The organism is Gordonia aquimaris, assembly GCF_026262595.1.
GTDB classification, from domain to species: Bacteria; Actinomycetota; Actinomycetes; order Mycobacteriales; family Mycobacteriaceae; genus Gordonia; species Gordonia tangerina.
In genome coordinates this window covers 1-47,558 of the sequence record NZ_JAPKFM010000034.1, presented here as the reverse complement: position 1 = coordinate 47,558, position 47,558 = coordinate 1, and the positions used below count along the sequence as shown (strand labels likewise).

The 47,558-nt window shown below is 64.0% G+C and carries 40 protein-coding genes; 21 read left to right on the top strand and 19 right to left on the bottom strand.

What is annotated here, in order from left to right; all coding sequences use genetic code 11:
* From OSB52_RS22625 to OSB52_RS22610, 4 genes are all read left to right on the top strand, one after another.
* On the top strand, window positions 1–1,019 hold a 1,019-nt coding region (locus OSB52_RS22625), incomplete at its 5' end, for a M66 family metalloprotease (protein WP_266063618.1).
* A 7-nt stretch (window positions 1,020–1,026) separates the two neighbouring features.
* The gene (locus OSB52_RS22620; RefSeq protein ID WP_266063617.1) at window positions 1,027–1,857 is read left to right on the top strand and encodes a hypothetical protein; all 831 of its coding nucleotides are present in this window, start codon (window positions 1,027–1,029) and stop codon (window positions 1,855–1,857) included.
* A gap of 53 nt (window positions 1,858–1,910) precedes the next feature.
* Window positions 1,911–4,535: a helix-turn-helix transcriptional regulator gene (locus OSB52_RS22615; protein WP_372512467.1), complete on the top strand. Its 2,625-nt coding sequence runs from the start codon at window positions 1,911–1,913 to the stop codon at window positions 4,533–4,535.
* 126 nt (window positions 4,536–4,661) lie between these two features.
* Complete coding sequence (locus tag OSB52_RS22610; protein ID WP_266063616.1) at window positions 4,662–5,126, top strand: SRPBCC family protein; 465 nt, start codon at window positions 4,662–4,664, stop codon at window positions 5,124–5,126.
* A 51-nt stretch (window positions 5,127–5,177) separates the two neighbouring features.
* Here OSB52_RS22610 and OSB52_RS22605 read toward each other — a convergent pair whose 3' ends face one another.
* Complete coding sequence (locus OSB52_RS22605; protein ID WP_266063615.1) at window positions 5,178–5,837, bottom strand: NADPH-dependent F420 reductase; 660 nt, start codon at window positions 5,835–5,837, stop codon at window positions 5,178–5,180.
* 304 nt (window positions 5,838–6,141) lie between these two features.
* Here OSB52_RS22605 and OSB52_RS22600 point away from each other — a divergent pair, with 304 nt between their 5' ends.
* Together OSB52_RS22600 and OSB52_RS22595 are read left to right on the top strand one after the other, a co-directional pair.
* Window positions 6,142–7,632, top strand: a complete 1,491-nt coding sequence (locus tag OSB52_RS22600; RefSeq protein ID WP_266063614.1) for a phenylacetate--CoA ligase family protein — start codon at window positions 6,142–6,144, stop codon at window positions 7,630–7,632.
* Window positions 7,629–8,654, top strand: a complete 1,026-nt coding sequence (locus OSB52_RS22595; RefSeq protein WP_266063613.1) for a ThiF family adenylyltransferase — start codon at window positions 7,629–7,631, stop codon at window positions 8,652–8,654. The genes OSB52_RS22600 and OSB52_RS22595 overlap by 4 nt, the downstream gene beginning before the upstream one ends.
* A gap of 27 nt (window positions 8,655–8,681) precedes the next feature.
* Here the strand turns inward: OSB52_RS22595 and OSB52_RS22590 are convergent, their stop codons facing one another.
* Window positions 8,682–9,413: an MSMEG_1198 family transcriptional regulator gene (locus OSB52_RS22590; RefSeq protein WP_160900347.1), complete on the bottom strand. Its 732-nt coding sequence runs from the start codon at window positions 9,411–9,413 to the stop codon at window positions 8,682–8,684.
* A 181-nt stretch (window positions 9,414–9,594) separates the two neighbouring features.
* On the opposite strand from OSB52_RS22590, the gene OSB52_RS22585 reads away from it, so the two are divergent.
* Complete coding sequence (locus OSB52_RS22585) at window positions 9,595–10,377, top strand: helix-turn-helix domain-containing protein (RefSeq protein ID WP_266063612.1); 783 nt, start codon at window positions 9,595–9,597, stop codon at window positions 10,375–10,377.
* Here OSB52_RS22585 and OSB52_RS22580 read toward each other — a convergent pair.
* From OSB52_RS22580 to OSB52_RS22565, 4 genes are all read right to left on the bottom strand, one after another.
* Window positions 10,299–10,892, bottom strand: coding sequence for a hypothetical protein (locus tag OSB52_RS22580; RefSeq protein WP_160900349.1), 594 nt, complete (start codon window positions 10,890–10,892; stop codon window positions 10,299–10,301). The genes OSB52_RS22585 and OSB52_RS22580 overlap by 79 nt on opposite strands.
* Before the next feature lie 281 nt (window positions 10,893–11,173).
* The gene (locus OSB52_RS22575) at window positions 11,174–12,487 is read right to left on the bottom strand and encodes a CHAT domain-containing protein (protein ID WP_266063611.1); all 1,314 of its coding nucleotides are present in this window, start codon (window positions 12,485–12,487) and stop codon (window positions 11,174–11,176) included.
* A gap of 11 nt (window positions 12,488–12,498) precedes the next feature.
* Window positions 12,499–13,830 (bottom strand): hypothetical protein, encoded by a 1,332-nt coding sequence (locus tag OSB52_RS22570; RefSeq protein WP_266063610.1) that lies wholly within the window; start codon window positions 13,828–13,830, stop codon window positions 12,499–12,501.
* Complete coding sequence (locus OSB52_RS22565) at window positions 13,830–14,939, bottom strand: hypothetical protein (RefSeq protein ID WP_266063609.1); 1,110 nt, start codon at window positions 14,937–14,939, stop codon at window positions 13,830–13,832. Before OSB52_RS22565 ends, OSB52_RS22570 begins: the two co-directional genes overlap by 1 nt.
* 549 nt (window positions 14,940–15,488) lie before the next feature.
* Here OSB52_RS22565 and OSB52_RS22560 point away from each other — a divergent pair.
* The 3 genes from OSB52_RS22560 (at window position 15,489) to OSB52_RS22550 (ending at window position 17,702) form a co-directional block, all read left to right on the top strand.
* Window positions 15,489–15,680 (top strand): hypothetical protein, encoded by a 192-nt coding sequence (locus OSB52_RS22560; RefSeq protein ID WP_160900353.1) that lies wholly within the window; start codon window positions 15,489–15,491, stop codon window positions 15,678–15,680.
* Window positions 15,681–15,753: 73 nt separating this feature from the next.
* Entirely contained in the window at window positions 15,754–16,224 is a 471-nt protein-coding gene (locus OSB52_RS22555; RefSeq protein ID WP_266063608.1) for an NYN domain-containing protein, read from the top strand.
* Window positions 16,224–17,702, top strand: coding sequence for a hypothetical protein (locus OSB52_RS22550; protein ID WP_266063607.1), 1,479 nt, complete (start codon window positions 16,224–16,226; stop codon window positions 17,700–17,702). Before OSB52_RS22555 ends, OSB52_RS22550 begins: the two co-directional genes overlap by 1 nt.
* Before the next feature lie 68 nt (window positions 17,703–17,770).
* On the opposite strand, the gene OSB52_RS22545 is transcribed toward OSB52_RS22550, so the two are convergent.
* The 9 genes from OSB52_RS22545 to OSB52_RS22505 all read right to left on the bottom strand — a co-directional run bounded on the left by OSB52_RS22545 (window position 17,771) and on the right by OSB52_RS22505 (window position 27,984).
* Complete coding sequence (locus tag OSB52_RS22545; RefSeq protein WP_266063606.1) at window positions 17,771–18,289, bottom strand: hypothetical protein; 519 nt, start codon at window positions 18,287–18,289, stop codon at window positions 17,771–17,773.
* Complete coding sequence (locus tag OSB52_RS22540) at window positions 18,286–20,022, bottom strand: HesA/MoeB/ThiF family protein (protein ID WP_266063605.1); 1,737 nt, start codon at window positions 20,020–20,022, stop codon at window positions 18,286–18,288. Before OSB52_RS22540 ends, OSB52_RS22545 begins: the two co-directional genes overlap by 4 nt.
* Before the next feature lie 64 nt (window positions 20,023–20,086).
* The gene (locus OSB52_RS22535) at window positions 20,087–20,917 is read right to left on the bottom strand and encodes a hypothetical protein (protein ID WP_266063604.1); all 831 of its coding nucleotides are present in this window, start codon (window positions 20,915–20,917) and stop codon (window positions 20,087–20,089) included.
* A 116-nt stretch (window positions 20,918–21,033) separates the two neighbouring features.
* Window positions 21,034–22,194 (bottom strand): hypothetical protein, encoded by a 1,161-nt coding sequence (locus OSB52_RS22530; protein WP_266063603.1) that lies wholly within the window; start codon window positions 22,192–22,194, stop codon window positions 21,034–21,036.
* On the bottom strand, window positions 22,194–23,195 hold the full coding sequence (locus tag OSB52_RS22525) for a hypothetical protein (protein ID WP_266063602.1): 1,002 nt from the start codon (window positions 23,193–23,195) through the stop codon (window positions 22,194–22,196). Before OSB52_RS22525 ends, OSB52_RS22530 begins: the two co-directional genes overlap by 1 nt.
* Window positions 23,196–23,434: 239 nt before the next feature.
* On the bottom strand, window positions 23,435–24,709 hold the full coding sequence (locus OSB52_RS22520; protein WP_266063601.1) for a hypothetical protein: 1,275 nt from the start codon (window positions 24,707–24,709) through the stop codon (window positions 23,435–23,437).
* Window positions 24,696–26,264, bottom strand: a complete 1,569-nt coding sequence (locus tag OSB52_RS22515; RefSeq protein WP_266063600.1) for a hypothetical protein — start codon at window positions 26,262–26,264, stop codon at window positions 24,696–24,698. Before OSB52_RS22515 ends, OSB52_RS22520 begins: the two co-directional genes overlap by 14 nt.
* Before the next feature lie 38 nt (window positions 26,265–26,302).
* Complete coding sequence (locus OSB52_RS22510) at window positions 26,303–27,382, bottom strand: caspase family protein (RefSeq protein WP_266063599.1); 1,080 nt, start codon at window positions 27,380–27,382, stop codon at window positions 26,303–26,305.
* Between the two features lie 323 nt (window positions 27,383–27,705).
* Window positions 27,706–27,984, bottom strand: a complete 279-nt coding sequence (locus OSB52_RS22505) for a hypothetical protein (protein WP_266063598.1) — start codon at window positions 27,982–27,984, stop codon at window positions 27,706–27,708.
* A 582-nt stretch (window positions 27,985–28,566) separates the two neighbouring features.
* Between OSB52_RS22505 and OSB52_RS22500 the strand changes: the two genes are divergently transcribed.
* Genes OSB52_RS22500 through OSB52_RS22480 form a run of 5 tightly spaced genes read left to right on the top strand, consistent with a single transcriptional unit; the run spans window position 28,567 to window position 34,928 of the window.
* Window positions 28,567–29,940, top strand: coding sequence for a hypothetical protein (locus tag OSB52_RS22500; protein WP_266063597.1), 1,374 nt, complete (start codon window positions 28,567–28,569; stop codon window positions 29,938–29,940).
* Window positions 29,937–30,704 carry a hypothetical protein gene (locus OSB52_RS22495; protein WP_266063596.1) on the top strand — a complete coding sequence of 256 codons (768 nt, stop codon included), beginning with the start codon at window positions 29,937–29,939 and terminating at the stop codon, window positions 30,702–30,704. Before OSB52_RS22500 ends, OSB52_RS22495 begins: the two co-directional genes overlap by 4 nt.
* A complete protein-coding gene (locus OSB52_RS25095; protein ID WP_266063595.1) occupies window positions 30,701–31,936 on the top strand; it encodes an OmpA family protein in 1,236 nt (411 codons plus the stop codon). The genes OSB52_RS22495 and OSB52_RS25095 overlap by 4 nt, the downstream gene beginning before the upstream one ends.
* Window positions 31,933–34,155, top strand: a complete 2,223-nt coding sequence (locus OSB52_RS22485; RefSeq protein WP_266063594.1) for a type IV secretory system conjugative DNA transfer family protein — start codon at window positions 31,933–31,935, stop codon at window positions 34,153–34,155. Before OSB52_RS25095 ends, OSB52_RS22485 begins: the two co-directional genes overlap by 4 nt.
* On the top strand, window positions 34,152–34,928 hold the full coding sequence (locus OSB52_RS22480; protein WP_266063593.1) for a DUF5663 domain-containing protein: 777 nt from the start codon (window positions 34,152–34,154) through the stop codon (window positions 34,926–34,928). The genes OSB52_RS22485 and OSB52_RS22480 overlap by 4 nt, the downstream gene beginning before the upstream one ends.
* Here the strand turns inward: OSB52_RS22480 and OSB52_RS22475 are convergent.
* Window positions 34,918–37,503 (bottom strand): hypothetical protein, encoded by a 2,586-nt coding sequence (locus OSB52_RS22475; protein ID WP_266063592.1) that lies wholly within the window; start codon window positions 37,501–37,503, stop codon window positions 34,918–34,920. The genes OSB52_RS22480 and OSB52_RS22475 overlap by 11 nt on opposite strands.
* Window positions 37,504–37,606: 103 nt before the next feature.
* On the opposite strand from OSB52_RS22475, the gene OSB52_RS22470 reads away from it, so the two are divergent.
* Window positions 37,607–40,663 carry a toll/interleukin-1 receptor domain-containing protein gene (locus OSB52_RS22470; RefSeq protein ID WP_266063591.1) on the top strand — a complete coding sequence of 1,019 codons (3,057 nt, stop codon included), beginning with the start codon at window positions 37,607–37,609 and terminating at the stop codon, window positions 40,661–40,663.
* A 20-nt stretch (window positions 40,664–40,683) separates the two neighbouring features.
* On the opposite strand, the gene OSB52_RS22465 is transcribed toward OSB52_RS22470, so the two are convergent.
* Together OSB52_RS22465 and OSB52_RS22460 are read right to left on the bottom strand one after the other, a co-directional pair.
* A complete protein-coding gene (locus OSB52_RS22465) occupies window positions 40,684–41,523 on the bottom strand; it encodes a hypothetical protein (protein WP_266063590.1) in 840 nt (279 codons plus the stop codon).
* 269 nt (window positions 41,524–41,792) lie between these two features.
* Complete coding sequence (locus OSB52_RS22460; RefSeq protein ID WP_160900374.1) at window positions 41,793–42,380, bottom strand: hypothetical protein; 588 nt, start codon at window positions 42,378–42,380, stop codon at window positions 41,793–41,795.
* 348 nt (window positions 42,381–42,728) lie between these two features.
* Here OSB52_RS22460 and OSB52_RS22455 point away from each other — a divergent pair, with 348 nt between their 5' ends.
* The 5 genes from OSB52_RS22455 (at window position 42,729) to OSB52_RS22435 (ending at window position 47,170) form a co-directional block, all read left to right on the top strand.
* A complete protein-coding gene (locus OSB52_RS22455) occupies window positions 42,729–43,484 on the top strand; it encodes a hypothetical protein (RefSeq protein ID WP_266063589.1) in 756 nt (251 codons plus the stop codon).
* Window positions 43,485–43,561: 77 nt separating this feature from the next.
* Window positions 43,562–44,239 (top strand): hypothetical protein, encoded by a 678-nt coding sequence (locus OSB52_RS22450; protein ID WP_266063588.1) that lies wholly within the window; start codon window positions 43,562–43,564, stop codon window positions 44,237–44,239.
* A 250-nt stretch (window positions 44,240–44,489) separates the two neighbouring features.
* Window positions 44,490–44,960, top strand: a complete 471-nt coding sequence (locus OSB52_RS22445; protein ID WP_266063587.1) for a hypothetical protein — start codon at window positions 44,490–44,492, stop codon at window positions 44,958–44,960.
* A gap of 138 nt (window positions 44,961–45,098) precedes the next feature.
* Entirely contained in the window at window positions 45,099–46,328 is a 1,230-nt protein-coding gene (locus OSB52_RS22440) for a toll/interleukin-1 receptor domain-containing protein (RefSeq protein WP_266063586.1), read from the top strand.
* Complete coding sequence (locus tag OSB52_RS22435) at window positions 46,325–47,170, top strand: hypothetical protein (RefSeq protein ID WP_266063585.1); 846 nt, start codon at window positions 46,325–46,327, stop codon at window positions 47,168–47,170. The genes OSB52_RS22440 and OSB52_RS22435 overlap by 4 nt, the downstream gene beginning before the upstream one ends.
* 38 nt (window positions 47,171–47,208) lie before the next feature.
* Here the strand turns inward: OSB52_RS22435 and OSB52_RS22430 are convergent.
* A partial coding sequence (locus tag OSB52_RS22430; protein ID WP_266063584.1) for an LppP/LprE family lipoprotein occupies window positions 47,209–47,558 on the bottom strand: 350 nt, incomplete at its 5' end.

Below are 47,558 nucleotides of genomic sequence, written 5' to 3'. Positions count from 1 at the left end.
TATTCGAGTTCATCGGTGACAACTACTATGACTGGCCGTTCATGGTGACCGCACACAAAGAGGCCGACTACCGCACCGAGCGGGCCAACGGTATGGCCACAGTCAATTTCATGATCCCGGCCGACCAGTTCTATGGCGTGATGAAGCTGACCGTTCAGATCAATGGGCACGGCAATCCCCAGCGTTCTTTGATCGTCCGGGCAGATCTCGTGCAGACGCTGCGTGTGCGCGCGATTCTGATCGACTACGACGGTCCGTCGACCGCTGTCGTTCCCGCCGGCGCGCCGCAACCGGCCAACCTCACCCTGCCGGCACCGACCATGGCAGACGTGGAAAGTACTGCCTCGATGGCGTTGGCCGCCATGCCTGTGCGGGCTACCGGGTCGTTCGTCAGGGCCGCCACACTCTCGTGGAATCTGCCGCTCGACGGGCCGGCCGACACCGAGAAGAACTGGAATCTCCTGCTTACCGCGCTGGACGAAATACGGTTGTTGGACGGCAACCGCTCCGATGTCATCTACTACGGATTTCTGCCTCAGCTGACACCGGCGGGCGGCACCGCAGACCACAAGGGAGTACTGGGTAAGGGAGTCCCCGGACTGGGCAGCGGAAGAGTCTTGGAGGAACGGACTTTCATTCACGAGGCCGGTCACGCCTGCGATCTCGCGCACGCTCCCTGCGGCGACCCGAAGGACCCGGATAAGGCCTATCCGACCTACGGCATGTCGTCGGCATCGATCGGCGAGTTCGGTCTCGACATCCGGTACGGACAGGTCAAAGATCCACAGACTACGCGCGACTACATGTCCTACTGCGGCCCGTCGTGGATATCGTTGTACCACCACGCGAAACTCATCGAGCATTCTCGGCTGACTCCCCCCCCGGATACCGGCGTTCCAACTCGACATCGGACCGATCCCCCGGGCCTGGGACGAGAAGTGGGGCTTGTGGCCGGTACCTCCGTGGGAGCAACCCGAGTTTCGTCGGCAGCTGACCCGGGTCGTCGCTGTGCTCGGTGAAAGGACCGTGGACGGAGCGGTTTCGGTGGTGTCGGTGACCCGACTGGAGGTGGAAGGCGCCGCTCGTGGACGCGACACCGGATTGCGTATGCATTTGGTCGACGGTGACGGAATCGCGTCGTCCGCGCCGGTGATGCGACGAGTCGCATTCGCGGACTGCGGGTGTGGCGACGACAGCGATTCGGCGGAGCCGCCGTATTGGTTCACGGTGTTCCTGCCCGATGTCACGGACGGCACGGCCATCCGACTCGTCGATGGCGACGAGGTGCTGTGGGAACGTCAGGCCACCGATGCGCCGCCTCGCGTTTCCGGGCTGCGCGCTCACACCGACGAGTCGCACCTGGCGTTGGACTGGACCCTGGAGGCCAGATCCGATGATGTCAAGGTGTGGGCACAGTGGGCTTGCGGCGACGACGACACGTGGCAAGGCCTGTCGATCGGACTCAGGGATGACCATGCCACTGTGCCGCTGACCGGGTTGGCCGCCGGACCCATCCGTGTCCGGTTACTGGCGCACGACGGCTTCTATTCGACCGTGTCCGAACCGGTCTCGGTGGACGTGCCGGAGCTGCCACCGACCGTCGTGATCATCGATCCGCGTGCAGACATCTACTATCCGAACGGTCGAATCCTGCTGAACGGCACCATCACCGACAATGCGGGCGTTCCACTCGACGGTGCCGAACTGCAGTGGCAGATTGACGGTGAGCCAGTCGGGCGAGGACGGCAGATACGAGTGGAGGTGCCCAGCCCGGGTCGGCACGAGGTGACGCTAGCCGCCCACGATGACAGGGTGCGCGATTCGGTGATCATTCAGGTGGCCGACGGTCCGGCGTGAGCGATCTCGCCCGAAGCGATCGGGAAGCGCCGTGACTCCCTTACCCTTATCCTGTGCGCTTGTCGTGGCCGCTGGTCGGCCGCACGAAGGAGATGCGAATCGTCGAAGCCGCGCTGTCGGCTCCGGCCGATGGTGGCATCCTCCTGTGCGGACCGGAGGGGGTGGGCAAGAGCCGGATCGCCCGGGAGGCGTTGTCGGCGGTGTCCGCGAACGGCGGCGAGACGCGCTGGGTGGCGGGGACCTCGGCGGCCCGCGACATTCCGCTCGGTGCGTTCAGTACGTGGGTGCCGTCGGGCACCGTCGAGACCGTCGCGCTGATCCGAGGGGTGATCGAGGCGCTGACTGCGAGGGCGTCGGGGACCGGGCCCGTGGTGATCGGTGTCGACGACGTCCACCTGCTCGATGACCTGTCGGCGTTCGTGGTGCACCAGATCGTTGCGCGCGGAAGGGTGAGGGTGGTGCTCACCGCCCGCGACGACACGCCGATTCCTGCCGCGATTCAGGAGGCATGGACGGCCGGGCACTGTGACCGGCTCGACCTCGCGACCCTCACCTGCGACGACACCCGCGAGCTGCTGTCGGCCGCCCTGACCGGGCCGGTGGATGCCGACGTCACCCGACGGTTGTTGCAGCTGACCGGCGGCAACGTGCTGTACCTGCGCAACATCGTCGAGCATGAGGTCGCCACCGGGGCGATGGTGCGGCGTGACGGGTTCTGGCGGTGGACCGGCGAGCCGAGTGTGCCGCCGAGCCTGGTGGGCCTGATCGAATCGCGGATCGGGACACTGCCTGAGCCGGTCGGCGATGTGGTCGACGTGGTCGCCGTCGGCGAACCGATCGAGCTGGGCGCCTTGACCCGCATCACCGACGCCGCCGCCGTCGAGGAGGCCGAGACGCGCGGTCTGATCATGCTCGAGCCGGCGGGCACCGGAATCGGGGTGCGTGTGGCGCATCCGCTCTACGGGCAGGTGCGCCGCGACCGCGCGGCCCGCACGCGGCTGCGGCGGCTGCGGGGACTCGTGGCCTCAGAACTCGCCGCGTCGGGCGACCGTGATGACCTGCGCGTGGTGGTGCGACGGGCCGCGTTGGGTCTCGATTCGGATCTACCGGCCGACGCCGATCTGCTGCTGCGGGCCGCCTATGGCGCGGTGTGGCTCGCCGATCTGTCGCTGGCGGATCGGCTCGCGCAGGCCGCCGACCGCCCCGGCATGGGAGCGGAATCGAATCTGGTGCGCGGACATGCGTTGTCGTGGTTGGGCCGCGGGCAGGACGCCGAGGACGTGTTGGCCGCGATGAGCACCGTCGACCTCTGTGATCGGGACCGCGCCCGGTGTGCGTTCCTGCGGTCGAGCAACATGTTGTGGGCGCTGTCGGCCCCGCAGCGGGCGAAAGAACTCATCGACGATGCGGCGGGCACCGTCGCCACCGACGCACGCGACTACATCGACGCCTTCCGCACGGTGTACTGGTTCGCGACCGATCGGCCGCAGGAAGCGGTGGCCGCTGCGAAGAACCTGGTACCGGAGGATCTTCCGGTTGCCGGGACGGAAGTGTCGTGGGTGCTGACGCAGATCGCCGCCGACGCCGGCCGCACCGCCGAGGCGGTGTCGGTGGCCGACGCCGGCCGTGCCGCCGCGACCCGGGCTCTCGACGCCCCGCAGATGAAGTTCAACATCGCCGACGCGGAGGTCAGCGCGCTGCTGTTGGCCGGGGAGATCCGGCGTGCGCTCGACGTCGCCGAGCGGGTGCGCGACCAGGCCGCCGATCTGCCCGGCGCGGCACAACTCCTCGGTACCGCGGTGGCGGGTCGGGCGGCACTGGGCGCCGGCCGCCTCGACCTGGCGTGCTCGTTGCTGCAGACCGCGGCTGACGGTCTGTCGGTGGCGCATGCGCAGGGGTGGGGATACCGGTATCGGATTGCGCACATCACCGCACTCGCCCTCCGCGGACAGACGCCCGAGGCGGCGGCCGCGCTCGCCGCGCATCAGAAGGTGCGCAGAGCTTTTCGCTCGCTGGACCACGAGCAGGCCATCGCACGCGCGTGGGTGGCGGCCGGTCAGGGCGCGGTCAGCGAGGCGATCACCATCGTGCGGTCGGCGGCCGACCGTGCCAGAGCGGCAGGACGGTTCGCCGACGAAGTGCTGTGCCGGCAGACCGCCGCTCAATTTGGGGATACGGCAAGCGCATCGAGATTGCGTGCGCTGGAATCGGTGGTGGAGGGTCCGCGGGTGGGGGTGGCGGCCCGGTTCGCCGCGGCCCTGCGCGACGCCAAAGGCACGGACCTGCTGTCGGTGTCAGCGCAATTCGGGGAGATGGGTGACCTCGTCGCCGCCCTTGATGCGGCTGCGCACGCCGCACTCGTGTTTCGTCGAGACGGCAAGAGGGGATCGGCGCTGGCCGCATCGACCCGCGCAGACGGCCTGGCCGAGCAGTGCGGAGGTGCGTGCACGCCGGCGGCGCGTCAGGCGTCGGAGGATCTGCCGCTGACCGACCGTGAGCGCGAAATCGTGATGCTGATCGGTGCGGGGTTCTCCAACAGGGAGGTCGCCGAGCGGCTGTTCCTGTCGGTGCGCACCGTCGAAAGCCACGTGTATCGGGCGATGTCGAAGACCGGGACCACAACGCGCGGCGAACTCGCTGCGCTGCTCCCGCTCCAACGCCGCCCCGGATTGCAGTGACACAGAGTGCTGAGCACGTGTTAGTGCCATTCGCTGGCGCCGCGTGGGCCGATACGTCGAGTGGCCAGCGCAGAGCTCCGGTCACGTGTCGTTGCCGAACTGCGATTCTTTAGGCACGGTGGAGGTATGAGTGAACAAACGAGCGTCACTGTCGAACGAGTCATCGATCTCCCCGTCGACGCCGTGTTCGACGTGCTGAGTAATCCCGAACGTCACCCTGACCTGGACGGATCTGGGTTTGTGCGCAGCGTCGACCACGCCGATCGCATCCAGCAGGTGGGAGAGGTGTTCACCATGAACATGAACGGCCCTCACATGGGCGGCGACTATCAGACCGACAACCACGTCACCGGATACGCCAAAGACAAGCTACTCGCCTGGCAGACCGCACCGGCGGGCACCGAGCCGCCCGGGTGGGAATGGCTCTGGGAGCTGGAATCGCAGGGGCCGAGTACCACTCTGGTGCGCCACACCTACGACTGGTCAAAAGTCACCGACAAAGACCTCCTCGAGAAAGTGAAGTTTCCGCTGGTCACCGAGGATCAGCTCGAGGACACCCTCGGCAATTTGGCCGCAGCCGCTACCGGCTAGGCATCACCGATCGCGGCGGGCCCGACTCATCGAGTCGGGCCCGTTGCGCTGTCAGGCCCGCCACTCCACGGAACGCTCCGGCGATGCCTCGGCCAGCGCCTTCAGCGTTTTCTCGACGTCAAAATCCTTGCCGTACACCGGTGTTCCCGGCTGCTGGCGCCAGGACTCGGCGAGTGGTCCGGCGTCGACGGGGTCGAAGCCGAGTTCGTCGACGATCCGGGACACGATGTCCTTGCCGGCCGGGTCGTCGCCGGCGATCGGTAGTGCGATCCGCCCTGCTGTTCCCGCAGGCGCACCCTTGTTGAGCAGGTGCTTCCAGTAGATGCCGTTGAAGACCTTGTACACCGGTACGCCGAGCAGTTCGGACACCCAGACGCTTTCGGGTGTGCCGTTCTCGATCGCCTCGATCTTGCCGTCGCGTTGCTGCGGGTAATAGTTGTTGGTCTCGATGACCGGCGCACTTTCCTTACGGGCGTCGAGAATTCCCGGCGCGAGGTCGGGGGTGTTCTTCTGCGGGATGCTGACAATCACCAAGTCCGCGCCCAGCGCCGCGTCGCCGGCCCACACCGCGGTGGCGCCGGTTTCGGCGGCCAGCTCGGCCAGCGTGTCCGGATGCCGCGAGTTCGCGACCCGCACCTGGTGGCCCAGGGCTGTGAGACGACGCGTCAGCGTCCCGCCGATGAATCCTGCACCGATGATCCCGATCTGCACGGCTACACCTCATTGTTCGACGATGGGTTGACCATTCGGCGCAACGAGCGGATGCGGTGGATTCATTCCCGACTGTGGCAGCTTCTTCATCGTTGCCTTCGCCTGTTTGCGAACCTCACTCTCCGGGTCGTCGAGGTACTGCTCGATTCGCGGCCTGAGGCCGGATTGTCTAGCGACGTGGTCACTACGGTCTACGTGAAAAATGTCGAACACCCTTTCATCGCTTCAGGCGACAACAGGAAAGGTCGGTCTCCAGTACTGTCACACTCCTGTTGCAGTTTGCGAACAAGGGAACAGGAGGCTGATGAGCGGATCAGAGGAAGAAAAGGCTGAAGAACAGACCTCTCACTCAGAGGCGACGACGCAGCACCCCCAACAGCCGACAGTCGGCATCGACACCGCCGTCGAACTTGCACGCCGAGCAGCGAAGCGAGTGCCGGCGTACAACAAGCTGCTGACCGCCAACGGGGTGGATTCGGATGCGATCGACGAGGCAAGCTTTCACGCCCTGCCGCCGATGACCAAGGCCGGCTACCTCAAGGCCTACGACCAACCCGAACTCGTGTGGGACGCCGATCTCGGCAGGGTCGTGAACTGGTCGGCCAGCTCCGGCTCATCGGGAATGCCGACGTACTTTCCGCGCAGCCGAAAGTCTCTTTACGACAGCATTCGCTTCCACGAGCAGATCCTGCGGGACACATTCCATGCACATGAGCGCACCACGTTGGCTGTCAACACCTTCGCGATGGGAACGTGGATTGCCGGTAGTTACACCCTGATGGCGCTCAACGGTGCCAACGACCTCGAGATTCCGGTCAGCGTCATCTCGCCTGGCATCGAGATCGACGATGCGGTCCGAGCTCTCACCGAATTGGCACCCAACTACGAGCAGGTCGTCATCACCGGCTACCCACCCCACGTCAAGGACGTCCTTGACCGACTGGCCGCCGATGCACCGGCAGCCCTGAGCCAGGACATCAAGCTGCTGCTGGCTGGTGAACTGATCACCGAGACCTGGCGGGACCACCTGCTCAAGCGCATCGGGAAGCCGAACGACCCCGCGAGTATCGTGCTCATCTATGGGACCGCAGATGCCGGGCTGATGGGATTCGAAACCGCGCTGTCGATCGCCATCCGCCGTGCCGCGGAGCATGATCCGAATCTTCGTGGGGCACTGTTCGATGAGGACGTGACGCACCTGCCGACCTTCGTCGAGTATGACCCGGTAGCCCGATATGTCGAGACCGATGAGGACGGTTGCCTGCTGTTCACCCTCGACACCACGCTGCCGCTCGTGCGTTACCGGATCAAGGATGAGGGCGAACTCTACGACGGCTCGACAATGAGGGATGTGCTCGAAGCGTACGGTCACGACGAGTTGGCGCAGCGGGTCACCGACAACCACTTCTTGGCGTTGTATGGTCGCCCGGATGTGGCGGTGACCTTCTACGCGGTCAACATTTTCTTCCACAATGTCCAACCCGTGGTGGAAGATCCACGTGTCGCCGATGCGTTGAGCGGCTACTTCCACATGCCGCACCCAGAGAACGCCGACCTCTCGATGACCCTTCGGATTATGTTCGAGCTCAAGAATGGCGTTGCCGAAACCGAGTCGCTGCGCGAGACGCTGGCCCAGATCGCCTACGAGGAGTTGCGACACAGCAACGGGGAGTACCGAACCCTCTGCGACAGCAAAAAAGAACCGGCACATCCCGTCGTGAGCCTGCATAGCTATCGCAGTCGTCCGGAGTTCGAACGCAAGGCGAAACAACAACACACAGGAAAACGTCGATGACCGGTCTTGTTGAAATCCTGCACCCACACGACGATGCCGACCGCATCCGTCACCTCCGCGATGCCGACGGCTATGCGTTGGTCGATGGCTGGGAATCGGCGCTCGAGGACCTACACAAGCTCGACCAGTACAGCACGACGCCCACCGACTACGATCCCGCGGACTTGGATCGCACTACCCGCTACATCGCCTATCCGTGGCGCAGGACCATTGTCCGACTTCCCGAAGCATCCGTCTTCCACCGTTTGCGCACCGCGCGTAACCGATTCCTGATCACCGACGACGAGCAGCGCTCCTGGACATCAGGGCTCATCGCGATCGCCGGACTCAGCGTCGGCGGTTCGGTGCTCTCGGTGTGTGCGCTCACCGGCGCCCGACGCCTGCGTATCGCCGACCCGGACACGCTGGGTCCGTCGAACCTCAACAGGCTCGTGGGATCTGTGTGCGACCTCGGCGTTCCCAAGACGACGTTGGCATACCGACGCGTTCTCGAGGCCGACCCGTACGCCGAGGTGGAGACGTTCCCCGGAGGGTTTCACCCCGACATGGCAGATCGCTTCATCGGCGGCGGCGCCACTCCACGCGCCCGCGTGCTCGTCGAGGAGATGGACGATCTCGCGATGAAGGTACGCATCCGGCACCACGCCCGGGCCGCCCACGTGCCGGTCATCATGGTGACTGACAACGGTGACGACGTGATCCTCGATATTGAACGGTTCGACCTCGAACCTGACCGGCCACTGTTTCACGGTCGGGCCGGCGATGTCGAGACGCTTACTGACGACGAATTGCGCAAGCCGGAGCGCCGCGTCGAGATCGCCGGCACCATCGTGGGCGACGACGTCGCCGACCGCCTGAAGGTGGCGCTGGGCGAAGTCGGCAAGACCATCCCGTCATGGCCGCAGTTGGGCACCGCCGCGACCCTAGCGGGGGTCGTCGGCGCGCTCGCGGCACGCAAGGTCGTCTGCGGAGCAGATCTACCGTCCGGACGGCACCACGTCCGGGTCAGCGACCTCGGGTGACCTTGTCGTGGGCAGCGATTCGGTGTGTCAGACGGGTTTCAGGACATCTTCGTGGCCATGCCGGCGACACCAACTGACCAGATAGCGCGCGTGCAGGCCGCACCACCGGTAAACAGACGCCTGGGTCAGCTGCAGGCGGGTGTCGTGCTCGCCGCGTCGCGTCATAATCGGGCCCAGGTAGTGACTGGTGACCTTGTTCGCCGTGTTGGGTGACACACTGGCCGCTTTCGCCAGCGAAGCATTGTCCGACGTGCACCCCGACGCGATGGCGCCGGCCAGGCGGCCCGCGGTGGTGCCGCGCTGCCCGACGAACTCCTTGTACAGCGGAACCGCGCGTGGCGCAGGCCCGGCGTCATCGGTCCGCTTGCCGACCGCAGCGGCTCTGATGGCCGCGACGATCGCCTCCAACCCGTCGGACTTTCTGACGATGCCGGAGACCTCGTCACGTAGCCGCGCCTCGTCAAGGTGGTCCTGCTCCATCGAGTGCCCCTGGGTGGCGAGCAGGACCGGGGCCATCCGGTCGGCGTCGCGGAGCACGTTGATGACATCCAAGCCGTCGAACGACCATTCCGCGTCGGGGTTGTTCCAGATCAGATCTGCGATGACGACGTCGAATCGAACCTTCCCGGTCACGCTCCGCACCAGACCGGCCCTGTCGCCGACCACCTCGACCACGACGCCGTCGAGATCTCGTTCCATCGACGTGGAGATCACCCGGCCCAGTGGCGACGCCACGAGCACTCGCATCCCGCTAGCCATGCGTAGTAGTTAACACCAGCCTGGCTGGGCATGCGCAATCTGGTATGCCGCAACGCAGGCAAGCTTGGAAGCCACTCGATGCCGTCGAGTTCAAGCGAATCGTCCTGTTCCGCATCGGCGTCTGCGTCCGAAGAATTGAAGTCACCGATTGATTGCTTCGTAGCGCACATAGGAGATTCGAATGACCGCGTTGATCGACCAATACCCGGACAGTGCCATCTCAACCGTGGGTGAGGCACCGCATATCGCGGTCATCGCCGAGCACGATCTCTTTGACGCCGCTCTTGTCGCGCTGGTCGAGAAGCTCGGCGGTCGGCCAGGCCTGATAGACCTCGATGCCCCCCGCTTACCGGCGGCCGGCCCAACGCCGTCGGTGGCCCTCGTGCGTGCGGCGAACCGCGCCGAGCGGGTCCGGCGCGACGTGCAACTGCGTTCCGCCCGGATACTCGTCATTGATGTCAGGGCAGGCTCGACGGGTGCCGTAAGGACGGTCGATCAACTGCGTGCATTCATGCCCTCGGCGGTCGCGTCGTCGACAGCACCACGTGCCCTGTCTCGGGTGCATGTGACTGCCCGGGAGCTCGAGGTCCTCACGACCTATCTCACCGGTGCCACGATCACCGAAACGGCGCGGCATCACTTTCTTGCCGAATCGACTGTGCGTACCCATTATCGCCGAGTGTCAGACCGCTACACGGATGCTGGGCGCTCGATCGGCAACCGGGTTCGGCTGCTTCTCGCGCTCGTCGCCGACGGCTACATTGAGCCGTCAAATCTCCTCCATGCCGCGGACGCCAACCCGCCCACCCCTGAGCATGAGGCGACACCAACCGTTCCGGTGTGCCGCGGCGTCCGACTCGTGCATTCGGGCGGTCTCGGTCGCGATCACCACGCTTCCACCGTGGGAACCGAGGTGAAGATCACGCGCAGGTCGGGATCGAGAGCGGCCGCCATCTCCCGCTGAGCACCCAGCACGACCCGGTGAGTGCCGCTGTTGATCGGATAGCGCAGCTCCGCTGGTGGCTCCATCGCGAGCTCGCGGTTGTCGAGCAGGCGTGCCGCGGCCTCAGATCGGTGCGACGAACTCTGCGAGCCCGCCGCGTCATCGGTGGTCACGACGGATCGGCTGTCTGAGGAAACGTCGACCCACAATTCTGTCGACCAGAACGAGAGCTTCTCTCCTCCGGGGTCCGCGCCCGCGTCTTCTTCGCCGAAGTCGGCATCCACCGAGTGTGTGCCCGCATTGAGGCCACTGTCGATGAGTTCGGCCACGAGTGCAGCAGAGCCGTGTTCGTAGGCCAGCGACAGCGTCGCAGCGAGTCTGCGGTCGGCGATGAGCGCCCAGCGACGCCGGCGCGCGGAGTCATCGAACTGGAATCGTTCGTGCTCGCAGGCGATCCAGGATGCGGTCGCGATGTCGATGGCGCTAGCGATCAGTTCGTCTCGGCGCGCATCGTCTTCCGACGCTTCCGCGAGCATCCTGCGGGCTCTGCTCCATTGCACGTTGGCCTGGTGGTGGTGAAGTCCGGCTTCGCGGAAACCGTCTGTGGCTCGTTCGAAGTGCCGGTCGGCTCGCGGGTAGTCGTGCAACCCAACATAAAGCCATGCTATTTCACAATCGCAGAGCGCGGCTTTCTCCACATGGCCGACGGATCCGAGTTTTTGCCGCAGGATAAGCAGGCGTTCGAGTTCCGTGCCGTGAACGGCTGGATCGCCGACTGTCGGTGGGAGTTCGGGTGTCGTGGACGGACAATCGTTGGTCATTGCGCGTGGACTTCCGCGTCCTCATCGAGCGGTTCGCACCAGTGGTCGGTGACCGCCGCCCAGATCAGTGGTGAATACTGTAAATCGCTCGTGTCCCTCCACCGCGCGAGTTGGCGGCACTGCCACCGGTTCAGTGTTTCGACCGGATCGGCAGCGCGGTGTGCTTCGTCGACTGCAAGTGCCAGGCGGGTGGTCGGACCGGGAACAGACGTTTCGCGAGCAGCGTCATTCATCACGGTGTCCGACGGAAGAGCCCATCGGGTGGTTGTCACCAACTCGGCGCCAGAGTTCATGCATGCAGTGACCAGTCCGAAGATCTCCCGGCTGCGGTAGTCGACAGCACCTTCGCAGGCAATGATCGCCACGCGGGGTGGCATGGGCCACAACGAATGTCCGCTGCGGTCCTCCATCGAGGGCGGGATGGCCACATCGGCTGGACCCATCGAGGGGTATATGGTGCCGTAGAGGAGATCCAATGCCGAGAATGGACGGTGTGAGCGGCCCTTTACCGCGCACAGCCCCCAGTGGTACTCCCCGTCGGACAGGTGTAGTGACGCCGACCCTGGCTGTTGCCTGTTCGCGCTGACGTGCCCGAAGTACAGCATGCGCCCCGGGTTGTTCCGCAGGTCTTCGCCCAGCTTCCATCGCATGATCTGCCTACGCACCACGGAACCATCCGTGTGTGGGGTGCGCTCGAGTAGATTGACGAAGGAATCGACACCCGAACGAGCCGTCGAGACATGTGGTGGGAGCACCTGGTCGAGACCTGCGGCTGCCGGGACCTCAGGATCGATCACATAGAGCACGGGTCGACGCGCCAACTCCTGCGACCAGCGCTTCGGGACGACCGCTCGGCCGGCTCGAAGCGTCGCGGGCGGCACACAATACAACTGCGCCCTCTCCATCAGCCGGATGTCACCGTCGATCGGCAGAAGGTCGAGGGGCACCCTGGCGAGGGATGGGCTAGGTGTGTATCTCACTGTCACGCGGCCGCGACGCGAGCGCGCCGAGATCTCCCGGGACACGTCGGCGCCGAGAATCTGCGCCGCCAGGTTGCCACTGAATTCGGCTTCGCGTGTCGTCGTCGACAGCGGACCCTTGAGAGCGCGTTGGACATCGTCGGCTCTGTGGCCATCTGCACCGGCGTCTCCGATCAGCGCGTCGTCGAGCTGCGACGTGATCTGTCGTATGGCGCCAGGCGAGAGCCTCCTAACGACTGGATTGTCCACGTCGTCGAGCCATCGATACGACACGAAAGTGGCGCCGGCATCAACGGCCCGGATCTGCAGGGTGAGTGGTTCGTCGTGCATCTGTCGCGTTGCTACCAGCCGGTCTCCGCATGCAATTCCGCTAGCGTCGGTCGTATTGGGCTGTCGGGGGCGAAGTCGCCGGCCACGAGTTCCTGCAATCGCAGGACCCCTTCCCGAAAGTCGGCGACCAACTTCTGGTGATCTGGGGACTGGAGGTGAAGAAGAATGTCCTCCAGCTCTATTCGTGCATTGGCGGCCCAGTCGTCTGCCTGTTGTCGACAATGCGCAACGGCGTGTCCGGCGGCGTCGACAAGTTCCGGTGCCGTGGCCGAGTTCACGAGTGTCAGAATCGCCCGCCCGCGCCGATGGTTCGTCCAGGCGTGGCGGCATGCTCGGTCCACCTGGGCCAGGCGAACGTCCAACGGGCGGGCAGATACCTCATCGAGCGGGACATCGAGGGTGACCATCAGGAAGTGCAGATCATCGAGCTCATGTTCGGCTAGCCACAATAGTGCCACCATGCGCATGCCGCTCGCCTCGCACGGCGCAGAGGACACCAGTTCGCCGGTGGCCCGCTCGACCGCAATCACGAACAGTCCTGCCGCCTCCGAACTGCTGGTGTAGATGGCGTCGCGGACCACAGCCGAGGCCTCGACCGTGTCGTCGCCGATCATCCGTAGTGCCAGGTCGTGCTCGTCTGGGCCGGTGAATCGCATCAGACGGGGTGGAAGCAGGCTCAAGTCTAGGAAGTCACCCGCAGCGTTCGGAGGGGGTGGGCTGAACGTGGTTGCGAGTTCCTCTTGGTGGATTGACAGCACCATCTCGGACCAGCGTGCGTCTTGGCCGTCCACGATGGCGGACGCCACGGTGGCGATCGCGTTCTCGGGGTCCATCGCCGGGCACTGTGCAACCGCGACCTCGAGTTCCTCCGCGATGGATTCGCCGCCATTCTCAGCGAGGTCGTCGAGCACTTCCTCCATGCTCGACGTTGCCATGAGGTATCGGCCGCGAGCACCGTCCATGTCGCCGCAGAGTGCTGCGGCGTGTGCCTCGTCGAGGGTGACGATGCCGGGGTCGAGGTCGCCGAGATGGAATCTGCTGACCGCATGAATGGTGGCGGCGCGTGCGATCTCATCCACCAGTTGCGGCTGTGGAAGGGTCGCGCCCGTCGGAGCGTCGACGAGAGCAGTGAGAAATCCTGGGTCGGTGAAACAGGTGGCGCCCGAGTCGCGGTCGGAGTCGTCGGCGACCACGGTCAGGACACAACTCGGGTCGGCGGCATCGACGCCGAGGCCGAGGTTGTGCGCGTCGAACGCGACCGGGCCGAGCGCCGCCCCCGTGTGCGCGCTCCAGACGATCAGGCCGTCAGCGGAGCGTTCCACGGACCCGGTGATTGGTGCCATCACGCTTCTCCGATCTTGCGGGCCGCGTTCTGGGCGGCCTTCAGCAGCAGTTCGACGTAGCGGATCGCGGAGGCGAGCTGGAGGGTACGCGCTCGTGTGGGCGGTGGCTTGGTCCAGCGCGCGCTGACCGCTGCCGCGACACCATCGCTGAACAGCCGGGGGTCGGCGAGGCCGTCCATGGCCAGAGCGGCTTCCCAACAGAGACTCTCATCATCGAGTCGCTGAGTCGGGTCACGCGAGATCCATATGCGAGCGAACTCGCACAGTTGGGTGCGGGCCAGGTGGTGCTCGAGGTCGCCATCGGAAACGACCATCGCCGAACGCGTACCCGACGACGCCGTTCGTCGGGTGGCGATCACCCGAGACTTCGTACGGTGTGGAGCGGTGTCAGGGCGCGCGAGGTCGGCTACGGCCACTTTCGTACGGTCGGGCACTCCACCGGCTGACCGCAGTTTCTCCGCCAGGTCAAGGTAGTGCTCGGCCAGCACGGTGCGAAGGTTCCCGTCGTCGGGATCGTTTTTGAGGCGCAGGCCGGTCAGGTACTTTTGCAGCCTGACTCGATACTCGTGCAACGCGATTCGGGAATGCATCTGGTGTCGTGAACGCTGGTTCTGTACGAAATCGTCGACTCCGCTACGCGTGACAAGCATGTCGGAGTCAGTGAGTTCACGGCGGATCGGGACCACCGCCCGGCGGCCCATCTCGCGGATGGCGTGTCCGACACTTGCCGGCACGGTGGGCCGCAGGGACGTCACGCTCCTGGCCCAACCAGAGGTGTAGCGCGACAGCGGGTCGACGTAGGCGGCGACGACCTGGGAGACCTCGCACCACCCATCGACATCATCGCGCGGTTCAGTCGCACGTCGGAGCAGTTCGGGCACCGCAGGCGCGAACCCGTCGACAACCCAGTCCACCCGGGCCAGGTTGCCCGACCATGCCTGCAGTTCCCTGACAAAAGTCTTCGGGTCGGTGACCTCCACACCGCGCGCCACCTCGACGTACCAGAGTCTCAGCAACGCATTGCGGCTGATCGCGGTTTCGGTGGTTCCCGACCACCACATGCCCTGTGGTGCTGGCCGTGGCCGCGGAACCGTGGGTGCGGGGAGCACGTCGGTGCTCCTCGCCCCGGCTGCATCACCCCATGCACTCACAGTCTTGCTCGCTTCCTCGCCGAATCCCGCCGCTAGATTCTGACACGCCACTGCGCGTCTATCTGCACGGTAGCGGCGGAACGCTCGTGGCGATGTCCACTATTTCGAGGGTTCGTGGGTACGCACGGATGTCCGGTCCCCCTTCCGGACGATATCGGTGTCGCCTCGGTGGATCTAGACCGCGTCGACAAAACGACCGCGTACCGCATGGGCCGTGTCGCCCAGCGCTCCGACGACGTTGAGGTGACGATCTCGCCACTCGAGCCGCCTCGCCCTGATGGGGGACCCGGCGGCACCTACTCGACGAGTGGATAGCCATATGCCGGCAGCAGGAGATGAGCGAATCGGGAGTGCGGGTTGAATCGCCAGAGCAGCCGCCGACTTCGGTCTGTATCGGATGGACAAGGCAAATGACCCGCCATCCGGGGCGCGTTTCCGGTCTCGTCTTACAGGCGGGATCGGTATCTCCCATGAGCGCCAATGGTTGGCGTGAGGAGGAGAACTGTCATGACCGGCTACAACCCGACGTGTGCCAACTGCCACCGCTGCGCCAAGTGTCGCGGTGAGGGCACGGTCGACGTGGTGAAGTACGAAACCGACTACAAAGGCAAGCAGCATCGCGTGGCGCGTCGTGAGACGTGCCCGTCCTGCCGCGGCGTGGGTGGTCGTGTCGGTGTCGGCAAGCACAATCACCGCTGAGTCGACTCGACGACGCGGGATCGGTCTGAGGGGTGGAGGGCGTAGCGCCCTCCACCCCGAAAGGAGCCACACCATGTGCATCACCACCAGTCGCAAGTACATCGTCGTCGACCTCGAGAATCTCTTGGGGCGCGACCGTTCGCTGGAGGGTGTCCGAGAAGTCTGGGGCCACCTCAAGCCGCTGATCACCCCCGGCGATCAGGTGCTGGTCGCATCCGGGCCCACGCTGGCCAAAGCCGCCGTTTTCGCGCTGGCCGGTGAAGGTGTCCGGTACTACGTCCGCGCCGACAGCGACTCTGTCGCCGAACTGATCTATCGAGTCGACGAGTCTCATGCTGCTTCCCGTTATTCGACGTTTGTGATTTGCAGCGGCAATGGGCGTTTCACCGAAATGGCGGAACGGGCCCGTGGTGCCGGCCTCACAGTGTGGCAGCTCTGTGGCCGCGGTGCCCTCAGCCGCAGCCTGCGGGACGCCACTGCGCTCCACGGGCATCTGAGGTTGTCACCGGAGCCGACCAATCGCGAGTTCGCGCTGGCGTCCTGATGACTGACGACGGATACCGTGATGATGCCCGGGGTGCGCTCACCCCGGGCATCATCGAGCTTCCCCGGTTTCTCAGTCCTGCGTGCTCGCTGGTGTCACTGCGGGTGCGCAGGGTAGCGGGAGGCGTTGCCCTGGAGCAGGCCATCGAGGTCGATGATCGCATCGGCTGGCAGCGACAGTGGGTGTGGCGCTTCGTGTCGCCGACGGCGAGCGATGGTGCACGGCCCTCGACTCTCGATTCGATCGCAGCGACGCTGGCGGAGCTGACGGAGGTCGGTTGCACCGTCGGACAGATCACCACCGTGACCGGATGTCATTGGCCGACAACTATCGTCGATGGTGACGTCGACGGTCTGATCGCGGCCTGCCTTGGCCGCGGCTGGACCCTGTGGCCACATCCGGTCGATCCGGCCACGCCTGGTAGCTCGTTTGTCTGGCGGGTGACGACCGGCATCGATGGGTGTCGCTTCGCCGTCGGCGAAGACGAGTATGTGATCCGCGCTGGTGGCGCAGAGCGAGTACTCGTTCCGAATACGACATGTATCTACCGATTCGACGGCCCGGAGAGCTCCAATGGCAATGCGAATCCGATCGGGTGGGGATCTCACGTCGTAGAGAACATGGATTCCAACGATCCCTCGGACCGGAATACTTTGCTCGGCCTGTTGCACAGATGGATTCCGCTGCGCGACGTGGCCGAAGCGATCGACGCACGATACCGACCGATCGATCCGGCTGGGCTGATTGATGCCAACGTCGACGGCGGGTGTCGCGACGCCACCGAGGACGATGACCGAATCGTCATCGAGGTTCCGGGCGACCGTCGTGACGAAGTTCGACGATTCTGTGTGACCAAGGCTGACTATGGCTGGAGCCTCGGGGTGCACGACGGAGATGAGTGGTCGGAAGTGCATCGCTGGGCGGACGCGGACAACTCGGATGCGATGCCTCGAAACGTCGTCGTGCATCGTCAGACGACGGCGACCGTCGCGGAGGCGGTCCGCTCGGCGTTGATTGCCGGTGCGACCGCGTCAGATCTGTGCACCTTCACCGGTGATGTGTGGCCGACGCTCGGCCACACCGGGATGCTCGACGGTTTCGCCGCCGCATGTACCGGATATGGCTGGTGTCCGTGGCCGCTTGCGCCTCGGCGGGATTCAACCGATATCGGGTGCATGTGGAGTGCGTGCATCGTCGATGGGAACCGCTACGTTGTCGACTCTGTCGAGCGGGTGGTGCAGCTCGGCGGAATTCGTGCGGTGGAAGCGTCCGTGGGTGGCCGGTCGCTCATGTGGTCGAGCTTTGACTCCCTACCCGGCCTTGCCGGACGGGCGCACATCCTGGAAGGATTTCGTCCCGGTCGAGCCGAGCACTGGTCGGCGTTGCTCGCCGCTGTGCGAACCGGTGCACTGGCCGACGGCCGCCTCGGGGTGACCGCCTGCGGCGGTTTCGTTGCTCTGGCGGCAGAAAGCATTTGAGCACAGACGAAGACATCACCGACCACAGCGAAGCGACGCCCCGCGGGGCGCCGCTTCGCTGTGGTCGGTCAACGCCCTCGTGTCGTTCCCGTGTAGAGACTGACCGCCGCCCCGGCGGCTGCGAATGCGGGCCCGATGAACCAGTTGCCCGGTTCTGGACCACCCTTCATCGAGAACCACACGACCGCGACGACGACGCCGACAAGGAAGCCGAACAGCGCGCCCGTCCGCGCGAGGTCGGTGAGGGCCTCGGAGCGGCTGTGGGTATGGCGCTCGGCGACGATGCCGAGTGTGATGACCCCGAAAACGATGACCCAGGTGAGGAGTTCCCGGAAGCCGCCACCTTGGCCGGGCGAGAAACTTGACCCGGCAAATACCTGAGTGATGAACGCAAGCGGGATCAGCGACCCGAACCAGAGCAGACCGACCCGACCGATGTCACCGAGCAGGGAGGGGCGGGTCGGCGTAGGTGCCGGGATGCGCGGTGTCGCGATGCGGGGAGAGGGGACGCGCGGTGCGGGCCCCCTGCGTTGCGGCCGACCCTGAGGCAGGTCCTCGGCCCCAGGGGGCAGACCGTTGAATTTCACGATGCCACCTCCTCGACACCCGGAGGGAGCATCGTCGGAACACCCGAGCCGCCGAACACCGCGGCGGGTTCCTCCGGATGCTCACCGCACACCGCACACTCGGCTCGTGGCCCGGTCAGATACCACGCTGAATCAAACGAGGGTGATGACCGGCCCGGACGCAGCTCGGTGAGGCGACGATGATCCGGGACGCTCGACTGCTGAAAGTACGTGCGTGATTGCGCAATGATCGGTGAGATCCACTCCGCCAGTGGTCCTTCCTGTTGGCCGAGCGCAAGTGCCATCCGAACGCCTCGAGCCACCGTCGCGATGATGTCGACGCCGAGCGCGGGCGCCGACACGAGCCGACCGCTCCCGTAGTCCGTGGTTCCCCGATCACCGCTGGCGACAGGATCTCCGATGATGCAACGCAAACAGGCTGTGCCCGATTTGGGTACCACGGTCACCATCTCGCCGGCCTCCCCGAGCTCGAACATCTTGACCGACACGAGCGGCGTTCCGCGGCGGTACAGGTGGTGACCGAGCCAGAACTCGCCCGCGAGGTCATCCGACGCGAACACCGCGACATCAATGTCGTCCAAGACTGAGAGATCGAGATCCTGGATGTGGGCGTCGATCGCCGTCATCCGCACCTCCGGATTGATCTCGCGGAGTCGATGCTGCAGTGCAGCTACTTTGAGTATTCCGACATCAGACCGATCGTAAGTGGTGCGAGACAGATTCGGCAGTTCGACGGTGTCGAAGTCGACAACCGTGAGATCGCAGACACCACTGCGCACCAACATTTCGGCGGAGGTGGACCCGACCGACCCGGCCCCGACCACCAGGTAGCGTGCGCGCACACCATCGGGAAGGTGATGTGACAAGCGATCTTCCATCGACGCAGTCGATGCCGCAGCCTGCTCGGCCCGAACCAGTTCTCCGACAGCATCGCTGAGTTGGCGGCGCGAATCGTGACCCACTTTCCACGCCGGAACCACAGCTCCGGCCTGTGACGTCAGAAGGACCGGTGCCTGGGTTGGGTATTCGGCGGGGAATATGACCGTGCACAGGATATTCTCGCTCGCGTGCAAGCTGATCGTCGGAAGGTGCCGGCCCTCGATCTCCATCTCCCTGGTCGCAGAGGCAACGACTGGAGACTCGACGAACGCCGAGAGGTGTTGACACACATGAGTGATGTCGCGGCGCAGCGGGATCACATGGATCGGCGCCGGGCGCACTTCGACGGTGTCCTCGTTGGGGGCGGCCGAATACGCGGCGAAGGTGCCGTGCGGGAGATCGACCAGGTGTCGTTCGCCCAGGCGCAGGACTGAACGCATGTCCTGGCGTCTGGCCCGAACCACGATGGGAAACAACGCGTCCCGAATCGTCGGATTGTTGGCCAGCTGATTGGCGAAGGCGACGTGATCGGGGCCGCTGGGTTCGCCGTAGACACCGGGATGGCTGTGCAGCGTCCCCCCGTAGTGGCGCATCGGGCGCTGGTTCAAATGCTCCGTCAGAGCATCGGCGAGCAGGCGACTGTGCCAGTAGCTGACCTGTTCGCCGGGATGCGGGTCCGCGAGGAAGTCGACGACGATTCGTTCCCGTGTCGCGATCAACGCTCCACCCCGTTCGGGCTTGTGTGCGGCGATCGTCTCGTCGATACGGGCGAGGGCTTCGTCGGTGATCGACCACGGCGTACCAGTCCGCTGTACCGCGACCCGGGACGTAACTGATGTGCGGCGGGAGAACATGTCTGCTCCATTTCGTGACTTGGCAGGATGAGATCGTTTGCGTGCGGTCATGGGGTCGTCGTCCTCACTGGCGGTACGGGAACTCGCGCCCCCGCACCACCTCGCCCATTCCGGCTGCCCATTGGGCGGACCGCACGACACACGAAGACAGCGACGGCATCCCGCCACGTGAGTCGGTGGACAGGCACAGGACTGCGCCCTGGCCGTTGCGGCCGGGGTACAGATGAACGTGGTGCGCGGATACACCGGGTTCGCCGACCCAACTATTGAGGTCGGTGTTGGTAAGCCGCCCGTTCTGCATCATCTGAAACAGCCACAGGTGGGCGTGGTAAAGCCCGGTCGAATTGTCTCGTTCGATGACCGCATGCAGTTGGTCGCCGTATTTCGTCGGCCTGGTGTGCAGGTACATGCCGTGGGATCCAGTGGAGAAGTACTCCGGCATATCGGAAGCCGGACGCAGGACCTCGACGTAACGACCGGCCGCACCCGAGTTGGCCAGCTTCCTGACCTCCGCGATATCGGTGGCCGACATCGCGGCGAACCGCTTGTCGGTGAGATCCACCGAGCGTGTCGCGTCCCCTTCCCGTGGCTTGCCGGTCACGAACTGTCCGCCGACGATACGGACCTCTTCGCCGGCGTCCTGCGCGTTCTCGATGACGGGGAACTCGTCACCGTATCCACCGCCGGAAGCGAACCGGTCGTCGGTCAGTGAGACCGAGTCGCTCTGCGTCGCACCAGCGTGTGTCGACGGCGCGATCGCACCGCCGCGGATGGCAAGGTCCTGAGGTGGATCAACGACATCGGGCAGTCGCTGTGCGTAGACCGGTGCGCCGGTCAGCGGATCGACCGTCGGCTCGAGATCGATCAAGTGTCGATCGTCGGGTGGTGCACCCATAGTGTGGTCCTTTCGTGGGTGGGGCCGGCCCGTGCGCCGGCTACCCGATCTACCGATCCCGCGTCGGTCGGGGGGTCGGTTCCCACATCGTCATGCCGAGACGCGCGACCGGAATTTCACGCGTGATTGCCGTCGATACGCGCAGCGGTCACAAGTTCGGCCAGCAACGGCCGCAGCGGACCCGTGCGGGTAAACGGCAGGGCGTTCAGTCGCGTGTCGACGTTGAGGGCGGGATAGTTGTCCACCGCGTTCATCGCGGACACGTGGGCGAAATCGGCCTCGACGGCATTCTCGAGGGCGGTCGCCGCCCCGGCCATTCGGTGCCACGAATAGGCGATCTGCGTCGCTTCGATCTGGTTCGCGAGCACGGCGTCGTCGGAGCTCAGATAGGGTCCACCCACCGATTCGAAGTCGCGGATCTCGACGGTGATACCGTGCCGGCGGCCACGCGCAGGAAGTGGCGCGACGAAATGCCCACCGGCGAGTGTGAGGTCGCTCAATGACACCAGGGCACCTTCCTCGTCGAAGAGTCGCGCGACCAGGCGCTCCGCAGCGGGTGTGGTGGCGCCGATTCCGGGGAACGAGCGCACACTTATACGGACCACATCGTTGTCCAGCGTCGCCGTCGCGGAATCGCGGTCGACGACGCGCGCGGGCACCGATCGTGGGTCGACGACGATGCGGACTGGCAGCGGCATCGACTGTGCTGCCCCCTTGGCCCTTGTCCTGGTCTGGCGCCGCCGCGGGTCGTCCGCGGACTCGGTGTCGGCAATGGTTGCCCGCGGAGCGATCAATGCGTGCAGTTCGGCAGGTGGCTTCCCGTACGGTGCGGCGGCGTAGACGCGGGCGAACTCGTCGAAGATCGGTCCCGATGTCGGGATCTTGTGTAGGAGCCCATGAAGCGTGTCGCGGGCCACCTCGTAGAAGAAGCCGGCCTCGGCTGTGTTGCCCACCAGTAAATGTGCGTAGGCGAGGTCCGCGGGCAGGACATCGTCGAAGGAACCCAGCTCGTCGAAGGGCAGTTGGAACCACCGATCGATGCCGATGACGACCGCAAGACGCGACCATTCCTCCGGAAGAGCCGGAATGCCAGTCGCCTCGATGGATCGATCCAGCGCGGCACCCACATTCGTGGGACTCGGGGTGGGAACGAGGTCGACGCGAACCGGATGGTTGGGGCTCAGGAGATCGATAACGCAACTTCCGTGGTCAAACGTCACCAGTGAGTTGAGAAGGCTTCGGCGCCACGGGGCGGTGTAGTCGAGATCGTGTGCCATCACTGCGCCTCCGTGCTCGCCGGAACAAGGACGCGTAGCGATTCGCGCAGCGCCGCGACCGCCAATCGAGAAGCGGCCGAGGAAGGCTTGATGTCCTGCTCAGGTGAATCCTGCAAGAAGCTCAAGGCCTCGCGCGAAGCGGGAGTGTCCACTCCGTTCAGCAGCGTCGCCGCGTGTGCGTACAGTGCCTCGATGGTGATCTGCTCGTCGAGTGAGTCGGCGAGCGCGCTGACAGACTGTGGGGTGACCGTGATTGTCCGAGTGTGCCGGGTCGGCTGCCGCTGCTCGGCTACCAGGATCTCGCGCAATAGGCCCGCGTAGCGCGCACCATGCGGAAACCCCAGCGTCGTAAGCTCATCACGCAGCGATCTGAGCCAGCTCCTCGCGCTTTCATCCGGCGCCCTGGCATCGGGAACTGCCGGGCACGCGGGGAAATCGAGCATCAGGTGGAGTGAGCGTCTGCTGTCCGCGCGGTCGGACAATGCGTCAGGTGCGTGACGCAGGTAGTAGTCAGTGAACACGGCTGCGAATCGCTCGCGCGCTGATCGATGTTTGTCAGGCGTGGAGAAGCGGTTGTGCAGCGTGGAGGCAACGAACGGCTGGTCAGCAAACCCGCCGTCGACCAGGGATCGGCGGAAAGCTGCGGTGAACGCCGACTCGTCGGAATGGGAGTCCTGCTGGGAAACGCGAAGATAGCGCTCCCACATGGAGTCTCGGAATTGGGACCAGTTCTTGTCACCGCGGATCCTCTGGTCCACGGTTGACGGCAGTTGCATCTGGCGGTAGCGGGCGATGGACCGTTGGTCGTCACTCCTGTCGATGCGTTCGGTCCACTCCCTTACCTGATTCGCGACGACCGAGTTGTCGTCGCTGTCCAACAAGGCCATGAGGCACAGGGCTACCGCGGTTCGGTTCTTCTCGATCTCGCGGTGCTCGGTGGCTTTGGGATCGGTCCCGACCAAATCGCCGAAGTCGAGGACAACCTTGTCCTGGTCGTACATCCACGATGTGGTGAGGATCAGGGCGGTACGCAGATGTGATGCTGATCGGGCGACGGTTTGGCGCGTGTGGTGGCGGCCGTCGGCGTTGAGTGCATCGAGGTTCCCGACGATCTCGGCCATCCAGATCTTAAGATAGGTGGTCGACGACCACGCGCCGAGCTGATCTGCGCCGAAGCGATCGGCGAGTTCGCCTGCAGCACGCTTGATCTGCGTGACAGTCCGGGCGTCGAGCTCGGGATTCATGACTGGTCGTTCTCCCACGTCACGTGTTCGGCGATGAAACCCTCGTTTCTCAGGTGGCGGGCACGTTCGACGATGAGGTCGATGATGCGGGATCGATCGTGTTCTGCGGCAGAGCGCCCGACCGTGGACGGGCGGGGTCGACGCATGTATGCCGGGTCGAACACGTCGACGACGAAGTCGGATGTCGGCACCGAGGTGAGGCGGCGTCGTCCGGTGAAAACTCTCCGCGTCGAATCGAACTCGAGCGCAAAGACGTCGGGAACACTCGCCAGGTCGTCGGCCGGGTAGCTGCGGGCCATCAACTGCACGGCGGGATTGGCTTGTGCCGAGGCGTCGAGGTTCACGGTCAGCCACGGGGTGCCCTGCTCGTGGCGGACGGTCCAGTTGATGTTGCTGTGTCGAGCCAGCGCGGTTCGCGGCGGTAGCTGCGCCCAATCCGCCTCCGATGACCCGGACCGGGTCGGGGTGATCCAGATACCGCTGGCGCCCGCCTTGGTTCGGACAAGCTCGGGCCAGGCGTACGCGCGCGCGGACCGTACCGCGGACGCAGCGAGGTCAGCGTCGAGAACCTGCCAGTCGGTGGCGTCCAAGATGTCGGCGGCGGTGGCGTCTTCGGTGTCGATACGGTCTAGGAGCGCCACGGATTCGGCATAGCCGGGCGAATCGGGGGCGACGATGTCAACGGTGGCGCGCAATGCTGTGGTGAGTATGCCGAGTCGCCGATGTGCAGTACTTCCCGCTGTGGACCGTAGGTCGTCGATCACGCGGACCAGAGTGCGCGAATGTGGTTGTAGCAGCTGCTGAATCGGTGCGAGATCGGCGAAGAGTGGCTCGGCCAGCCACGCCAGAGCACCGATTTCGAGGTCGAGGAGTCCTACATCGATATTGGGAACCTCGTCGGCTCCGCTGGGCCACCAGCGATGCAACCAGTATCCGACACCGAGCCGTGCGACGATGCCGAACAACTCACCCTGACGGGCGGGTGCGACATCAGGTGCTCCGGCGTCACCGTCGTCAAAACGTGCGACAGCATCGGCGGCGTCAGTGCCGTAAACGAGGTCGAGCCATGTCCGGGCTCGGAGCGGGTCGTCGAGCAACACAGTGGGTACGGTAGTGGGATCGGTGACGTCGACGCAGACGGTGCCGCCGTCGGCGCGGATCGACGCCAGATGAATAGGTGGTGGTGCGGGTCGGTCCGACGCGATGACGATCAATCCTCCGTCGCGTCTGATACCGACGTTGCCCCACTCGTTATTCTCATTCTGGTTCATGGGAGTCCATCCATGCGAAGACGTCTCGCAGTTTTAGAGTGGTGTCGGCCAGGGACGTCCATGTCTCCCATTGCCGGAGCAGCTCCGGTGACGGTGGTCGCTGCTGTCGTGCTGTGCGCCAGAAGGTCTGCCAGGCGACGGCGTCGTCGACGGCCTCCTGCACGAGTTCGACGGATTCGGCGAGGTCGCGGTACGAGGATTCGGGCTCGGATGATGGACCCGATCCGGTCGTCGGGGCGTACACCCTGGCATCGATCCGGTTGGTGACGGTGCGGGCCGTCCCGGTGAGCAGGTCGTGTGCAGCGGCGGCGTCGTAGTCGGCGATGCCCCGCACGTCATGACCATGGATGCGCTTCCAGAGCGTGGACATGTAGTACGAGCTGGGATCTTCGGCAGCGTCACCGACGTAGGGTGTTGTCGCGGAACCAGATGATTTCTCGCGCTGCTCCTTCCACTTGGCGAAGCACGTGCGCACTCGATTCGCCACCAGGGTGTCGGCAACCTCTTGGCCGGCAATCGCGGTGGGTTGCTCGTCGCGCGCACCGATCATCGGGACGACCGTGGCGCCCAGCGCCATGACACAGCGTGCCGCGTGGCTATCGACCCCCAAGGGGCGGCACGAGCGGTCCACTTCGAGGTCGAGCAGGTCGCGTTCGGGTGGGAGTCGGGTGCGGGTGGATCGTTCACCACGCAGGACCGATGCCAGTCGGCGTTCGACGCTGGTGTCGAGCCATGGGGTTGCCGGTCCCGCGGATCGAACTGCCTGGGGTTCGTCGGCTATGCGAATTGGCGCGGGTGACGGCGGTGACGTGGATGCCAGGCCCAGTGCGGCTGTGCGCCATTCCCACAACGAGGCATCGATGGCACGGACTGCTTCCCATTTGGCGGTGCTTGGCGTGCCCGGGCCGACGAGTTCGTCGGTGGTGGCGGCACCGTCGCGCAACGCGCGATGCTTGGTGTCGAGGGCTGTGTCGTCGAGGAACCCGATCGCCGTCGACTCATAGCGACGCATATCGCGGTCGAATGTGGTCGGCTTGGGCCGCGGCGCGGACTCTCGATCGCGCCGTCTGGTCAAATCCTCGACGACGATGGCGTCGGTGAGGTAGTTGCGTACGGTTGCGATGTTGCGTGCCGCTGTGGTCGCAGCGACTATTTCGCTGGCTGTCTCATGATCGAGGGGTGCGAGGTATCGCGATTCCTCCCACGCGAGTTTCAGTAGTGCCTCACGCTTGTCAGCGACACCCAATACCTGACCGCTGCTCGATGTTTCGAGTGTCGGGAGCATCTCGGCGAGACGGACCAACCGTTCAGTCTGGGCGCCAACGGCCTGTCGGATACGTTCGGCGTTCTCCTCCGCCGTCCGGCTTTGATCCAGCTTCTCGATGGTCTTGTCACCCCGAATATGCACGTAGCCACGAAGTTTGGCGGGCAGCGTGAGGTCATCGGCGATGTCGGCGCCGAACGCGGTGGGGAACAGGCTGCGAATCGTACGATTGCTCGGGAACCATCCGTCGCCGTCACGCTGTGAAAGCGCAGGATGGACGGCCTCGGGCAACGCCGTCCATGCCTCGCGCCAGACTGATCGGATTCGAGTCATTCCGGCGGCAGGAGGCCGCGGTTGACCAGCGACCAGTAGTACTTGCCGATTCCGGTGAGTTCCACGGTGTCGCCGTTGTGACAACAGTCCCAGAGATCTTGATCTGGCGTCGTCGTGGCGACCAATCCACCGTTGCGGAACAGCTTGATGGCATCGAGCTCGCACTGCGCGGGGCTACCGGAGAACGGCTCGTAGACGACGCCCTCGCCGGTTCGTGGTTTGGCGCCGGCGCATCCGGGCACATAGTCATGTTCTGCGGTGAGCTTCTTTGCATGACCTTCGTCGAAGATCTGCACGATCTTGACGAGCTGCTCGCGCCGAAGTGGTGCCTTGACGCGTCGGATGGGACGAGCCTTGTCGACATGTGCCTTGAATGTGGGTCGCTGGGTTGAATCGGTGAATCCCTGCGCCGCGTAGGCGTAGAGGTCGAGTGAGGTGATGTAGCCGAGGACGTCGGCGGCGCCACCCTCAAGACCGCCGATGAGCAGTTCGGTGAACGCCCCCACGGGTCTCTCTCCGGCCCGCTCGACTTCGAGAGCCGGCTCGTATTTGCGGGCCGCGGTCAGGATGGCGAGACCCTCCCGGATCACCGCACGGTCGGGACGGAAGGGATCGCTGCCCACTTCGGCCCAGTCGGGAATGTGGCCATCCTCGTTGCCGACGCCGCCTGAGAAACAACAGTCCAGGATGAGGGTGATGCTCTCGGCCTTGGATGTGTTGACCAAGACCATCAGGTCATTGAACGACATCGCGACGTTGTTGTACGCGACGAACTCTCCACCCCAGGGTTGCGCGCGGCCGTGTCCAGAGTAGTAAAAGAGCAGTTCGGTGTTGTCGTCGACTTCGGCGCCCACCAGGAGTTCGGTGACAGCCGCCTGAATCTGGTGGTCCAGGACTCCGCGGCCGTTCTCTTCGATGAGGCTGGTGACCTGCCAGTTCTCGACGGGGCCGTCGTGCGTGTCGTCGTGGGCGAGGACCCTCGCCATCGCGCGCGCATCAGACGGCGCCGAAGGCAGGCGGCCGGAGTCGAACGCCCGCTCGATTCCGACTACAAGTGCGCGTCGTTTGGACGTCATCGATGAAAGCTCCAACTGTGAATAGCGGGTAGGACGAGACTATCGGAGTCAACGCCCGCAGGATCGGATCTGGGTTCGGGTTTCGCGGAGTAGCAGTGATCGCGAAAACGCACGCAGGTCCGTCGTCGAGACGATGATCGACGGTGGTGGCTTCGAAAATGTCGGGTTTGCTCGATGCGACGATCACAGGATCACAATGGGTCAAGATCGACGGCACCAGCTTGCCCGAGGTTTTGCCCTGCGTGGCCGTCCGAGCACCAGGGCGTGGGACTCGTCGTCGACGACCACCCGCGTGCCCGAATGCATGTCGTGGCTGACGACGATCACAGCGCCACCGCGGCGATTCCGACAACGACCATCGGTATGACGACGGCGACTGTGAGCAACAACGGCAACACACCCCGAGAGAATGTGAGTGTGCCGCGGTGGGGTCGGATCGCCCAGACGTGGCGGTAACCGCCGAACGATGGGCCGTAGGCGTCGAGTTCGGTGCCGGCGGGGAGTCGACGTTCCTGCGCCACAGGGAGTTCCTCGGTGCGCCCGGCGTCGGCGGTGATGAGCACCTGCCGTCCAGGTTCGGCGATGCAGGTTTGACGACCCACTCGGCTCGCATCGTCGATGTCGCGGTGTGCGCGCCGAGGGGTCGGGCACCCGGGATCTTGCTCGCGATGAACGCGACGAGGACGACGACGATCCCGACTGGCAGAAGGAGGCATTGAAGCGAGGCCAGCATATTGGTGAGCGCCCTGGTGACGATCAGCGCGGCGAGGAACAGCAGCACGAGCGCAGCCAGCGCGGCCCGGATTCCACTTGCCACGGCCACCAACGGTGTTTCGGACTCGGAGATCACGCGCCCGCGCGTGGTGAATGTGCCTGTTGTGCATCGGGTTCATTGCGGGATCGGGGTCTGGGCGTTGACTGATGATCCGTTCACACTCGCCGCCAGTCGGGTCGGTCCGGGGTGTGATTGGTCATGGTTCTCCTCAGGTCTGGGGTGTATCCCAGAGTGGAGGCGGTCGCGGGGGTTAGGAATTCACGTGTGATTTGTGGGACTGCAGTCGCGATTCGCCCTAGCCCTGGCGTAACACGTGTGAATTTCTGCAATTCACACGACTTATCAAGTGCCCCCTTCTCGGTGGTTGGCTCGTCGGACGCCAACACAACCACCGAAAGGAACGGCACGCATGTCCACAACCGACGACCTCGACAGCGAGGCACAACTCGAACCACCGCAACAGACGGTTCGTGCGGAGGCCCCCGACACCGGCACCCGGGAGGGTCGCGAGCTCACCCACGGTGAGGTCCGTATCCCCATCCAGGCGATCACCGCGATGGAGCACCAACAACTCGATCGCTCAGCCGAGATCAGTAGTCGCATCGCGCGGCTCAAAGCAGCTGCGACTGCGTGCGCTGCGTGGCTGATGAAGCGCGGCCTCACCGAGACCGGCACCTGGATATCGGATCAGGCAGCCTACAAGCGGCACCATGAAGCAGCCGTCGACGAGAAGAACGGTGACGACGCGGCATTGGCCCGCCGTCCCCGCATCGCGCAGTGGATGTACGTCAGCCTCTTTGCGGTCCTGGTCGTCGCCGATTTCTGGTTCTTCTTCGCGCTGTGGAGCGACGTCGAGGATTCGCCCAGGTTCTTATCGGCCGAGTCGTTCCAGGCCTTCATCTACGCCCTCATCACCCCGGTCGTGCAGTTCACCGTCGCGCTCGCGTTCGGCCGGGTCGTAGCCGCATGGTTGCATTCCGGAAAGGGTATGTCCCACAAGGATCGTCGACTCCTCATTGTCGTGGGCGGCATCGCGCTGGTGTCCGTGCTCGCTGTCGTCTTCGGCGTGATGCAGCGGATGACCGTCCTGCACGCGGCCGATGGTGGGGTGTCGCTGAATCCGGTCCTGTTCTACTCGCTGTTCCTGCTCCTGCCGCTCGGCCTGGGCATCGCGGAGGCGCTCAGGCACGACCACGATGTCGCGATCGACGACTACCGACGCACCGCCAAGGACGCAGCGGCCGCCCATGTCGACGAGACCGTGGACACCGGGACGGCGCTCTACGAGGAATGGGTGGGTGCGTACGAGTCGGTCACCGAGCTCCGGGACGAGACGCGACTGCAACTGCAGGAGCCGTTGCGGGCAGCGGCTGACCTGATCTCGCAGGAACGTGCGCATCATGGCCACGACGGTTCGTATGCCAAGGTTCTGTGGAGCAGCCACGAGGGGCCGTACGTAGGCGAGAAGTGGGTCGATATCGAACTACCCACCGGTGCCGTCGATCAGGTCATCGACGGCCCGATACCGCGGGTCAACCTCGACCGTGTCAATCGGCTCGATGCCGCGATGACTGAGCACAAGCCGCCGACAGCTCGTGAGTGGATGGCTGAGGTCAAGAAGGTCCTCGTCTGCGGCGGCAACACCACAGCCCACGACGTCGTAGCCGACGACACCAAGGAGGCCGACGCCGAGGACGTCGTCGACGAAGCATGGGGTCGCGAGCTCGACGAGAAGATGGATGATGCTCTTGCCGAGAATGATCTGAAGTCGAGCGATCGATGAGCGCGGTGTTTCGTGCGCCGGTGGGTCTGGAGCGGCCCACCGGCGGGCGTGCCCCGTCCCCGCTTCGCAGCCCGTGGCCGCTGGCCGAACCGATCGGTTCCAAGAAGCCCTCGCGTAGGGAGCGCCATGCGGCGCGTCAGGTGCTCGGCCGCGTGACGTTGGCTCCCGGTACTCCGTTGCGGTTGTGGATCATCGGCGACGACTCGGGATCGATGATGTCGGTTGCGGGACCGCGCGAAGCGGCAGTCCTCGAGCTGATGCGGTGGGCGCAACGCCACCTGGGACCCGAGGACGAGATCGGGGTGATCGCGTTTGGCGGCGACGCGTGCGTACGCATGGAGCCGGCGTCGGTGTGCGACAAGATGACACTCGACGAGCCCGAACTCACTTCGTACGCAACGATGCTCGGCCCCACCTGGCAACTGATCGCGGGATTCCCGCGGACCGACAAGCTGACTCTGGCCGTCTTGGTCTCCGACGGTTTGGTCGCCGACCTCACCGGTCCGGGCAGCCGCGTCAATGCGATGGCGGCCGGGATCAACGGAGTCACTCTGCTGATCCCGTCGGAATGTTCGTTCACCGGCGGAGTCCCCGGCAGCTGGTCGGCGGCCTTCCCCGACGATCCGGCCCGCGTCATCGACTCGTCGGCGCCCGCGTTGGCGACCGAGGTCGTCGCGTCCATCGCCGCTCTCACCGGGCGGGACGCACGCGGGATCGGTCTGAGCGGTGCAGTACCTGATTCGCAATCGAAGGAGAGAACGTGAAACGCACGTCCAAGATGGCCCTCGGCGCAGCCGGGGGTCTCGTGGTCGCCGGGGTGGTCGCCGTCGGCATCCACGAGTCCGGCAGTTCGTCGCCGGCGTCACCCGGGGCAGCCGGGACCGTCGCCGCAGATCCGGCAGTCGCCGAGGCGCTGGCCGCCGAACAATGCAGCTACATGACTAAGCCCGGCGACGAGAACGGCACCAATACCGTTGTGCTGGTCAGCCGTACCGGACTCATGGGTGGGGCATCTCTGCCGACCCAACTGCTCGACGCCCTGGGAGAAACCAGCGGCGGGCAGGATGCGCCGGTGGGTTCGCTGACTCTGATCACGGTAGGCGGGAAGAACGAACGACCGCGTGTGGTTCTCGACGGTGCCGCACTCACCGACCCCAAGGCGGGAGAGAAGCGGGCGGAGCGGCTGGCCGCCAAGCTGCCGGCCTGTGTGACCGCAGCCCTCGACGCCACTCCGGGAGCAACTGAACCCGGCAGCGACGAACTGTTGGCCCAACAGGTCGCGGCGCAAGCCGCGCAGGACCGAGTGGTAGTCGTCTCCGACGGCGAGGCCAACACCGGATTGCTGGATCTGCGCACCCAGAACTACGCGCACGGAGACCCGGCGGACGCCGTGGCCAGGGTGGCCGACGTCGGACAACTCCCGAAGTTCGACGGCATCAACGTCACCTACTTCGGGATCGGTCAGAACCGCACCGAAGCCGAACGCACCTGGCTGAGGAACTTCTACACCGAGATGTGTATCGCCGCCGGTGGCAGCTGCACCGTCGCAAAGGATCTTGTCCCGGTCGACACCGAAGCGCGGAACGTTCCCGCGGACCCACCGCTGGAAGCGGTCACCGCGATTGCAGCGGGACCCAAGACGGTCTATCGCGTGGACTCGGCCGCGTTCGCGGCCAACTCCACCGACCTTGTGGACGCCGACGCGGTCGTTGCAGCGCTCACGTCGATCGCCGAGACTGCGAAAAACAACCGGGTGCAGAAGATCACGGTCGGTGGGCATGCGTGCGACGACACCTCGCCGGTGTCCGAACTGGTGCAGATCTCGCAGCAGCGGGCAGACAAGATCGCCGGGCTCCTGCAGCAACAGGGTGTCGCCGCAGCCATCACGGCAACCGGTTTCGGTGCCGAGCAGCCGGTTTCAGGACCGGAGCCCGATGGCACGTATACGTTCGCGCAATGCGCCGCCAACCGTCGTGTCGAGATCGTCCTCGGATGAGCGGCCAGATGAACATAGAGCGCGATGGTGGCCCGGAGCCCGAGCGTATCGACGTGCGTATCGACGCACTGCGGCGTCACAGCACCGAGCGTGCCGCGGAACTGCGGGCCGAACTGCCGACAAGATTGGCGGGCCTGCTGATCGAGGCCCCGGACGCCACGGTCAGCACGTCGCTGATCGTCGACGACGAGGGCATCGTCGATGCGCGTGTCTCAGTCACCGGCCGGTGCGTCGACGAGGTCGCGCAGGCGACAGACGCATTGTTGCGTGTTGTCGGTGAGACTGACAGTCGCCCAAAGCCGCTCACCCAGAACGATGATGTGCTGGGTGAGTGGGCGATCGTCCCCGACGACACGACATGCCGGCTCGGGTTCGCCATCGACGCCGCCAAGTGGTCGTCGGCGCCGCAGTGGTCGCCAAGATCGGTGCTAGACGCCGCCGGTTTAGCAGCTGAACTCTCGGCGATGGCCCACACCGGTATCCGGGTGGAGGCTCGCACCCTCGACGGCGATACAACCCGCTGCCGGGTGCGGCTCACCGCGCTTGGCTCCACCGAAACTCCGTCGATTCAGTTGCGTGCCCTGGTGCGTCGCAGGTTTTCCGGTCTCGTGATCTCGGCCAACGCCGAGAATCCCAGGATGTGGCTGACGGTGGAATCCGATGAACTCGCCGGAGTGGTGGCGATTCCCGTGGGAGGACCCGATCCGACACCGGGCTTCTACACCGCGCCGGCGGCACCGATCGCGGTCGGCCCGACTCGACGGCACGGCACCGGAACCGCGATCCGGCTCGGGCACGCGGTCACCACCATCGGCCGGCAACTGCCGGTGGAACTGCCCGAGCCCGAACGCCGTCGGCACGTCCAGGTGGTGGGGCAGACCGGTACCGGGAAGAGCTCCACGATTGCAGCTCTGGTGCATGAGATTGCCGCGGGTGACGAGGGCTGTATCGTGCTCGATCCGCACGGGACTCTCATCGACCGGATCCTGGCAGAGCTGCCGTCGGATTCAGCTGAGCGTACCTGGGTGATCCGCTGTGGAGATGTGGACAACCCGGTACCGATTTCCACTCTGGCCGAGTCGGATCCGGTGCGGCGAGACGTCGCTATCGCCGACACCTGCGCGATCTTCCAGGAAATCTTCGACAAGAAGGAGACCGGTATCGTCGGCCCCCGATTCCAGGAGCGGGTCGCGATGGCGATGCGGGCAGGTCGAGCTCTTTACGGGGATACTGCGTCGATTCTGGATGTGCCGATGATCCTGAGCGACGACCTGGTGATGACCGAAGCCGTGACGCGCACCGACGACGAACGCCTCACCGCATGGTTCGCCAACGACAAGTCAGCCCGCCGGTCTTCTGATCACGGAGAGCTGGTTTCCTGGGTCAACTCCAAGTTCGAGCCGTTCTCGAACACCGCGGCAGTACGGGGGATTCTCGGATCGGGTTATGACGCTCTCGATTTCGCCAGCCTGATGGACGAGGGACAGGTCATTCTCGTCGCCCTGTCGAAGGCCGATCTCGGGGAATCGGCGACCCGGTTGCTCGGCTACCTATACCTGAACCGGGTGTGGGCGGGTGCGTTGACGCGCAAACGAACCGATCGCTCGTTCACTGTCGTTGTCGACGAGGCGCAGTCGCTGCTGGCTGGTTCGCTCTCTTCGATGCTGTCGGAAGGACGCAAATTCGGCCTGTCGGTAGTGATCGCCCATCAGTTCTTGGGCCAGCTCGACGAGGACTTACGGCCTGCAGTCGATGGCAACGTTGCGACAACGATTGCCTTCCGCAGTGCGGTGAGTGATGCGGCAGCATTGTCGGTGCGGTTCGGTGGGCTTGTCGACACGACGACACTTACGACCCTGCCCGACCTTTCGGCTGTGCTGATGCGCAACAGTGGGCCTGCCGCGGTACCGCACACCTTGATCGTCGATCACAACGAACGAGTTGCCCCGCGCACCGGTGGCGAGCGAACTTCGTTCGACGACGAGATCATCTGCCGCACACATCGAGAACTCGTCGACCCCTATCGCGACCGGACAGCCGCCGCAGTTCGCGGGGTATCCCACGTCGCACAGACCCGGCGAGAACTGAAGGGGCGCGACAGGGGCGCCCGTCCCGGACCGGAGTCCAATTTTCTCGCCGACTGGGTGGCAAAGCGCGAAGCGACCACAAGTACCGAACCGACAAGCACCGAACCGACCGAACCAGCGGAGGCATCATGACGTCAACCAACAATCCCGATCCCGTGATGTACTGCGCCATCCGGATGTTTCTGCCGGGTCTCGCGGACGACGACGCGGCGGACCTCACGCAACGTGCTTTCGCACAGGTCGAGAAGCGGGTCGGGAGCAGACTGGCGTCGGGTCTGAGCGACGCGCAGCTCGAGGAATTCGAGAAACTCATCGACGCGGGTCACGACGACGAGTGTGCGCACTGGCTCGAACGCGAAGTACCCGATTACCCCCGTGTGGTGGTCGAGGAGCGGACTACGGTCATCGCCGAGGTTGTCCGGGTCGTATCCGTAGACCTGGCTGCGGTCCGCGGCAGCAGGTTGTTCGACGAGATCAAGCGGACCGATCTGCACGATCTGCGGGAACTGTTTGCCGACAACGACTCTGACGATCCTGCGCAGGGTGATGACGATGCTGTACTGGTGAGGGTTCAACCCGATGGTCCAGTGGCGGTGTGGACCGAAGCCGACTCCGGACCACGCCGATTCATTGTGCGCTGCGAGATCCAGACACTGATCGGGGATGCGGCAATGGCCGAGGCAGAGCAGTTCTGCAACCTCTGGAACTCCAGCTGCCCGATTGTGTCGCTGCGGCTACGCCTCGAAGGTGAGCACCCAACTCTGGCTGCCGAGGGCGGAATTCCGTTGGGAGCAGGTATGAGTCAACCGCAACTTGCTTACCACGTCGACCTGGCGCATCGGGCGATCGCGGAGACCGTCAGCGAACTCACGCAGATGGCAGCAGCGGATTCCGCTACCGGGTAGCGTCGCCCTTCTCCGGTTTTCGTACGATCTGGTAGCCAAAGCAGGCGGCGATCGCTGGGTAGGTCTCCCGCACGATGCGGCGGTTGTAGTTGGCGGTACGGCGGTTCTGTGCTGGACGCTGCGATGTCGCGTCGTCGACGTAGTCACCGCTGAGGTTGCTGAGCTCATCGAATGTCAGGACGTCTGCGCCGGATCCGCTGTAGGTCGCGCAGCGTTCGATCTTGCGCTCGACGCGCAGCCGCCGCTTTCCCAGTGTTCCGTCGTCGAGAACCGGCCGCTGGTAGCGCGGTCTGCGGCGACGGCTGTCGTCGGGCCACCAACGCCTCCGCCAGTCGGCATGTTCGCGCGCGGCGATCCGTTCCACCATGGCATCCGGGAAGTTGGGGTCATCGGGGGCGCCGGGACCCTCGAAACGTCGCAGCTCCCAGCCCTCGTCGTCGAGGAAGGTCAGCATGTTCTTGACGGCGCTCTCGCTGGAGTACCAGTTGGAGATGCGTTTACGCGCATTGCGGCGACTCGTCTTGATCCTCGTGCCGGCACCTACGAGATTTCTGGGCTCGGCGGGGATCTCGCCCCACCACTCGGCCAACTCTTTGCGCGCTGCGGCTCGCTCCACAGTCTTGGTTTCGCTGGCCAACGGCTCGCCGGGTAGCCATCCCTTGATCGCCCGGTCTTCGGCGAACATGAACTCGTAGGTCTGATTGAAGAGTCTGGCCCACTGCAGGCGGATGTCGTCGGTGACCAGATGCGCGTCGAGTCCGATCTCGTCCGGATCGACGTATGCGATGGTGCTCTCATTCTGTATGCGGGCGATCGCGGAGAGCCATTGGCGGCCCGGTACGACCGATACCGTCGAGTCAAAGCTGGCCATCGCCGTAGTGATGAGTCTGCCGTCGCCGACCACTACCGTCAGCGACGGAGGTGCCGCCAGCGTTGATCGGTCCTCCAGCACCCGCGTCATGACTGCGGAACTGTCCGCGCCCACGTAGATGCGTACCACTATTATTGTGTCGTCCGCACGGCTGTTGTCCCTGGCGGCGTCATCCTCGGTCCGCAGTCGTATGTCGATGACTTCGTTGGTTGTCTGGGTGCGCAGATCTTCGTTACCCCACATGAACTTTCGGCTCCACGATTGGCGGAGCAACCACCGGCGCAGGGTGGCTGAAAGTGGCTCACCTGTGGTGCGGTCCGCCGGTGCGTGGTGGTCGACGTCGATGACATCGACGACCACGGCGTCGATCAGCGGTGCGGTGGCGGTGTCGTCGGGGTGTGCTTTGGACATGGCTGCCGATCCTGTTGCAATTGCGTCTATGAGGTGGCATACATGTTCGGCGACGTTCTCTGCTGGGCAGGTGACGTCTTGGTCGGGCAACGTGGTCAGTCGCTGTGGCCGCATCGCCTCGACGAGCTTCGCGTCCTTGACGACGGAGACCACCGAGAACCGTTCGGTGACGTGGGTGCGCCGGGCGGCAGTACCCACCACGGATTGAAGATCGAGATTTCTGGAATCCGAGTCGGTAGCAATGACGACATTTTCGGCGCGAGACAGGATGTGTCGCGCCACTCCGAAGTCCCCGCACTCGGCGAAGGACCGCATTTCCACCTTCGGCAGAAGGTGCCCGCACGCGCGGGCTGCCTCACCGTCGGGCTCCTCGGTGATCAAGAGCGCACGGATCTTGTGCTCGGCGCAGGACCGTACGATCGCGGCGGCCGAATGACCTGAACCGACGACCACCAAACGGGGTCGGCGGATCCAGGACCGAGTCCTGTGCCAGGCGCGGGCACTGAGTTTGATGACGACGCCACTGGCCGCGGCGATGGTCAGGGTGAACGCGAAGACCGAGGCCGAAGCGATGCGAACCGGGGGAACCGGGTCGAATTGTTCACCACCGATCAGCGGAATGTAGCCACCCGTGAACATTGCCATCGTCGAGTACACCTGTTGGATAAAGGACTTCTGGGCCGTTTCATACGTGGTGGCGACCGCCCAGAAACCAACAAGCGCCGCCGAGATGGCCCATACCGTCAAGATGGTCGGCACCAAGGTGGGTATCGCTGTGCGCGAGCGGTAGCTGATCTTGTTCGACACAGACCTCACGCGCTGGACGGTGACAGCCCCGGCGGCCTGTACAAGCGTGAGCAGCGTGATCCCGGCCGCATGAAACCAGCGACCTGCCCGGGTGGGTCGACTGGGAGGTCGGATCTCCTCGTAGGTCTTGCTGAACTGATCCGCCGGTACCGGCCAGTGTTCGCCGGAGGCACCTTCGACGACCCAGTCACCTTCGTGAGCGCGTGCGGGTCCTTCGAGAGTGACAAGCGTCTCCGGTGCGCTCACCTGGCGGGCTCGGAACACCCCGACGCGTCGAAATCTACCGGGTGCGACGAACTCGTAGGAGCGGGGGAATACCTCTGCGGCGACTGAACGCTGGTTGCCGTCGGTGTCAGTGACCCGCCAGTCGCCGGCTCTGGCCTGCAGCGTGTCGCCGTTCTCGGTCTGCCAGGTCCATGGGTCGTCGAGACGTACCGCGTCGACCTCGCCACGTCTGCTGAACTGCTTCCACTCGCTATCGCTCATGCTCAAACTCTTGATGCCTCTGATTAGGAAACGATGGCTCAGGTTACGTCGAATCCCCGGTAGACATCGAGCCGACGTCGCGGGCCAATGGCAGAATGCACGCGTGCCGAATCTAAAGCCGCCGTTTGCCGCGTACCGGGGTTCCGACGGCTACGCCTTTGTTTCCTATGCGCACGCCGACGCCGAACTCGTGTATCCAATCATCACACGACTGCACGACGAGGGATTTCGGATTTGGTATGACGAAGGCATCGAACCGGGTGAGGAGTGGGCGAAGCGTCTCGACTCTGCAATCCAGGGCTGCAGTGCCTTCGTACTGTTCGTGTCCGCGGTGTCGGTTGCGCGGCCGGGGGTGACCAACGAGGTTCACGTAGCGCATACGACCAATAGGCAATTTCTTCCGATCCTGCTGGAGGAGGCGGATCTGCCGCCTGGAATCAGGCTGGCGGGGGGTCCGATCCAGGGTGTGACGGCATTCCGTCAGCCGAGAGACAAGACCTACGCAGAGGTCCGGGCGGCGTTGGCGAAGTTCGGGGTAGTCGTCGATGAGCACTCGCGGACGGTGCAGGGATCCGAGCCTGCGGTCACTGACCACGGTCAGGGACTACTGGCGGGTCGACCCCGCCGGCGCGCCAGGAATCTCACGGCCGGCGAAGCGTTTGTCGACCGCGTCCCCGAAAGCGTGGCTCTCCGAAAGTCCTACGAACGTCAGTACCAGCGGCTGATCGGCGTGGAACCGTTGCAGAGCGACGTCTTTCCCAATGTCCTGGTCTTCTTCGGAGGCGGTGGACTGGGCAAGACCGGCCTGTCGAAACGGTTGGAGCGTTGGATGTCAGGTGGACTCTCCGACGCGAAAGAATGGGGCGTGTGGCCACACCAGACGGTTACGTCGGTGCGATGGGACTTTCACACTTCGACCGGCAACGTCGACTTGGTGCAGCTCCTACTGACGTTGCGTGCATCGTTGGTGCCCTGGGGTCGGTCCTGGGGTGCGTTCGACATCGCGTTGGGGCGCTACCTTGAAGCCGTTCGACCCGGTCAGCAGGACAATCTGGGTTTGACGGGTAATGCCGAAGACCAGGTGCTTCGCACATTCAAGGGCGTCGCTGCAGAACTCGGCCTGAGTCCGATAGCCACGCTCACGCCGGCGTCGGTACGTTACGTCTGCAACGAGCTGCAGATGGCGCATCATCGCGAGCACCGGCTCTGGTCTCGCGAGGGGCTGACGGATGTCTTGACCGGCGCAGAATCGATCACGCAGGGATCCCAGAATCCCGATGTCGTGGTGGACCTGCTCTACGTCTTGAGTGAGGAGATCGCCGCGATCGCGCCTGCCGAGCGCCCTGTCCTTGTGTTCTTCTTGGACCCGTTCGAGAGGGTCCAGAACCAATTGGGCGAAAGCGTTTTGGCGGACCTCATCGCCGCATTGCCGTTGGCGCTTTTTGTTGTCACTGGGCGGAACAAGCTGCGATGGGCAGAGCCCGGCTACACCCGATTGACCGTCGCGGGCCCGGCGGCGTGGCCAGGACTGGTCGAAGGAGCCATCGACGATCCACGTCAGCATATTCTCGGTCGACTCAGCGACGACGATACGAGATTGTTCTATCGGTCGCGGCGTGACCGCTCGCGCTGGAACATGTCCGACCACGTGATCGAGGGACTCGTCCAACGCTCTGGGGGCCTGCCTCTCCATATAGAAGCCGTCCTGAAGCTGACAGAGAATCTTCAGAAAGCAAATCCCGGAATCGAATTCACCGGCGAGGCTCTCAGTGGCGAGCTCCCCGACGTGGTGACAAACCTTGTCGACACGCTGACTCGTGAAGAAGCGGATGCTTTCCGGGCTGCCTGCGTCCTCCCTGCATTCGACGTGGCGTTGGCTGCAGCGGTCGGAAAGGTGCACGGGCAGGAAGTTGAGCGGGCGATTAACGACGCCCTCATCGAGAAGGACGAGTCGAGCGTCTATCCGTACCGCGTCCATGACGAAATCCGTCGTCTGATCCGACTGGATCGCACGTCCCGCGGCGCGTGGAGTGAGCAGGAGTGGAAAGACGCTGCGCGGCGCGGAATGGACGAAGCGATTGCACGTGTCGAAGCCGGCCACGCGCAAAGCTCCGACGAGACCCAATTGGCAGGCCTCGCGCTCGCGATCAATCTGGGGTTCGAGTGGGATCAGTATCCTTCGGGGCTCGCGAAGTTGATCCATGACGGCCCGTCCATCGTCGGTCTCGCGCCATTGATTCCTCCGTTGTCGGAGGCGAAAACCGGCTCTGCCATTGGCGATCTTATTCAATTCGTACACGCGATGACAGTGTCGTACATCGATGCGGGAGACGTGCTCAAGGCGATCAACTCGCCTCATCCTGAGGTGGACAGGTATGCGCGCCTGTGGAGTGCATACCGCTTGCGGGCGGTAGCGAGGTTCGACGAGGCGCTCGCGGAGCTGCGAGAGCTAGTCCAGCGATATCCGGACAAGGCCAGAACCGCTCAGAATCAGATCGGGGTGACCCTTCGAACGTCACGGCGATTCGTCGACGCTCTCGATCACATTCGCAGCGTAAGGCCCGACAGGATCGAGGACTACGAGAGGTCGATCAATCGGCTACACGGTATTCCCGATCTGGACGCTGCGGGAACTGCGAGGAAATTGAGCGAGACCACCTCGCGCCGCTACCAATCTGAGCTCGAGGTCACTGACCTGGTTCGTCGTTCGCGTTTCGAGGGCGGCGTAGACCCTCGAGAAGTCGACATCGCGATGGAGCGAGCGCTCGACCGCGGGCAGCGGTCTGACTACCGCAATTGCCTGCTACTCAAGGGGTATGACGCTCTTGCCGATAACCAGCGATACGCCGATGCGTTGGCCCGGCTGGAGGAGCACATGGCATCGTACGGTTCAACGGCGCCGTCGGGTGTTCATTTGCGCTGTCTCCGAGCGCTGTTGACAGGTGATCCGGAGGACGCCCGCGCAGGGTATGAGACGCTAGTCGCACGGCTGCGCCCGCGAGGGACGGCCTGGATTCCGGCTGAGGTATGGCTCGAAGAACTGGGTTATGAGATTCCCCCGGTGGACTCGCAATGGCTCATCCCGTACGACCAGGTGCGGGCCAACTGGTTGGTTGTGGCCGACCGGATCATCGAACGGGCCAAAGGCAACGTCGGATGAACACCAACGCCGAACGAGCTTCAGCAGTCTTCGGCCTGTTCTGTGTGACGGGCGACGAACGCCTTGAGTCGCTGCTGCCACCTGGGAGACCGGCTCTCGGTTTGGCAACGTTCGGCAAGGGCGAGTGCCTCGGCGACGAGTCCATCGTCCAAGATCTGGCGCTCGTATAGTTCGAGTTGATCGGTGATCCTGCTACGTAGCCCAACATCGGACAGATCGAGGCTTTCGAGGGCGACGAACGCTTGGGCGATATCCATTTCGAAGAGGCTCTGTATGAGACGTCGACCGAGGCCGACGTCGGTGGATCGATTGGCGATCTCGACCGCGTTGCGGAGGAACTCGGGGTCAGGTGGCCGAGTGGTGTACAGGTCCACGAGGCGGTCGAATGCCAAGCGTTGGACTCCTTGCTCGGCCGAGCCGAGGAGATCGGTGGCCAATTCTTCTGTTGCAGCGGATAGTTCGGCCAGCGCGGAAATCGCGCTCTTTCGAGAGGTCTTTTCGGCCAGATCATCACCGGCCAGATCGACCGCCCACTGAATTTGTTGCGTAGACAGTGCGGATGGGTCGGAAGACATCTTCAGAAGAAACGCGCGCCGGCTCTGCTGCTCGATGAGCCCCAGTCCCAGCTGTAGGAGCCGGCCCAGTTGGCGGCGTAGCTGTTCACGGAAACCGGACTCGGGGAACTGGATGATGGTTCCCTGATACTCGCGCTCAACCATGCTGAGCGTCGTGACCAGGTTGCTGTCGTCGGCGTCGGCGAGGGGAGCGGTGCCCGTCGCCTGGACGAGAGTTAGATATCGGGCGTAGGTGCGGTCGAGGCAGAGGATGAGGAACGGTTTCCCGCTGGAGACGACCTCCACGAACTCTGTCTGCCAGGTGATCGTGCCGAGTTGTTCCACGATCACGAACACACAGAGGTCAGCTGACCCGACCGTGGCCCGCGAATTGTCCTCCCAGGTGGCGGTGGAGGAGTTCACGTACAGGATTTCTCCCGAGAGATAGTGAAGGGGACTACCTCCGATTTCTTCGACGACGACACGGAAATCGTCTCGGACCAGCTGGGTGTCGCGAGCACCGCAGAGCATGACGTCAAGCACCGGCTTTGACTCCTCTGTGACAACCGCCGTGGCTATAGCAGTTGCTTGAGCTTGAGGGAGAGGCCGACTCCCTTGGCGTGGCGTACTATGCGACCGGCCTGGCGATCACCCCGGTAATGTCCGCTACGGTCTTCGTAGTGGGTGAACTTGTGATCGTGATCCAATTCGAGAATGTCGTCTTCGGTCATTGCGCGGACGGTGCAGTCTGACTCTCGTTTGGTGACGCCGGAGTTGAATAGGGTGAAATCGCCCCACTGCCATACTTTCAGGAGTTCTCCGTTGGTGGCCAGCACCCAACTGTTTGTTTCCTCGTACTCGTATGCCTTGTGCCGCTTGCACTTTCCCTGTGTTATGAAGTGGCGCGTCGAAAACAGAACCCAATGGCTGCCGACTACTTCAATAGATCTTTCATGCGTTTCGTGGGCTGTATATGTCTCCTTCTTGAGGCCAAGAAAGCCTACTGACCGGATCTTGACTACAGGAACATAGACCTGTGTGCACTTGGTCAGTGGTTCAGCCGGTGCGGTGGTCGTCTCCCGCGCCACCCGGCGGGCGTAAGCCCGAATACGCCTAGTGTCCAGTGTGCTCGCGGCGTACTTACCTGGCACGTTGCTGGTCATCGAAATTGCTCCGTTCACAGACGTTGTCGGTTCTCCACTGGAGGGTATGTCGATGATTGACCACACGCTAGGCAGCGAGGTGGTTGATGGTCGGATTCACCCGTTTGGGGCACAAAGTTGCTGCACAGATCTGATCTGTCGGTTGTAGACTTCAGACCACGCGCACGGGACACCTTCGTCCCGCCAGAGATGAACAGGAAGGCTGGACATGGCTTGTGCTTGTCAGAAGGAAGGCAAATCGCTCTGTCAGTGGTGTGCGGAAGCAATCCGCCACAATATTTCGAACCACAGCTGCAGTTCGTTCGGTACCTGTGACTGAACGAATCGTGCGGCGATAGAGTCCCTGGCGTGAGCGTTTTCGATAGCTACTGGGATCGGGCTGTAGAGAACCAGAAACTCTTCGATGATGGCTTTGCCCGATCGGTTTCGGGTTTGCGTCGCGAAATCGCAGCGATCCAGGATCTGGCCCGTGACGTGGCTCACGAGCTCACCCGCACTGGTGTGAAGCCGAACGCAACGGTCTGTGATCTGGGGTTTCGACTCGCAACGCGATGGGGTCGATCCCGCTCCATTTACATCGAGCCTTCCGGTGTCCCGCAACGCGCTTGGCTCGTCCAGATGCGCGCAGGCCCGTATCTCAGGCTTGCCGTCGACGGGTCAATTTGGGAGCAACGTCAGGTCCGCTGCCCGATTGAACAGGGTGTAACCTACAGCTTTCTTCGTCCTGGAATGGAATCCATTATCGTGCGGAACACCTTCGGTCTGGCAGTGCCTGAACGAATGGACTTCTCCTCGGCAGTCACCTCAGCCTCTGTAGCAGATTATTCTGGCACATCGCGAAGGGGCGGCCGGCTGAAATTGCGGTTAATGGGGGACGCCAGACCAGACGCCTGGGGGCGTGGTCACCAACACCCCATCCAGAACTCCTCGCAGCATGTGCACTGCGCTCCCGCCCCGAATACGGAGTGGCAATTCAACGACGAAGACGAGTTTCGTTGGGGTGACCGAGGTCTTGTAGAAGTGGGGACGTCCAAGAGTACTGATCAAATCGAACCGCACTCGGTGACCGGTGCCCTCCGCAGTCTCTTGTCCGGCAGAAGCTGAGTCGCGCCTATGGCCACACACTACTTGAGAGGGGTTCGCTGATGGGGCGAGGAGGCGACGACGACGTTGTGCGCCAGATGATCACCAGCGCGCGTGATGCCCTCATCGACGCGGAGGCGCACTTCGCCGAGGCTGCAAGATTCTTGACGATGAAAGGGGTCGCTACCGACATCGAGGTGGCGCACCTGTCCATGACCCGGAAACGAGGGCTTCTAGGCAGGAATTCGCCAGTAATCGAGGTCAGCGCGTCACAGGTAACGCCGGCTTGGTACTTCAATCTGTTCCTGGTCGCCGACACACGCTTGGGCGTCGACGGATCGGTCTGGTTTCGGCAAGGTCTGTCCCGGAAACCTACGAATGCCGCGGTCGAGTTCCGGTCTCCGCCAGGTACGTCGTACATAACAGAAAATGGAAAGAACGCATGGAGCTTCTATGAGCCATACGACTTTCGACGCGCTATAAAATTGTTGTCTGAGAAAGAGAGTCTCACCGAGACTGTACGCCGCACCTCAGATGGACTTCACATCGACCTCGAGTTCCCTGGCGCAGCGATCGAAACTCGCAGTGGCAGAACACTAATTGAGTATCGGGGACCTTCGCTACAGTTCGTCAATCAGACTCGAGGCGCCCTCGGGCGCTCCGTGCCCAGCATGGAATCACTCTACCTGACCGGTCGCTACGACAGCCGGTCCGACTGGGCATCGCTCGCTGACCTGACTGGACATGCAGTCGGACGAATGGCGCAGCGCCGGTGAATCATTCACGGCGTTCCTGGCTTACGGGATCGGAAAGGAGTTAATCACCCCATCCGAGAGGAATTGCACCATGATCCGGTCAACCGTCGTTTCTATGCAAGCCATTTATACCTGTCGCGGATGCGGCACCTAAATTGCCTACCCTGGCCGGTTCACCAAATACTCTGTGTACCTCAAGCTCGATCAGCCCGATATCTGCCTGCCAGTGGTAGCGCCAGTATCCAAATTGCATGTATGAATAGGAGTGTTTGTGATCGATGCAACGCAGTATCAGCAGCTAACGAGAGCAGTCTTTGCCAACGCGTCGGTCGGCGCTGGTGAGTTGACGCCGATGATCCAGTACACCAGCAGCGGGGTTCTGGCGATCGCAGGAGAATCTGTCGGGAGGATCGGCTTCGGAATAGCTTCGGAAATCAGTCCTACGGCAGCACTTCTCGAGATCTTGGACGAGACGAATAAGCTGATGGACTTCGGGCATTACTGGCTTGCTGCGGGCGCGGACAACGAGAATTGGAGTCTCGTCTGCGGCTTCAAGATTCCCTATGCAACAGCGACTGCCGAGCACGTTGTCGAACTCGCATCCGGTATCGCAAATGGTGGAAGCGATGCGATCGCCAACGTTGTCCGTCAGAAGATTGCGTCAACGCCGCATCGCCCGTATTGGCTGGACGACACGGATCCCGGTGCGCAGGCGTTGGTCCTCACCAGTCATCTCGGCTAGCAATGAGGCAGGGCTGCCTGGACTCGATCCGCCGACGCGTGTGTGATCGGTCAGCGGGGGCAGGGGAAATCGACACGCGGCTCCCGGCTCCAGGCCTCAATCGTGGTATCAACGGGTATTATGGCGAAACTGCGCCTTGTGCCGCCCACCCTTGAGGTATTTGTCCTGTGGCATCCCGACGACGAGATCGGGGTCACCGTGGCCGATACTCTGCTGACCCACTTCCACGGTCCTGCCTTCTCGGGCCTCGTCGGTGGGGCAGTTGAGGTATACACGCGTAGCGCGCCGTGGGCTAGCCCGGATGGCCCGCCCCGTCCACTCCCGTTTATGTCCGACGCCGCAGATGGACCGCCTGCGTCGGTGACGACCGTCGTCGTCATCGTCCATGGCGTGAATCTTGCGCAAGCCGCCGAGTACGACGACCACTGGGCCGAGTATCTCTCGCAGGTAGCAGAGACCGGCGAACAGAATCCCCATGTGGCCGTGTTCGGTGTGGTTGCCTCCGATGCGGTGATGAGACAGGGAACGCGTCTGAACACCTTGTTCGGGGCCAATCAGGCGCTCTCGCCTCGCGGTTTGATCGACCCCAGAGTTCTCTGTCGTGACCTGTGTCATTCGATAACCGGCTTTGTCTCCGGCGCACCACGTGAACGGTTGCGCGTGTTCATCAGTTACACAACACGTTTCAACGCCGATGACGAAAGCGGACACCTGCGGGACCTGGTCTCGGCCGTGCGCGATGGCATTGCCGGAACCCACATGACGACGTTCTTCGACGAGGCCGATATCCAGCCGGACTCCCGGTGGGAGGACGAGGTCACGCGGCTGGCGGAGACCAGCGCCCTGTTCGTGGTGCGCACCGATCGGTACTCGAGCCGGGAATGGTGTCAGCGCGAAGTGCTCGCTGCCAAACGGAGCGACATGCCTGTCGTCATCCTGGCGGCGTTGTTCGAAGGGGAGGAGCGAGGGTCCTTCCTCATGGATCATCTCCCGTCGGTGGCCTGTGACCCGACCGACGAGCATGCCAGGATGGCAGCGATCGAGGTGGCTTTGTCCAAACTTGTCGATGACGCGCTCAAACGCGCGCTCTGGCGGCTCCAGCGTGAGCAACCGGAGATGGACGCATTCGACTGGCTACCTGCCAACGCCCCCGAGCCGGTGACCCTCGCACGCTGGCTGCGGACACGGGATCCTGCCGAGATGCCGACATCCGACGATCAGATCTACGTTTTACATCCCGATCCGCCTCTCGGCCCGGCGGAGGTCATGGCACTCGACGACGTGCTGGCACTGGGTGGATTGGACGGTCTAGTGGAGATTTTCACGCCCCGCACCTTTGCAAGTCGTGGCGGACGGGTCCGCAGATGAAGCGGGAAGATCCGGCTCTTGTCGCCCAGAATGCCTTGGCGGGCAGGGTCATCGGGATCAGCGCCTCGGACAGTGCCGACCTGGACAGGCTCGGGCTAACGTCGCGTCACATCAAGCTCGCGGTGGGTGAACTAACACGGGCTTTGCTGCTGGCCGGTGCCTCGGTTGCCTATGGCGGCCGACTCAAGCCCCTGGGCTTCACCGGATTGATGGTCGAGGAACTCCGACGCTACGCAACGACGCGCCGCAGCGCCCTGGTGCTGTACGTGGCGTGGCCACAGCATGCCGACCTCACGGCCGCCGAGCTGGCAGAAGTGAGGGACTTGCTGGGAGTGTCGGGACGGCTGATGCTGCTCGATCCGGCCGGCAACGACTTCCGACGTGCACGCGGTGCCACCGCCGGGCCGTCGATGGACGTCGGCGCGGCACAGGCCTATACCGCGCTGCGGCGGAGGCTTGTTCGCGATACCGATGCGCGTGTTGTGCTGGGTGGACGGCTCCGCGACGGAGCGAAACCCGGTGTCCTGGAGGAAGTGGCATTCTCCGTCGGGTCGGGACAGCCGGTCTACATCGCCGGAGGTTTCGGTGGTGCTGCGACCGCGGTCGGCGCGCGACTCAGTCCCGACACTTTCGATTGGCTGCCCGGCGACCTGCCCCACGGAATCGCAGGGTCTCTGGTTCAGCAATCCCTGGCCGAATGTGCAGACGAGGCGAAGACCGCCGACTGGTCAGTAGCATCCGACGGGCTCGGTGACGCCGACAGGCGGTGCCTGCACGCGACGCATCGCCCAGGCGAGGTCGCTTCTCTCGTGGTGTATGGGCTCGCCCGACGATTCGCCTGAGGCTGACCTCCGTGGTGGCCTATCCCGCAGGGCCGGAGTCAACTCAGCAGCCGCGCACTCACCAATCGCACTGTGTCGCCGTCGATCTGCCATGTGGACTCTGAGGTACCCGACGCGCAGCAATTCGGGTCCGCGCTGCGATACCACTGCTCCTTGACCGTCAGAGTGTCGCCCGCACGGGCGATGTCCGTGACGATCGTGGGGTGTTCGCCTTGCTTCGGTTGCTGGGCGGGCAACTCGGCGAACACGCGGGAGTTGTCGCCTTCTTTGGCGAAGAGTAGGTAGCTCGTTGCGATATTGCCAGCTGCCGTGCCGCCGCCGTTGTCGCAACTCGCCCGGTGTCCGAGGAGGGTTGATCTTCCAGGGGCGGTGAGATCGGTAGCTTCGG

Excerpts from the sequence above, each read along its gene's own strand:
- OSB52_RS22610 (WP_266063616.1), top strand. The coding sequence starts at position 4,662 with ATGAGTGAACAAACGAGCGTCACTGTCGAACGAGTCATCGATCTCCCC.
- OSB52_RS22600 (WP_266063614.1), top strand. The coding sequence starts at position 6,142 with ATGAGCGGATCAGAGGAAGAAAAGGCTGAAGAACAGACCTCTCACTCA.
- OSB52_RS22595 (WP_266063613.1), top strand. The coding sequence starts at position 7,629 with ATGACCGGTCTTGTTGAAATCCTGCACCCACACGACGATGCCGACCGC.
- OSB52_RS22590 (WP_160900347.1), bottom strand. The coding sequence starts at position 9,413 with ATGGCTAGCGGGATGCGAGTGCTCGTGGCGTCGCCACTGGGCCGGGTG.
- OSB52_RS22585 (WP_266063612.1), top strand. The coding sequence starts at position 9,595 with ATGACCGCGTTGATCGACCAATACCCGGACAGTGCCATCTCAACCGTG.
- OSB52_RS22580 (WP_160900349.1), bottom strand. The coding sequence starts at position 10,892 with ATGCTCGCGGAAGCGTCGGAAGACGATGCGCGCCGAGACGAACTGATC.
- OSB52_RS22575 (WP_266063611.1), bottom strand. The coding sequence starts at position 12,487 with ATGCACGACGAACCACTCACCCTGCAGATCCGGGCCGTTGATGCCGGC.
- OSB52_RS22570 (WP_266063610.1), bottom strand. The coding sequence starts at position 13,830 with ATGGCACCAATCACCGGGTCCGTGGAACGCTCCGCTGACGGCCTGATC.
- OSB52_RS22560 (WP_160900353.1), top strand. The coding sequence starts at position 15,489 with ATGACCGGCTACAACCCGACGTGTGCCAACTGCCACCGCTGCGCCAAG.
- OSB52_RS22555 (WP_266063608.1), top strand. The coding sequence starts at position 15,754 with ATGTGCATCACCACCAGTCGCAAGTACATCGTCGTCGACCTCGAGAAT.
- OSB52_RS22550 (WP_266063607.1), top strand. The coding sequence starts at position 16,224 with ATGACTGACGACGGATACCGTGATGATGCCCGGGGTGCGCTCACCCCG.
- OSB52_RS22540 (WP_266063605.1), bottom strand. The coding sequence starts at position 20,022 with ATGTTCTCCCGCCGCACATCAGTTACGTCCCGGGTCGCGGTACAGCGG.
- OSB52_RS22535 (WP_266063604.1), bottom strand. The coding sequence starts at position 20,917 with ATGGGTGCACCACCCGACGATCGACACTTGATCGATCTCGAGCCGACG.
- OSB52_RS22530 (WP_266063603.1), bottom strand. The coding sequence starts at position 22,194 with ATGGCACACGATCTCGACTACACCGCCCCGTGGCGCCGAAGCCTTCTC.
- OSB52_RS22525 (WP_266063602.1), bottom strand. The coding sequence starts at position 23,195 with ATGTACGACCAGGACAAGGTTGTCCTCGACTTCGGCGATTTGGTCGGG.
- OSB52_RS22520 (WP_266063601.1), bottom strand. The coding sequence starts at position 24,709 with ATGAACCAGAATGAGAATAACGAGTGGGGCAACGTCGGTATCAGACGC.
- OSB52_RS22510 (WP_266063599.1), bottom strand. The coding sequence starts at position 27,382 with ATGACGTCCAAACGACGCGCACTTGTAGTCGGAATCGAGCGGGCGTTC.
- OSB52_RS22500 (WP_266063597.1), top strand. The coding sequence starts at position 28,567 with ATGTCCACAACCGACGACCTCGACAGCGAGGCACAACTCGAACCACCG.
- OSB52_RS22495 (WP_266063596.1), top strand. The coding sequence starts at position 29,937 with ATGAGCGCGGTGTTTCGTGCGCCGGTGGGTCTGGAGCGGCCCACCGGC.
- OSB52_RS22485 (WP_266063594.1), top strand. The coding sequence starts at position 31,933 with ATGAGCGGCCAGATGAACATAGAGCGCGATGGTGGCCCGGAGCCCGAG.
- OSB52_RS22480 (WP_266063593.1), top strand. The coding sequence starts at position 34,152 with ATGACGTCAACCAACAATCCCGATCCCGTGATGTACTGCGCCATCCGG.
- OSB52_RS22475 (WP_266063592.1), bottom strand. The coding sequence starts at position 37,503 with ATGAGCGATAGCGAGTGGAAGCAGTTCAGCAGACGTGGCGAGGTCGAC.
- OSB52_RS22460 (WP_160900374.1), bottom strand. The coding sequence starts at position 42,380 with ATGACCAGCAACGTGCCAGGTAAGTACGCCGCGAGCACACTGGACACT.
- OSB52_RS22450 (WP_266063588.1), top strand. The coding sequence starts at position 43,562 with ATGATCACCAGCGCGCGTGATGCCCTCATCGACGCGGAGGCGCACTTC.
- OSB52_RS22435 (WP_266063585.1), top strand. The coding sequence starts at position 46,325 with ATGAAGCGGGAAGATCCGGCTCTTGTCGCCCAGAATGCCTTGGCGGGC.